This window comes from Tardiphaga sp. GW822-FHT04G09, from assembly GCF_058800725.1.
On sequence record NZ_JBXAMO010000026.1, the window covers coordinates 1 to 56555 of the forward strand.

Annotated in this window: 50 protein-coding genes and 9 pseudogenes (1 of these 59 running past the window's edge); 23 read left to right on the plus strand and 36 right to left on the minus strand. The window is 60.2% G+C overall.

The annotated features are described in order from the left end of the window. The first annotated feature begins 140 nt into the window (after positions 1–140). On the plus strand, positions 141–326 hold the full coding sequence (locus tag AC1RLZ_RS27805; RefSeq protein WP_493191274.1) for a hypothetical protein: 186 nt from the start codon (positions 141–143) through the stop codon (positions 324–326). A gap of 33 nt (positions 327–359) precedes the next feature. Then, positions 360–746 carry a hypothetical protein gene (locus AC1RLZ_RS27810; RefSeq protein WP_493191275.1) on the plus strand — a complete coding sequence of 129 codons (387 nt, stop codon included), beginning with the start codon at positions 360–362 and terminating at the stop codon, positions 744–746. Between the two features lie 46 nt (positions 747–792). Here AC1RLZ_RS27810 and AC1RLZ_RS27815 read toward each other — a convergent pair whose 3' ends face one another. From AC1RLZ_RS27815 to AC1RLZ_RS27860, 10 genes are read right to left on the minus strand one after another with little or no spacing between them, the layout of a single operon-like run. Continuing rightward, the gene (locus tag AC1RLZ_RS27815) at positions 793–1428 is read right to left on the minus strand and encodes a 3-hydroxyacyl-CoA dehydrogenase family protein (RefSeq protein WP_493191276.1); all 636 of its coding nucleotides are present in this window, start codon (positions 1426–1428) and stop codon (positions 793–795) included. Between the two features lie 4 nt (positions 1429–1432). Then, entirely contained in the window at positions 1433–2314 is an 882-nt protein-coding gene (locus AC1RLZ_RS27820; protein ID WP_493191277.1) for a 3-hydroxyacyl-CoA dehydrogenase family protein, read from the minus strand. After that, positions 2311–3477, minus strand: coding sequence for an acyl-CoA dehydrogenase family protein (locus tag AC1RLZ_RS27825; protein WP_493191278.1), 1167 nt, complete (start codon positions 3475–3477; stop codon positions 2311–2313). The genes AC1RLZ_RS27820 and AC1RLZ_RS27825 overlap by 4 nt, the downstream gene beginning before the upstream one ends. Beyond that, positions 3478–4185: an SDR family NAD(P)-dependent oxidoreductase gene (locus AC1RLZ_RS27830; RefSeq protein WP_493191279.1), complete on the minus strand. Its 708-nt coding sequence runs from the start codon at positions 4183–4185 to the stop codon at positions 3478–3480. Then, the gene (locus AC1RLZ_RS27835; protein ID WP_493191280.1) at positions 4178–4945 is read right to left on the minus strand and encodes an enoyl-CoA hydratase/isomerase family protein; all 768 of its coding nucleotides are present in this window, start codon (positions 4943–4945) and stop codon (positions 4178–4180) included. The genes AC1RLZ_RS27830 and AC1RLZ_RS27835 overlap by 8 nt, the downstream gene beginning before the upstream one ends. A 2-nt stretch (positions 4946–4947) precedes the next feature. Next, positions 4948–5727: an enoyl-CoA hydratase-related protein gene (locus tag AC1RLZ_RS27840; RefSeq protein WP_493191281.1), complete on the minus strand. Its 780-nt coding sequence runs from the start codon at positions 5725–5727 to the stop codon at positions 4948–4950. Between the two features lie 30 nt (positions 5728–5757). Continuing rightward, entirely contained in the window at positions 5758–6987 is a 1230-nt protein-coding gene (locus tag AC1RLZ_RS27845; protein WP_493191282.1) for a CaiB/BaiF CoA transferase family protein, read from the minus strand. 4 nt (positions 6988–6991) lie between these two features. Beyond that, positions 6992–7984, minus strand: a complete 993-nt coding sequence (locus AC1RLZ_RS27850; protein WP_493191283.1) for an NADPH:quinone oxidoreductase family protein — start codon at positions 7982–7984, stop codon at positions 6992–6994. Between the two features lie 10 nt (positions 7985–7994). Next, entirely contained in the window at positions 7995–9107 is a 1113-nt protein-coding gene (locus AC1RLZ_RS27855; RefSeq protein WP_493191284.1) for a CaiB/BaiF CoA transferase family protein, read from the minus strand. A 27-nt stretch (positions 9108–9134) separates the two neighbouring features. Continuing rightward, positions 9135–10808 (minus strand): class I adenylate-forming enzyme family protein, encoded by a 1674-nt coding sequence (locus AC1RLZ_RS27860; protein WP_493191285.1) that lies wholly within the window; start codon positions 10806–10808, stop codon positions 9135–9137. A 175-nt stretch (positions 10809–10983) separates the two neighbouring features. On the opposite strand from AC1RLZ_RS27860, the gene AC1RLZ_RS27865 reads away from it, so the two are divergent. Next, entirely contained in the window at positions 10984–12633 is a 1650-nt protein-coding gene (locus AC1RLZ_RS27865; protein WP_493191286.1) for a sigma-54 interaction domain-containing protein, read from the plus strand. 18 nt (positions 12634–12651) lie between these two features. On the opposite strand, the gene AC1RLZ_RS27870 is transcribed toward AC1RLZ_RS27865, so the two are convergent. Further along, entirely contained in the window at positions 12652–13863 is a 1212-nt protein-coding gene (locus AC1RLZ_RS27870; protein WP_493191332.1) for an ABC transporter substrate-binding protein, read from the minus strand. A 312-nt stretch (positions 13864–14175) separates the two neighbouring features. On the opposite strand from AC1RLZ_RS27870, the gene AC1RLZ_RS27875 reads away from it, so the two are divergent. Further along, complete coding sequence (locus AC1RLZ_RS27875) at positions 14176–14634, plus strand: MaoC/PaaZ C-terminal domain-containing protein (protein WP_493191287.1); 459 nt, start codon at positions 14176–14178, stop codon at positions 14632–14634. Positions 14635–14712: 78 nt separating this feature from the next. Here the strand turns inward: AC1RLZ_RS27875 and AC1RLZ_RS27880 are convergent, their stop codons facing one another. The 6 genes from AC1RLZ_RS27880 to AC1RLZ_RS27905 are packed head-to-tail and all read right to left on the minus strand — an operon-like array spanning position 14713 to position 20249. Next, complete coding sequence (locus AC1RLZ_RS27880; protein WP_493191288.1) at positions 14713–15798, minus strand: Bug family tripartite tricarboxylate transporter substrate binding protein; 1086 nt, start codon at positions 15796–15798, stop codon at positions 14713–14715. A gap of 24 nt (positions 15799–15822) precedes the next feature. Then, positions 15823–16968, minus strand: coding sequence for an acyl-CoA dehydrogenase family protein (locus AC1RLZ_RS27885; RefSeq protein WP_493191333.1), 1146 nt, complete (start codon positions 16966–16968; stop codon positions 15823–15825). Positions 16969–16997: 29 nt separating this feature from the next. Further along, a complete protein-coding gene (locus tag AC1RLZ_RS27890) occupies positions 16998–18167 on the minus strand; it encodes a thiolase C-terminal domain-containing protein (protein WP_493191289.1) in 1170 nt (389 codons plus the stop codon). Next, a complete protein-coding gene (locus AC1RLZ_RS27895) occupies positions 18164–18583 on the minus strand; it encodes a Zn-ribbon domain-containing OB-fold protein (protein ID WP_493191290.1) in 420 nt (139 codons plus the stop codon). The genes AC1RLZ_RS27890 and AC1RLZ_RS27895 overlap by 4 nt, the downstream gene beginning before the upstream one ends. Continuing rightward, a complete protein-coding gene (locus AC1RLZ_RS27900; protein ID WP_493191291.1) occupies positions 18580–19404 on the minus strand; it encodes an enoyl-CoA hydratase/isomerase family protein in 825 nt (274 codons plus the stop codon). The genes AC1RLZ_RS27895 and AC1RLZ_RS27900 overlap by 4 nt, the downstream gene beginning before the upstream one ends. A gap of 29 nt (positions 19405–19433) precedes the next feature. Beyond that, entirely contained in the window at positions 19434–20249 is an 816-nt protein-coding gene (locus AC1RLZ_RS27905) for an SDR family oxidoreductase (RefSeq protein ID WP_493191292.1), read from the minus strand. Between the two features lie 312 nt (positions 20250–20561). Here AC1RLZ_RS27905 and AC1RLZ_RS27910 point away from each other — a divergent pair, with 312 nt between their 5' ends. The 4 genes and pseudogenes from AC1RLZ_RS27910 to istB (AC1RLZ_RS27925) all read left to right on the plus strand — a co-directional run bounded on the left by AC1RLZ_RS27910 (position 20562) and on the right by istB (AC1RLZ_RS27925) (position 23783). Next, on the plus strand, positions 20562–21773 hold the full coding sequence (locus AC1RLZ_RS27910) for a CaiB/BaiF CoA transferase family protein (protein ID WP_493191293.1): 1212 nt from the start codon (positions 20562–20564) through the stop codon (positions 21771–21773). A 592-nt stretch (positions 21774–22365) separates the two neighbouring features. Continuing rightward, positions 22366–22485, plus strand: a pseudogene (locus AC1RLZ_RS27915) (hypothetical protein); the annotation flags it as partial. A gap of 160 nt (positions 22486–22645) precedes the next feature. After that, positions 22646–22963 (plus strand): hypothetical protein, encoded by a 318-nt coding sequence (locus AC1RLZ_RS27920; protein WP_493191335.1) that lies wholly within the window; start codon positions 22646–22648, stop codon positions 22961–22963. Beyond that, positions 22963–23783, plus strand: a pseudogene (gene istB, locus AC1RLZ_RS27925) (IS21-like element helper ATPase IstB). Before AC1RLZ_RS27920 ends, istB (AC1RLZ_RS27925) begins: the two are co-directional and overlap by 1 nt. Before the next feature lie 238 nt (positions 23784–24021). Here istB (AC1RLZ_RS27925) and AC1RLZ_RS27930 read toward each other — a convergent pair. Then, entirely contained in the window at positions 24022–24894 is an 873-nt protein-coding gene (locus AC1RLZ_RS27930) for a Bug family tripartite tricarboxylate transporter substrate binding protein (protein ID WP_493191294.1), read from the minus strand. Between the two features lie 494 nt (positions 24895–25388). On the opposite strand from AC1RLZ_RS27930, the gene AC1RLZ_RS27935 reads away from it, so the two are divergent. Together AC1RLZ_RS27935 and AC1RLZ_RS27940 are read left to right on the plus strand one after the other, a co-directional pair. Further along, on the plus strand, positions 25389–25838 hold the full coding sequence (locus tag AC1RLZ_RS27935) for a tripartite tricarboxylate transporter TctB family protein (protein ID WP_493191295.1): 450 nt from the start codon (positions 25389–25391) through the stop codon (positions 25836–25838). Positions 25839–25843: 5 nt separating this feature from the next. Then, the gene (locus tag AC1RLZ_RS27940) at positions 25844–27337 is read left to right on the plus strand and encodes a tripartite tricarboxylate transporter permease (RefSeq protein ID WP_493191296.1); all 1494 of its coding nucleotides are present in this window, start codon (positions 25844–25846) and stop codon (positions 27335–27337) included. Between the two features lie 791 nt (positions 27338–28128). Here the strand turns inward: AC1RLZ_RS27940 and AC1RLZ_RS27945 are convergent. From AC1RLZ_RS27945 to AC1RLZ_RS27970, 6 genes and pseudogenes are all read right to left on the minus strand, one after another. Next, a pseudogene (locus tag AC1RLZ_RS27945) lies at positions 28129–28347 on the minus strand (CopG family transcriptional regulator); the annotation flags it as partial. Positions 28348–28607: 260 nt separating this feature from the next. Further along, positions 28608–29597: a Bug family tripartite tricarboxylate transporter substrate binding protein gene (locus AC1RLZ_RS27950; RefSeq protein ID WP_493191297.1), complete on the minus strand. Its 990-nt coding sequence runs from the start codon at positions 29595–29597 to the stop codon at positions 28608–28610. Between the two features lie 31 nt (positions 29598–29628). After that, positions 29629–30639, minus strand: coding sequence for a PdxA family dehydrogenase (locus AC1RLZ_RS27955; protein WP_493191298.1), 1011 nt, complete (start codon positions 30637–30639; stop codon positions 29629–29631). A 50-nt stretch (positions 30640–30689) separates the two neighbouring features. Continuing rightward, positions 30690–31706, minus strand: a complete 1017-nt coding sequence (locus AC1RLZ_RS27960; RefSeq protein ID WP_493191299.1) for a 2Fe-2S iron-sulfur cluster-binding protein — start codon at positions 31704–31706, stop codon at positions 30690–30692. Between the two features lie 66 nt (positions 31707–31772). Then, positions 31773–32258, minus strand: coding sequence for an aromatic-ring-hydroxylating dioxygenase subunit beta (locus AC1RLZ_RS27965; RefSeq protein ID WP_493191300.1), 486 nt, complete (start codon positions 32256–32258; stop codon positions 31773–31775). Next, on the minus strand, positions 32255–33517 hold the full coding sequence (locus AC1RLZ_RS27970) for an aromatic ring-hydroxylating dioxygenase subunit alpha (RefSeq protein WP_493191301.1): 1263 nt from the start codon (positions 33515–33517) through the stop codon (positions 32255–32257). Before AC1RLZ_RS27970 ends, AC1RLZ_RS27965 begins: the two co-directional genes overlap by 4 nt. A 163-nt stretch (positions 33518–33680) precedes the next feature. Here AC1RLZ_RS27970 and AC1RLZ_RS27975 point away from each other — a divergent pair, with 163 nt between their 5' ends. From AC1RLZ_RS27975 to AC1RLZ_RS27990, 4 genes are all read left to right on the plus strand, one after another. Then, entirely contained in the window at positions 33681–34232 is a 552-nt protein-coding gene (locus AC1RLZ_RS27975) for an NADPH-dependent FMN reductase (protein ID WP_493191302.1), read from the plus strand. A 366-nt stretch (positions 34233–34598) separates the two neighbouring features. Next, entirely contained in the window at positions 34599–35852 is a 1254-nt protein-coding gene (locus AC1RLZ_RS27980) for a cytochrome P450 (RefSeq protein ID WP_493191303.1), read from the plus strand. Continuing rightward, entirely contained in the window at positions 35852–36175 is a 324-nt protein-coding gene (locus AC1RLZ_RS27985; protein ID WP_493191304.1) for a 2Fe-2S iron-sulfur cluster-binding protein, read from the plus strand. The genes AC1RLZ_RS27980 and AC1RLZ_RS27985 overlap by 1 nt, the downstream gene beginning before the upstream one ends. Before the next feature lie 79 nt (positions 36176–36254). Further along, positions 36255–37019, plus strand: coding sequence for an SDR family NAD(P)-dependent oxidoreductase (locus AC1RLZ_RS27990; RefSeq protein ID WP_493191305.1), 765 nt, complete (start codon positions 36255–36257; stop codon positions 37017–37019). An 88-nt stretch (positions 37020–37107) separates the two neighbouring features. Here the strand turns inward: AC1RLZ_RS27990 and AC1RLZ_RS27995 are convergent, their stop codons facing one another. Further along, positions 37108–37944 carry an IclR family transcriptional regulator domain-containing protein gene (locus AC1RLZ_RS27995; RefSeq protein WP_493191306.1) on the minus strand — a complete coding sequence of 279 codons (837 nt, stop codon included), beginning with the start codon at positions 37942–37944 and terminating at the stop codon, positions 37108–37110. Between the two features lie 227 nt (positions 37945–38171). Between AC1RLZ_RS27995 and AC1RLZ_RS28000 the strand changes: the two genes are divergently transcribed. The 5 genes from AC1RLZ_RS28000 to AC1RLZ_RS28020 all read left to right on the plus strand — a co-directional run bounded on the left by AC1RLZ_RS28000 (position 38172) and on the right by AC1RLZ_RS28020 (position 43125). Further along, positions 38172–39044, plus strand: a complete 873-nt coding sequence (locus tag AC1RLZ_RS28000; protein ID WP_493191307.1) for a branched-chain amino acid ABC transporter permease — start codon at positions 38172–38174, stop codon at positions 39042–39044. Beyond that, positions 39037–40074 carry a branched-chain amino acid ABC transporter permease gene (locus AC1RLZ_RS28005; RefSeq protein WP_493191308.1) on the plus strand — a complete coding sequence of 346 codons (1038 nt, stop codon included), beginning with the start codon at positions 39037–39039 and terminating at the stop codon, positions 40072–40074. Before AC1RLZ_RS28000 ends, AC1RLZ_RS28005 begins: the two co-directional genes overlap by 8 nt. Continuing rightward, a complete protein-coding gene (locus AC1RLZ_RS28010) occupies positions 40071–40898 on the plus strand; it encodes an ABC transporter ATP-binding protein (RefSeq protein ID WP_493191309.1) in 828 nt (275 codons plus the stop codon). The genes AC1RLZ_RS28005 and AC1RLZ_RS28010 overlap by 4 nt, the downstream gene beginning before the upstream one ends. Then, on the plus strand, positions 40895–41713 hold the full coding sequence (locus tag AC1RLZ_RS28015; RefSeq protein ID WP_493191310.1) for an ABC transporter ATP-binding protein: 819 nt from the start codon (positions 40895–40897) through the stop codon (positions 41711–41713). The genes AC1RLZ_RS28010 and AC1RLZ_RS28015 overlap by 4 nt, the downstream gene beginning before the upstream one ends. Positions 41714–41961: 248 nt before the next feature. After that, a complete protein-coding gene (locus AC1RLZ_RS28020) occupies positions 41962–43125 on the plus strand; it encodes an ABC transporter substrate-binding protein (protein ID WP_493191311.1) in 1164 nt (387 codons plus the stop codon). 709 nt (positions 43126–43834) lie between these two features. Here the strand turns inward: AC1RLZ_RS28020 and AC1RLZ_RS28025 are convergent. The 6 genes and pseudogenes from AC1RLZ_RS28025 to AC1RLZ_RS28050 form a co-directional block, all read right to left on the minus strand. After that, positions 43835–44997 (minus strand): annotated as a pseudogene (locus tag AC1RLZ_RS28025) (acyl-CoA dehydrogenase family protein). A 73-nt stretch (positions 44998–45070) separates the two neighbouring features. After that, positions 45071–45526: pseudogene (locus tag AC1RLZ_RS28030) on the minus strand (SDR family NAD(P)-dependent oxidoreductase); the annotation flags it as partial. Between the two features lie 82 nt (positions 45527–45608). Further along, positions 45609–46372: pseudogene (istB, locus tag AC1RLZ_RS28035) on the minus strand (IS21-like element helper ATPase IstB). A 2-nt stretch (positions 46373–46374) separates the two neighbouring features. Then, positions 46375–48018: pseudogene (gene istA / locus AC1RLZ_RS28040) on the minus strand (IS21 family transposase); the annotation flags it as partial. A 12-nt stretch (positions 48019–48030) separates the two neighbouring features. Then, positions 48031–49053 (minus strand): annotated as a pseudogene (locus AC1RLZ_RS28045) (efflux RND transporter periplasmic adaptor subunit); the annotation flags it as partial. A gap of 192 nt (positions 49054–49245) precedes the next feature. Continuing rightward, entirely contained in the window at positions 49246–50043 is a 798-nt protein-coding gene (locus AC1RLZ_RS28050; protein WP_493191312.1) for a DUF1269 domain-containing protein, read from the minus strand. 157 nt (positions 50044–50200) lie between these two features. Here AC1RLZ_RS28050 and AC1RLZ_RS28055 point away from each other — a divergent pair, with 157 nt between their 5' ends. The 3 genes from AC1RLZ_RS28055 to AC1RLZ_RS28065 all read left to right on the plus strand — a co-directional run bounded on the left by AC1RLZ_RS28055 (position 50201) and on the right by AC1RLZ_RS28065 (position 51980). Then, positions 50201–50839 carry a TetR/AcrR family transcriptional regulator gene (locus AC1RLZ_RS28055; protein ID WP_493191313.1) on the plus strand — a complete coding sequence of 213 codons (639 nt, stop codon included), beginning with the start codon at positions 50201–50203 and terminating at the stop codon, positions 50837–50839. A 216-nt stretch (positions 50840–51055) separates the two neighbouring features. Then, entirely contained in the window at positions 51056–51658 is a 603-nt protein-coding gene (locus AC1RLZ_RS28060) for a PepSY domain-containing protein (RefSeq protein WP_493191314.1), read from the plus strand. 85 nt (positions 51659–51743) lie between these two features. After that, the gene (locus tag AC1RLZ_RS28065) at positions 51744–51980 is read left to right on the plus strand and encodes a hypothetical protein (protein ID WP_493191315.1); all 237 of its coding nucleotides are present in this window, start codon (positions 51744–51746) and stop codon (positions 51978–51980) included. 39 nt (positions 51981–52019) lie between these two features. Here the strand turns inward: AC1RLZ_RS28065 and AC1RLZ_RS28070 are convergent, their stop codons facing one another. Beyond that, complete coding sequence (locus AC1RLZ_RS28070; protein ID WP_493191334.1) at positions 52020–52538, minus strand: IS630 family transposase; 519 nt, start codon at positions 52536–52538, stop codon at positions 52020–52022. 76 nt (positions 52539–52614) lie between these two features. Further along, positions 52615–53079, minus strand: a pseudogene (locus tag AC1RLZ_RS28075) (helix-turn-helix domain-containing protein); the annotation flags it as partial. A gap of 160 nt (positions 53080–53239) precedes the next feature. Here AC1RLZ_RS28075 and AC1RLZ_RS28080 point away from each other — a divergent pair. After that, positions 53240–53419, plus strand: coding sequence for a transposase (locus AC1RLZ_RS28080; protein WP_493191316.1), 180 nt, complete (start codon positions 53240–53242; stop codon positions 53417–53419). A 112-nt stretch (positions 53420–53531) separates the two neighbouring features. On the opposite strand, the gene AC1RLZ_RS28085 is transcribed toward AC1RLZ_RS28080, so the two are convergent. From AC1RLZ_RS28085 to AC1RLZ_RS28095, 3 genes are all read right to left on the minus strand, one after another. After that, complete coding sequence (locus tag AC1RLZ_RS28085; protein WP_493191317.1) at positions 53532–54779, minus strand: ABC transporter substrate-binding protein; 1248 nt, start codon at positions 54777–54779, stop codon at positions 53532–53534. A 94-nt stretch (positions 54780–54873) separates the two neighbouring features. Then, positions 54874–55680: an ABC transporter ATP-binding protein gene (locus AC1RLZ_RS28090; protein WP_493191318.1), complete on the minus strand. Its 807-nt coding sequence runs from the start codon at positions 55678–55680 to the stop codon at positions 54874–54876. Between the two features lie 13 nt (positions 55681–55693). Then, positions 55694–56555, minus strand: the 3' portion of a protein-coding gene (locus AC1RLZ_RS28095) for a branched-chain amino acid ABC transporter permease (RefSeq protein WP_493191319.1). The gene runs 212 nt beyond the window's last position; only the last 862 of its 1074 coding nucleotides appear in the window; its start codon lies beyond the right edge, outside the window; it ends in the stop codon at positions 55694–55696.

Genomic DNA, 56555 nt, shown 5'->3' on the forward strand with positions numbered 1-56555 from the left:
GGCGAGCGCTAAAGTTTTGCTGAGGGCGGGTTAAAGGGCGCTTGACAACAGATCGCAATTAAAGGGCCGATTGACACAGATGATAGTCCCGTAACGCTGATTGCGCCGCCACGCCCAGTCGTCGATGCCGATAACGTTCGGTGCGGCACGGCTTATGGCTCCACCTCATCGAGGGCTTCTTCTCCAAGTTCGCCCGCTCGGTCCTGCACCACATCCGCGTGACCTCAAAACAGGAACTCAAGGAACGCATCATGGCCGGTATCGAGGACGCCAATCGATATCCAGTCATCCACACTTGGTCCTACAAACTCGCCCAGGCCGCCTGATATGATTCGAACCACGAAAACGCTGACCTAGTAATGCGCTGGGGCAGTCACAGGCTGCTGAAGGCAGGCACCGCCATCGCTGCACTGGCGGGACTGTGGCTAGCCGCCGACGCATGGTCCGGCTGGGGCGGCCTTGCAGGACTGGCGGTGCCGCTGTTCGTCCTCAACAGCATGACTGCACTCATCGTGGCCAATGCCATCTCGGCCGCACTGTCCAACTTTCCCGAGCGCGCCGGCGCCGTTTCCGCGCTCGTCGGCGCTGCCCAGTACGGCATGGGCGTCCTGGGATCTGCGTTGGTCGGATGGTTCAGCGATGGCACACCGTGGCCGTTCGGTTGGGTGATTGCTCTGGGTGCCGTCGGTGCGATGGCATGCGGCTGGTTCGTCGTACCCGTCAATAGACCGACTATCGACACCTAATCACTCAGTGCCTCCTGCCCTCGTTCAGGATAGCAACAGCTCAGGCCTATGGCTTGCGCTGGCGTTCGCGTTGATAGCCGACGATGGCACGGCGGGGCGGTGCATAGGCTGGAGCGCCGTAGGTGTCGAACAAAGTATGGGTGATGTCGTAATGGCGTGCCATACCCCCTCGGATAATGCGTTCAAGTGGACCATCGGGGTAGCCGAGGCCGAGTTTGCATGTGAGGTCCATATCTACCTGGGTCGCCAGGCCCTCGTCGAGAAAACGTAGGGCGGCGTTGTATTTCGGGACGACGAGACGGTTGATGATGCGACCGATCTGATCAGCCGAAACAACGACCTCCAGACCCGCATTCGTCAACGTCTCGGTGGCCGCGGCGACCGCCACGTCGGAAGCCGATGCCGGACGGACGAGCTCGACGAGCTTGGACGGAGCATCGTCGCCGTTGCGATAGCGCGCCAAGCCAAGGACGTTGGTCTGGTCGCAGTCATCACCGATATGCTCGGCCAGACTTTCGTTTCCCAGTTCGATCAGGATAGCCGTCCTGTCGGCATCCGGCACGAATTTTACGCCGCATAGAATTATGATGTCGGCATTCTCCGGCGCGCCCGCTGCGGCGATAAATGCGTCGCCATCGGGGAAGGAACGGCTCGAGCCGTTCTGAATCACTGCATAGGTCATCGGATCAAGCTCCAAACATCGCGTTGCCTTCGTAGTCGAAAAAACCACGCCCCGACTTTCGTCCGAGCAGGCCCGCGGCCACCATGCGCTTCAGCAGCGGAGGCGTCGCCGCACGTGGATCAAGCGTGATGGGATAGAAGGCCTCGCAGAGACGAACCTGGGTATCGAGACCGATCAGATCGATCAGTTCGAGCGGCCCCATCTTGTAGCCGAGCCCCACCTTGATAGCCTTGTCGACATCGACGGCGCTGGCGACGCCAGCTTCCACGACGCGGATCGCATCATTATTGAACGGCACCAGAAGCGCGTTGAGGATGAAGCCCGGCTTGTCCTGCGTCTTCACGGGGATCTGCCCACAGGCCTTAGTCCAGTCCCAGACCATCTTGAACGTGTCATCCGAGGTGAGAATGCCGGGCGACATCTCGATCAACTTCATCAACTGCGCCGGCAAGCAGAAATGCATGCCTACTACGCGGCCAGGCAACTTCGATCCGGACGCGATCTCCGTGATCGAAAGCGTTGACGTGTTCGACGCAAATATCACGTCATCGGCGCACACCGCATCGAGTCGCTTCATCAGATCGCGCTTGGTGGTGAGATCCTCAAACACCGCCTCGATGACGAGATCGCAGCCGCCAAGTTCTGCGATATCCGTTGTGTGCGACATCGCGCCGACGATGGCGTCACGCTTGGCCGCATCCAACTTGCCGCGCGCTACCGATTTGTCGAGGAACGCGGCGGACTGCTTAGCGGCGCGTTCGAGGGCGTCGCTCTTCATGTCATAGGAGATAGTGCGGAAGCCGGCGCGCGCCGCGACCAGCGCGATACCCGCTCCCATTGTCCCTGCGGCGCCGCAGACGCCGACCGTCTTGATTGCTTTCGTCATTTCGCTGCGAAGCTCCTGCCAATGAGTTGGCGGTGCACCTGGTTGGTGCCCTCCCATATCTGCGTGATCTTAGCGTCGCGCATCAGGCGCTCGACGCGATAGTCGCGGCAGTATCCGTAGCCGCCGAACATCTGCACCGCTTCGGTGCTCGCGCGCATGGCGAGATCGGAAGCGCGCATCTTCGCCATAGATGCCTCGACGCCGAAGTCCTTCGCGCCGGCGTCGATCATCCCTGCAAGGTAGTCGATCCAGTTGCAAGTCATGGCGAGGTCGGTCGCCAGGTCCGCCAGCATGAACTGGTTGCCCTGGAACTCGACGATGCGGCGACCGGATTGGCGTCGCTCGTTCATGTACGCCGTCATGTCATTGAAGGCGGCCATGGCAATACCCATCGCATGTGCAGCCACGCTTGGCCGCGAGCGGTTCAGCGACGCCAGAAGGATGCGCAGGCCGTCGCCGGGGTCGCCGATCAGATTGGCTCGCGGTACCCGAACGCCGTCGAAACGGAGGGATGCTGTCGACGAACCGCGGTGACCCATCTTGTCTTCGAGCCGCACTACTTCAAATCCGGGAGCGCCCTTCTCCAGCACCAGCACGGAGATCGCCTTCTTCGCGTCCTCGATACCCGCAAACTTGCCAAACAGAAGGATCCGGTCAGCGACGTCGCCGTTGGTGATGAAGAGCTTGGAGCCGTCGATCACGATATCATCGCCGTCCGCTGTGAAGCGCGTCTTCATGCCCGTCGCATCGGACCCGGCGGATTCTTCGGTGATCGCCAGCGATGCCAGGCCTCCTTCCGCGATACACGGTAGCAGCCGCTGTTTCTGCTCGGGCGTGCCGAACTCGATCAGCGGCTTCATGGCATGGAAGTTCGTCGCGTAGATGATACCGGTCGACGCGCAAGCTTCTGAGATCCGCTGCACGATCTGCAGATAGAGACGAAACGACATCCGGGCGCCGCCGAACTCCTCGGGAATGAAGATGCCATTGAGGCCGAGCTCGTTTATCGCCTTCACGTTCTTCCACGGGAATTCGCCGGTCGCGTCAGTGTGTTCGGCGTTCGGACCGATCACCTCAGCGCAGAGCCGATCGACCTGCGACAGAATGAGCTTGTCGTCCTCGCCCCAAATCCGATCACGTTCGAGTTGTTCGAAGATGGACATTTAGTGGTTGGCTCCCTGGCCGCCGTCGATGTAAATGGTTTCGCCAGTCAGAAAGGCGATATTTTCGGCATAGAGCGCGCCGACGAGCTTCGCCACTTCCTCAGGTGAGCCAGCCCGACCGGCCGGCACACGCCGCTTCAGCCATGCCTGGATCTTCTCGCTGGCGAGAAAGTCGCGATTCAGATCGGTTTCGATATAACCAGGCGCTACGTCGAGGACGCGGATGTCATCCCTCGCCCACTCGGCGGCGAGGCAGCGCGTGATGGCGCCGACCGCAGCCTTCGATGCGCAGTAAGCGAGGTTTTCGACCACCGCCAGCTTGTCGAAGAACGATCCGATATTGACGATTAGCGCATCCCCCGCCGACTTCAGGTGAGGGTAGGTCTCGCGGCAAGCGACCATCACCGCGGATGCGTTCAAGCGCATCGTGGTCTCGAAGTCCAAGAGCGAGAGTTCAGCGCTGCGCCTTCCTTCGTGCGCTCCGGCGTTGTTGACGAGACCGATGATAGGTCCTTTCGTTGCCACCTTGGCGATCGCATCCGCGATGGCTTTTTCATCGGTCATGTCGCAGGCATAGCCGATGCCAGCGACGCACGTGCCACTACGTGACAGTCCGGCGACCGCGAACCCGCGGCAATCCAGCTCACGCACGATCGACTCTCCGATGCCCCGGCTAGCGCCGGTGACGATGATCTGTCCGTCACGCATCCTTGAACTCCGCCTTCCGCTTTTCGGTGAACGCCGCCATGCCCTCGACGGCGTCGGCAGTGCTATAGGCCAAGGTCGAGAGGTCGGCCTCGATTTTCAGCCCCTCGTGGATCGGTACGTCCAGAGCGCGCGACACGGCCTCGCGGGCGAATTGCTGCGCCAGCAGGCTGTAGGACGAGAACTCATGCGCGAACGCGAGCGCCGCATCGACGACGTTGCCATCGACGATCCGGTGCAACAGGCCGATGCGCACGGCCTCCTCGGCCGCGATGGTACGGCCAAGCATGATCATCTCCATCGCCCGCGCCTCTCCGATCAGGCGCGGCAGCCGCTGTGTCCCGCCGTAGCCCGGGATCAGGCCGAGCTTGATCTCTGGAAGACCGAGCTTCACGGTCGGCGTGCCGATGCGGAACGTGCAAGCAAGAGCCAGTTCCAGACCGCCGCCGAACGCGAAACCGTTGATGGCGGCGACGGATGCGAAGGGCAGCCGATCGAGCTTGGCAAACGCGGCCTGGCCGAGCTCGGCTCCGCGCTTACACTCGATCATGGATCGACCGCCAAGCTCCTTGATGTCCGCCCCGGCGCAGAACGCCTTCTCGCCGGCGCCGGTGACGATCAGCGCCCGCACCTTCCACGTCGCCACCTCTGTCACTGCGTCGGAGATCTCCTTGAGCACGCCGAAGGACAGCGCGTTCAGAGCTTCCGGACGGTTGAGCCGCAGCAGCGCGCAGTCCTCGAGGGTCGTGAGTTCGACCGGCATGGCTACTTCCCGAACTTGCTGCTGTCGGGTTTGCGTTTCTCGGCAAAGGACGCCGACATTTCGTGGCTCTCGTCGGTGTCGAGGTATGGCCGCAGCAGCAGGTCGTGCGAGACCCGCGCGAGACCCGAAACGCCGCCATGACGGGCGTTGAAGGCGCCCTTGATCGAGGCCAGTGCGAAGGGACCGCGATCTGCGACCTCGAGAGCGAACTTGCGGGTTTCTTCCTTCAGCTTGTCGTCCGGGACGACCTTGTTGATCAGGCCGATCTCCAGCGCCTCGGCAGCAGTGATCTTGGGATTGCGGAACCACATCTCCTTCGCCTTCTTCTTCCCGACGAGGTCTTCGAGGTACCAGGTCCCGTAGCCGGCATCGAACGAGCCCATCATCGGGCCGACCTGCCGGAACACAGCGCTTTCCTTGGCGATCGTGAGATCGCAGACCACCTGAAGCACGTTGCCGCCACCGACGGCGAAACCGTTGACGCTGGCGATCACTGGCTTCTGTAGCCGATCGATGGCTTCGTACATCTCGAGTGTAGGCAGCACACCTGCGTACAGGATGGTTTTCTCCATGCCTTCTTTGCGGCCGCCGATACAGAAAAACCGGTCACCGGCACCGGTGATGACGATCACGCGCGTGCGCGTCTCGCGACGGATGTCGTTGATGCAGTCGCGGATTTCGTGACACATGTCGACGGTGAACATGTTGCCGTCGTCCGGGCGGTTCAATGTGATGCTGCCGATCGGACCGTCTTCTTCGTACAGGATGGTGCTGAAGGCCATGGTTCGTTTCCTTTCCAGAGGTTCTTGATTTCACAGAGCGCTGGGCAGATCGCGCAGCACAACGTCGTTGTGTTTGCCGAGCCGCGGCGGCGCGCTGCGTGGAACGTTCGGAATGCCATCGACCACGATGCCCGTGCCGACCTGCGGCACCAGAAGTCCGTCATCGCCGGCGACACGGTAGAACATACCTCGCGAGAGCAAAGCCTCGTCGGCAATCACCTGATCCACGCTGTTGATGGGGCCGGATGGCACGCGTGCTGCACTGAAAAGAGCGAGCCAGTGTTCGCGCGGCTTTTTGCGGAGCATCGTTGCGATGCGCGCGACGATTTCGTCGCGTCGGGCACGGCAGTCGATGTTGCTCCGAAGCCCCTCTTCATGGGCGGCGCCCGGCTCTCCGACGGCTTCCCAGAAGCGCTGCCAGAGGTTGTCGTTGCCGAGCCCGAGCGTGATCGGATAGTCGGCGGTATCGAAGGCCTGATAGATCGCGATGACGCTGTCCCGTACGCCCGACCGCGTCGGCACCTCGCCGGATGCCAGATACGGCATGATCCGACATCCCAGGAACCGTGTCATCGACTCCACCAATGCGACATCGACGACGTGCCCCTTGCCGGTACGTTGCCGGTCGAACAGCGCCGAAACGGCGCCGAAGGCAGCGTCTTGCCCTGCCAGCATGTCGGCGGCCGGCGCGCCGATTTTCTGCGGCTCTCCGCCAGCCTCGCCGGTGATGTCCATGATGCCGGAATAGCCTTCAGCAATGAGGTCGTAGCAGGTCCAGTCGGCACGCTCTCCGGAGAGTCCGAAGCCTGTGATCGACACGTAGACGAGATCCGGACGCACGGCATGCAGCGTCACCGGATCGACCTTCAACTTCCGTGCGACCCGCGGCGGAAAATTGACGACGACCACGTCGGCTGTCCGCACCAGACGGTTCAGCACGTCGAGCCCTTCGGCATTAGAGAAGTCGAGCGCCACGCTCATCTTGTTCCGGTTGACGCTGGAGAACCAAAACGACTCGCCGTCGAGGAACGGAGGGCCCCAGGCACGCGCGTCGTCGCCGCCCTTCGGGCGCTCGACCTTTACGACCTCAGCGCCCATGTCGGCCAACAGCATCGTCGCCGAAGGGCCCGCTATCGACGTTGTGAGATCGACGACCCGCACGCCGTCAAGCAGCGCGTACCCGCGCCCCGTCGCTATCAGCGGTAAGGCATCCGCCGGAATCGCAGTCTTCCGGTCGGCCTTGGTCTCGATCACGCCCATGGTTCTATTTATCCATTACGATGACGGCTTTGCCGCGTATCCTGCCCTGCTCGATCATCTCGAGTGCGCCGGGCAATTCACGGAATGGGAACTCCTCCATGATGTGCGGCTTCACCGCACCGGCGCGCCACAGTTTGAAAATGTCGTTCTGCACCTCGTCGATGCGGGATGGCGCACGATCGCGGTAATCGCTCCACTGCAGACCGGTGATCGAAATGTTCTTCACCAGAAGATAGTTGACCTTGACGCTCGGAATGTCGCCAGCAGCGAAGCCGATCACGACGAGGCGCCCGCACCAAGCCATCGCCCGCAACGCCGCACCCAAAAAATCACCGCCGAGCGGATCAATCACGATATCGACGCCGGCGCCATCGGTTATCGCGTGGACTTGCGCACGCAGGCTCTCGCGGATGTCCGGAATTCGCAGATCGATGACATGGTCGGCGCCGTTCTGCCGCACCAGCGTCGCCTCTTCGTCGCTGCGCACGGCCGCCAGGACGGTAGCGCCGAGGCCTTTCGCGAGTTGGACAGTCGCCAACCCTATGCCGCCCGCAGCGCCACCCACCAGCACGCTCTGCCCCGCCTTCAACTGACCGCGGTCAATCAGCGCCAGATAGGCGGTCTGATAGACGAGCCCCATCGCCGCAGCATCTACGAACGAAAGCCCTTCCGGCATCTCGAACGCCTGATACTCGGTGACCAGCGCTTGCTCGGCGAACCCGCCATATTCGACGTGGCAGAGCACGCGATCGCCGGGCGCGAAACGTGTCACGTTCGCACCGACGTCCAGCACAACGCCGGCGAAGTCCTTGCCAGGCGAGAAGGGCCGTTCCGGCAGCACCTGATACTTGCCCGAAACCACCAGCACGTCGGGGAAGTTGATGCCGGCTGCCTTGATACCGACCCGGATCTGGCTGGCGCCCGGCGCAAGATCCGGGAGTTCGTTGAACTTCAGAATGGACGGTGCGCCGTGCTCGACGACCTGGAAAGCCTTCATCGGGATCGTCCTACTTCTTCAACATCTGGGCCGTGTCGGCACCGAGGTGCGGCGGCGAGGCCTCGTTCGAACCGCGGAACTGCGAGACAAGCGGCACAGGCAGTGCCGGGATCGAGCGGCCTTCGACGGTGATCTTGCGTGACAGTAGTCCGCGTGCGGCGATGTGCGGATCAGAGACCGCATCCTTCAGGGTCACTACGATCGAGCAGCAGACATCCTTGCCTGCAAATAGCGAGGTCCATTCGTAAGCGGTCTTGCTGGAGATGATCTCGCCGACCGCGTCTATGGCCGCGCCCTCGTCCGCCGTCGGCTCACGCATCGCGAGATCGAGCCCGATGATCGAACAGAAATTGTCCCAAAATTTGTCTTCGATCGGCGCCGCAGCGAGGAAGCGGTCATCCTTCGTGCGATATATCTGATAGCGGGGGCTGCCGCCGGTCACCAGCGCATCACTTCCGCCGGGCCAGTCGCCTGCAGCGAAGCCGCTGCCGAGCCCCCAATAGGCCAGCGCCAGCAGGTTCTCGCCCATGGCAATGTCCAGATAGGCGCCTTCGCCCGTCTGGTCCCGACGGCGCAGCGCTAGAAGAATGTTGGTCACCGCGGGGTACGCGCCACCGGCTAGATCTGCGATCAGGACCGGAGGGATCGCTGGCGCGCCGTCCGCGCCAGTGCTCAGCCCGAGGATACCGGACTCGGCGAGATAGTTCAGGTCGTGCGCGGCGATCATCGCCTTCGGACCGCTCTGCCCCCAGCCGCTGATCGCACAGTAAATCAGCCGCGGATTTATCGCTCTTAACGCTTCGTAGCCCAGACCGAGACGATCCATCACACCGGGGCGAAACTGCTCGATCACGATGTCCGCTTCTGCGATGAGTGGCCGCAATTGTGCGACGGCAGATTCCGACTTCAGATCGATCGCTACGCTCTGCTTGCCGGCATTCAGCAACGCAAAGTTCACGCTGTCCTCGCCGAACTTCGGGGTGTAGCTCCGCATCTCGTCGCCGCGGCCGGGGCGTTCGATCTTTACGACCTGAGCACCGGCCTCCGCCAGCATCAAGCTCGCAAAGGGCCCGGGCAGAAGTGTACTGAAATCAAGTACGCGAATATCCTCGAGAGGCCGCATTTCATTTTGTCTTTTTGTTGCTACTGATCACGCGCTACGTGCTGCAATCTTGGATTGGATCGGCTCCGGATGAAGTTGATTGCGTTGTACCTGTAATACGAGCTCGCGCTTGAGGATCTTCCCGCTCGCGGTCATCGGAAACTCATCCACGCGCAGGAAGTATTCTGGCATGTCGTATTTCGAGAGCCCGCCACGTCGCAGATGATCGAGCAATTCATCCGGTCTGACCGCTCCGGACACAGCGATACAAACGCGTTCGCCAAGGCGATCATCGGCCACCGGGAATGCTGCGACACGTCCCGCTTCCATATGGCGAACCGCGATCGCCTCGATGTGAGATGGATAGATGTTGTGGCCACCGCGAATAATGAGATCTTTCAGCCTTCCCTCAATACGAAGGTCGCCATTCGTATCCATGATTCCGAGATCACCAGACATGAACCATCCGGCACTATTGAAGCTGGTCTCAGTGGCCGTCTGATTATCGAGGTAGCCGAGCATCAATGCTGCGCCCCTTCCGCCGATATGACCGACCTCTCCGGGACCTACCTCCTTGTCAGCATCGGCTGGATCGAACAGTCGCACTTCATAGGCTCTCCCGCCCCTTCCGCAGGAGTTGACCACTGTAGTTACGTCGTCGTTGGGGTGCGTGTACTGGTGCGAGGAGTTCTCCGTCATGCCATAGACGTTCTGCGGTCGCACACCTTGGCTCAGGAACGCAGACGCGACGCTGGGTGGGATCGGTGCGCCCGCCATGTAAAATGTAGCGACGCGGCCGAACGTTTTCCGACCGGAGGCCTGCTGTTCCCCGAGGATATCCATCGCGTGAGTGGGCACACCAAGCACATAGTTGGCACCGGTAGCCTCGATCCAGTCGAGACGGCTCATTCCGGGCGGCGGATCAGCCGTGACGAAGCGCCCACCTGAGAGCAGCCACTGTGCAATCCCAACCCAAGCGATATGGTGCGACAACGGCGATAATGACAACAGCACCGTGTCCTGACCGTGATTCCAGTCGCGCACCAGATCACGCGCGTTGGCCAGCAACGTGTTGTCCGAATGCATCACGCATTTCGGCGATCCGGTCGTACCTGACGTGAATGCAAGGTAGACGACCTTGTCTGGATCAGTGCAGGGCTGTGTGTGATTGCTCGCAGGTTTCGGGAAGGTTTGCGGCGTATAGACCACACGTAGACTGGGAATTCTGACAAGAACCGAGTCGAAGTCTGCCGTCGCTCGATCGGCCCCCCAGCCCTCTTCCGTCAAAAGCGCACGAGCCGACAGCGTCGTCAGTAGACTTCCTACCTCGGCGCATGTGTGGGTTTTGTGAACCGACGGGTTGCAGGAAATGCCTTCGCGTGCACATGCGAGGAAGGTCACGACCGCCTCAACGCGATTGGACAGCCACATCATCACGCGATCGCCGCCGACAAGTCCGTATTCCCGTAAGTTTGCGGCAACGCCGTCCGACCAGCTCTTGAGTTCACTCCATGTCAGCGATCGGCCAGCATCCTGCAACGCAACGGCATCAGGTCGCTCTGCGGCATGTCGTGCGAGCAAACTGTAAAACGTGTCCTCACACCATAGCTGCTCGCTGTAGTAGCGCCTCGCCTGGTTCGGATGGTGGAGCGTTAGGTAAGGTTTCATCCCAATCTCGCAATGCAGCATTCTCACGAAGCCTCGATAGTCGAGCTGCTGCATTGGATTGAGCAACAGCCGTGCCAGATTCTTAGAGAATTCAAATAACCGCTGAAAACAGGCGATTGAGAACGGCGCCGAAGTTCGACCTTGTTCGAAGAGTCTTCGCCAAAAGCAAATTTCCTTGCCGAGCAGCCGTGGCTGTGCTCACGTTGTCCTCAAGAAGGACACAGAGGAAATGTCGAAGACAACTCCAGTAGCAATTGCCGGCGTGGCAATTTTTGATGCGACCAGCCGCCCCGTAGCGGCAGTCGGCGTCGCTTCGGATCCGCGCGTACGCTCTCTCGCCTCCGACCAGGCGTGGATGGAAGAAGCGCGTGACCGCCGAATCACCATTCTCAATCTCGAACGAAAGACTTTCGTCGTCCTGCTCATGCGTGCAGGTCAGGGCGAAATAATGCTCCTGAGCGAAGCTCCCGGCCACGCATTGCTCAACTTCATTGCGGGTGTCGAGTTTTCTTGGGAAGTCTTCGAACACTTGCTGACAGACCCGTTCGAAGCGATGACGGTCGTCGATGAAAAGGCCAACTTGGTCTATCTCTCACCGGTGCATGAGGCATTTTTCGGCCTGAAGCCCGGCGAAGGAAATGGACGTCCCGTCGAAAGTGTTATCGACAACACTCGGCTCCATGAAGTGGTCGCAACGGGCAAATCCGACATCGGTGCCATCCAGAAGATGCGAGGATCGGAACGTGTGGTGGCACGCGTTCCCCTGAAGCGAGACGGGAAGGTCATCGGCGCTATCGGCCGCGTGATGTTCAAAGGCCCGAAGCAAGTCGAGGCGTTGAGCCGCCGGATCAAGGCGCTTGAAGGCGAGATCGAGTTCTACAAGCGCGAGAGCGATTCGCTCAAATCGCGCGCCTGCGGCCTCGAAGCCATTATCGGTACCAGCGCTGCAGTCCAACGACTCCGATCGCAGATCGTCAAGATTGCTCCGCTGGAAATTTCAGTACTGATCCGCGGAGAGAGTGGCACGGGCAAAGAACTCGTCGCGCATGCGCTGCACCAACTCAGCCCGCGTCGCGACCAGACCATGGTCAACGTGAACGCCGCGGCTCTCCCGCCGAACCTCGTGGAATCGGAGCTTTTCGGCTACGAAGCCGGCGCCTTTACAGGTGCTGACAAGAAAGGCCGCAAGGGGAAGTTCGAGCAGGCCAACGGCGGCACCATCTTTCTCGATGAAATCGGCGACATGCCGCTGGACGTGCAGGCAAAGCTGTTGCGCGTGCTTCAGGACCGTATCGTCGAGCGTATAGGCGGCGACAAGCCTCAGGCAGTCGACTTCCGGCTCGTTTCAGCAACCAATAAGGATTTGGCCGTCTTGGTCGAGAACGGCGGTTTTCGTCTCGATCTATTCTATCGGATATCGCCTATCATCATCAAATTGCCCCCGTTGCGGGAACGGCTCGAAGACATCCCGGCGCTGGCGAACAAATTTCTGCGGGATATTGCCTACCGTCATGCGCGTCCGATGCCGACTTTCAGCGCGGATGCACTGGTGGAACTCGGTGAGCGCGCCTGGCCGGGCAACATTCGACAGCTCCAGCACGAGGTCGAGCGCGCCTTTGCGTTCTCTGACGGCAGCACGATCGACGTAGCCGATCTATCGGAAATGCCGCACAGGCCTGTCCGCCCATCAAAGCTGCCGGACCAAAGTGAAGCACAGGCTCCGCGCGAATTGAAAGATATCGTCGCCGATATCCAGAGCGAGGAGATCCGCGACGCTATCGCAGCCTGCAACGGTAACAAAAAGAAGGCCGCCGCCGCACTCGGGATTTCGCGGTCGTTCCTTTACAGGAAGCTGGCGGAAATGGATCGGACGAACTGATCGTCCGATCCGTCCCGGTTACTTCTTAATGAGTGGACAGTCGCTGTCGGCAAGAGAGCGAAACGCCTGCTCGGCAGGAATCGTAGCCGCCACAGTCATCAGATCCCACTCTCCCTTGGATTCGGCCGGCTTCTTTGCCTGAAGCAGATACATATCGCGCATCATGCGTCCGTCGTCGCGGATGCTGCCATTCTTGGTCATGAAGTCATTGACCGGAATCTTCTTCATCGATGCCACGACCGCTTTGGCTTCATCCGTACCGGCTTCCTTGACGCCCTTCAGGTAATGCATCGCTGCACTGTAAATACCTGCCTGGAAGGAGGTTGGTGGTTTGCCGTGACGCTCCGCGAAGCGCTTTGAGAATGCCCGCGTCTCATCGTTCTGATCCCAATAAAACGCTTCCGTGAACATGAGGCCTTGAGCTGCATTGAGGCCGAGCGAGCGAATGTCGGTCAATAGCACGAGCATGCCGGCCAGCTTCTGTCCGCCCGCAACGATTCCAAAATCTGAAGCATTCTTGATGGCATTGATGGTATCGGCTCCTGCATTGGCGAGCCCAATAACCTGCGCCTTCGAAGACTGCGCCTGCAAAAGGAATGACGAGAAGTCCGACGAATTCAATGGTGCGCGCACGGCCCCGAGGACCTTGCCACCCTTCCTTTTCACGACCGCAGACGTGTCCGCCTCGAGCGCATGCCCGAACGCGTAATCCGCGGTAATGAAGAACCAACTTTCACCGCCTCCCTTCGCCATGATTGCGCTCGCCGTGCCGTTGGCCAAAGCGTAGGTGTCGTAGACCCAATGCATTCCGAGCGGGGAGCAGTTCTTGCCTGTCAGCAGCGTCGAGCCTGCCGACGTTGTTATTGCGATACGGTTCTTTTCCGGGGTGATGCCCTGCACGGCCAGCGCGACCGCCGAATTTCCGAGCCCCATGATGACATCGACGCTCTCGACGTCATACCAACGCCTCGCGATCGACAGCCCGACATCCGCCTTGTTCTGCAAGTCTCCGGAAATCACTTCGATCGGCTTGCCGTTCACGTTGCCGCCGAAATCCTCGACCGCCAGCTTCACTGCGACGACATCGCCGGGCCCCTGAATATCAGCGTAGGGTCCAGACATATCGTCCATCACGCCAATCTTGACGACGTCATTGGAAATCTGCGCTTGTCCTGGAAGCGTCGATCCCACTAGCCAAAGCACGGTAGCCGCTGCGGCGCACAATTTCATTTCTATTCTCCCCTCGTGAAACGGTTCTTCGTTTATGCTTTTTGAGCAAGACCGGTGCCAACACCATTTCTGATTTGAATCTACGGGGTCGGCTCCTTGAGAAGCGACTATTTGTGTTTGTCGCGGACACATGTCTTCAACACCAACACCAACGACGATGGCTGCACGCTCGCCTTCGCAGGCGCAACAGTGGACATCCACCTACGCAAACGCGGGCCCCAAGAGTTTCCCGAGGTGACTATCGACGGCGCTACAAAAAACTCCGATGGCATAGCGCTTGCTGGTCGGTCGGATCAGAAAGGGAGTGCCTGAATGGATAAGCCGCGCGGAATGTATTACGAGGACTTCGAAGTGGGGAAAACGCTCGTGACCCCTGCCAGAACCGTCACCTCGACGGACATAGTCAATTTCGCCTGCCTGTCCGGCGACTTCAACGAGGTCCATACCAATTTTGAGTATTGCCGCTCGACGTCGTTCGGCGAGCCAATCGCCCATGGCCCCCTGATTTACGCGATCGCAGGCGGCCTCACCTATGCGAGCGGCATCAATGACGGCACGCTTCTCGCTCTGCTAGAGATCACCAATTGGCGCATGCTCGCACCGGTCAAACACGGCGACACCATTCGCGTTCACGCGACTGTCAGCGCGGTGAAGGCCTCCAGTAAACCCGACCGTGGTGCAGTCACGCTCCAACGCAGCATTCAGAACCAGGAAGGGACTGACGTTCAGACCATGACGGCTACACTGCTATATCGCAGACGTCCGGCTTGATATCTTCGTCATCCGGGGGGGGGGCGGACCGCAATCGAATGAAACGGTCCGCCGCCATTTGCGGTTTCCTATTTGGACTTAGTCCGCCTTCAGGCCCGTCGCACGGATTAGTTCGCTCCATTGTTCGATCTCGGTCTTTAGCATGGACTGCAGCTCGGCTGGCCCGCCGGTGAGCATCGTCACGCCGCGTTCGGCCACCTTTGCCCGCAATGCCTCTTCGCTCGTTGCCGCATTCAATGCGCTCGCCAGTTTCGCAATTATCGGCTGCGGTGTCCCTGCAGGCACGAACAATGCTTGCCAGAATACGCCGCGGAAGCCCGGCAAAGTCTGCGCTACCGGGGGCGCGTTCGGAAGCAACGCGACGGGTTCTGTCGATGTCACGGCAAGAATGCTTGCGGCTCCCTGCTCCGTGGCCGGCACGGCGTCGAGTGGTGTTGCGAAGGTTGCATCGAGACGGCCGCCATGAATATCGACGATAGCAGGCGCCGCTCCTTTGTAGGGAATATGCATCAAATCGACCTTTGCCTGGCGTTTGAACATCTCAAGAATGAGATGATTGACGGCACCATTCCCAGAACTTGCAACATTGAGTTTTCCGGGGTTTGCCTTTGCGTATGCGATGAATTCCGCGAGAGACTTCACAGGGACATTCTTGCTGACCAGAAGGACAAACGGCGACTCATAAGCAATGCCGACAGGCGCCAACTCTGTCATTGGATTTCGCGGTGTCAGCATCGGCTGCAGGGTCGGATTAATGGCAAGGCTGGTGGTCCCCATCAGAACCGTATAGCCATCGGCAGGAGACTGCGCGACGGTTGTGGAAGCGATGCCTGTTGCCGCACCGGGCTTGTTCTCGACAACGATCGGTTGTCCCAACTCCCTGCTCATGCGATCGCCGAGTAGACGCGTCATGACATCGGTCAGGCCGCCGGCGGCGTATCCGACAACCAGATGGATCGGGCGGTTTGGGTATTCGGATTGCGCAAGTGCGGGACCGCTGAATGCAGCGAATGCTGCCAGTGCAACTGTGGCACAAGCGGATCTTACGGAATTGTTCGTTCGTCTCATGAGCTGTTTCCTATTTTCGATGTGTGTCGAGCCCGTTCGCTCGTTCGCTTCCGCGTTGGCCGTCGGCAGCGCTTTCCTTGACTGGATTTTTCGCACGCAAGATCAAAATATTGCATGCGACTACACTCCCATTTCCCTGGCGATAACATTGCGAAGTATGTCGCTGGTGCCGCCGCCAATGGGGCCAAGCCGGGCGTCGCGGAAGATTCTCTGCATATCCCCGCCGACATAACCATTGCCAGCGAGGATCGACATGCCGTGGTCAGCTACCTTCCACGCATTCTCCGCGGCGACCGTCTTGGCGATGGCCGTCTCCATCACAGCATCGACGCCGGCGTCCAACATACGCGCAGTATGAAACGTCATTGCGCGGGCGGACTCGGTCAGCATCTGCATCTCAGCCAACCGGTGGGCGATCACCTGGTACTCGGTCAACGTTTTGCCGAAGGCCTTACGATCCTTTGCAAACTGCTTCGCGATATCGATGACCTTCAGAGCCTGCCCGCCGCTCGCCGCTGCCAGCACGATCCGTTCAAGGTTCAGTCCCCGCATCAGCAGTTTCCAGCCACCATTCTTCTCGCCCAGAAGATTGCGCGCCGGCACCCGGACATTGTCGAAGAACACTTCGTTGATCAGCGTCGTCCGGCTCCCCAGCGGGTCCAGCGTTCTCACGTCGATCCCCGCGGATTTTGCATCCACCAGAAACATGCTGAGGCCGCGCCGTCCGGCGTCAGGGTCGGTCTTCGCGCTGACGATCATGAGATCCGCGACATGCGCGTTCGTGATGAAGACTTTCTGACCCGAGATAAGGTAGTCGTTGCCATCGGCCACGGCGCGCGTGCGTATGCCGGCGGCATCGGAACCGCTGGATGGCTCCGTGTAGCAGATCGCCATCTTGATGTTTCCGGCGATAATCTCGGGAATATACGCCCGCTTGTGCTCGTCGCTGCCGGCATGGCGCAAGGTGGCGCCTCCGTAGATCGTCGGACCCAGATAGGCAGTCGACAGGCCCTTGTGATGATAGGCAAGCGCTTCCAGCAGGACGGCAAGATCCGTGTAGGACCCGTTCATACCGCCATGTTCTTCATCGAACGGAAGCGCGAACCAGCCGGCTCGCGCGAGTTCCATGTGAGCGTCTTGCGGATACGCCGAGCGCTCCTCATGATCGCGGATTGCGTCGGCTGGAAAGACCCGTTCCAGCAGACCGAGCACGCTATCGCGCATGAGGACCTGATCGTTGGAAAAACCAAACGTATTGTAATACATAGATCTCCACCTTGGCTGTTCGGCGACTTCTAGTGACGTTCGCGACCAAAAATCAGGGTGCAGTGCGACGACATGATGCCGCCCTCGCTGTGAACGAGAGCGATGTCGCGCTTCGGCACCTGCCTTGCACCGCATTCGCCTCGCAGTTGACGCACCGCCTCGATGACGCCGAACAATCCGCCCGCTGCGCCAGCATGGGCATGCGACAGCATTCCGCCATGGGTATTGATCGGAAGACGTCCGTCGAAAGCGGCCTGACCTTCGGTAAAGAGCACTCCGGCCTCCCCCCGCTCGCAAAGTCCGAGTTCTTCCGCTTCGATGATTGGGACGATGCTGAAGCAGTCGTAAAGTTCGGCGAAGTCGACATCCTTCGGGCCGACGCCCGCCATTTCATAGGCGATGCGACCGGACTTGATCGCACCGAATTCGGTGAGGCTCGGCGCTGCGATCAGGTGCTCATGCGTATGGTGCTCGCCGATGCCAAGCAGCCAAGCCGGTGACTTCGGCCGGTCCCTGACCAGATCCGGATGCGCGATGACGATGGCCCCTCCAGCATCAGAGATCAGGCAACAGTCGAGGACACCGAGCGGATCCGCAATCCGCTTGGCGTTAAGCACATCATCGATCACGATCGGCGTGCGCATATGGGCATTGGGATGCATCACCGCATGCTTGCGCGATTGAACGGCAACCGCCGCCATCTGCTCGGAGGTCATGCCATATTCGTGCATGTAGCGATTGGCGACCATCCCGTAGAGCGCTGGAATGAATGCGCCATAAGGGGCCTCGAAATAGGGATGCCCGACTGCCGCGAGCGCCGTGACGGCCTCGTCCCGCGACAGGCCGGTGGCACGGTTCTCGCCGGCGCAAATCAATACGGCCCGACACCGGCCGGCAGCAATGGCCGCCGCCGCGTGCCCGATCATCGCCGCGGGAGAGGCACCGCCAACGATCACCGATGCGCAGTAGGTCGGCATCAGCCCCAGATACTCGGCTAGAACCGAGCCGAGCATGAAATAGGGCTCGGTGAATGAGTAGGCAGTCAACAGGCCATCGATATCCGACGGCTTGAGGCCCGCATCCACTATGGCACGTTTCGCCGCCTGGGCGTTCAGGCCTAACCCCGTCATGCCCGGCACTTTGCCGATGTCAGACTCGCCCACCCCGACGACGACAGCGCTATTGCGAAGCCCGGTCATGTTGCGTCTCCGTCTGCGATCCGGAATTGCGGTACCGCCCCTTCTCCCCGCGTTTCGAAGGTCACTTCCACGGCCTGCCCGATCTGCGCCCGCAGGGCGTTCGGACCGACGATGTTCGTGAGCAATCGAGGCCCCTCCTGCAATTCGATCAGCGCGACGACATATGGCACTTGCGACTGGAATGCCGGCGACGGTGCGCGGCGAACCACGGTCATCGCGTGGACCGTTCCGCGTCCGCATGCATCGACCCATTCGGTTTGATCGGACCAACATGTCGGACACAGATGACGCGGCGGAAACCGCTTCGTCCCGCACTCCGGACATCGCTGGAATATGAGCTTGCCTTTTGCGGCGGCTTGCCAGTACGGAGCCGAATCCGCATTGGAGACCGGCATTGCCGCTTCGGAACCGCTCATTTCGCCTTCCTCTGGCTTCGGCTGGCTTTGACGAAGATCTCCCGCTCGGAGGCCGCAGCGAAATCAGGCCTCCGCTTGTTGCTCAGAGCATCCAGCCCTTCATGGAACGCCTGGCTTGTGAAGGCGAGAGATTGAGCCAGGTTCTCGAACGCCATCATGTCATCGATGGACGTCTCGAACGTTCTACCCATCAGCCATTTTGCCAGCCCCATCGCTTCGATCGGACCATTCGCCAACGCGTGAGCTCGCTTCAGGCATTCTTCATCGAGCCGATCGTCCGGCACGACGGCGGCAGCGACGCCGTTATCGACGGCCTCCTGGCCGGTCCAGGTGCGGTTCTCGAAAATGAACGTACGGGCGCGAGCGAGACCGATGAGCCGCGGCAAGCTATACATCACGCCAATATCCGGAATGACGCCGAGCCTGAAGAATCCTGCCATGAACTTCGCGCTCTCGGCGGCAATGATCGTATCGCCGACCAGTGACAACCCGAACCCGCCGCCGACGGCAAAGCCGTTCACCCCGACCACGATCGGCTTCCGGAACCGTATCAAGGCCGTGAGCCACTGTGCCGTCCTGTTGAAGCGAGCATGCGTGGACCATGGGTCCATTTCGTTCTTCAGCATCGGGAGGTCGCCCCCCGCGCAGAACGACTGCCCGCTTCCCGTCAGATAGACTGCCCGACAGTCCACATCGGTCTCAAGGGACGCGAAGGTTGATGCGACCGCATCCCGCATGGCCTGCGTCATCGAGTTTCGATTCTCGTCGTTCGAGAGTCGAACGATTGCGACAGATCCGTCGTGCGTAACTTTTACTGGCACCGCTTCCTCAACCAAGACGCTCTCCGTTCTTATGATTTTTGCTTCCGGGATTCTGTCGCTTTGAATTGCCGTCCGCCGTCCACGACCAGATCCGTACCGTTCACATAGGCGGCGGCTGGGGACACGAGATAGGTGACCGCGGCCGCGATCTCATCGACACGGCCGAACCGCGCGACCGGAACGCGCGCGAGCTCCGCATCGGCGCGATCGGTCTCTTCATGGATTCGACGCGTCCCCTCCGTGTCGGCAATAGGGCCCGGCGCGACGGTGTTCGTCAGGATGTTCTTCGGACCCCACTCCAACGCGAGTGTGCGGCTCAATGACTGGATACCGGCCTTCGCCGCAGCGGCAGGTGCGCAGCCGGGCCATCCGCCCCACGCATATGCCGTGATGATGCTGACGATCCGTCCCACATGAGGCGATGCGGAAAGGTAAGGAAACGCTGCTTTGCAACAATGAAACGTGCCATTCAGATCGATATCGATGACAGTACGCCAGCCGTTCGGTGACAGATCTTCCGTCGGGCAGGCAAAATTCCCGGCCGCATTGTTGATCAGGATGTCGATCCCGCCCCAGCGCTCGACGGTCCGCGTCATCGCCGAGACAACCGAATCGTAGTCACGCACGTCGGTGACGATGCCGAGTGCTTCACCGCCGGCGCGCCATAACTCTTCCGACGCTGCAGCGACGACCTCACTCTTTCGGCTTGCGATCACCACTTTGGCGCCCAGCCTGCTGAACATCTGAGCGATACCCAGGCCAATGCCCGTCCCGCCTCCGGTGATGAAAGCTGTCCGCCCTGCAAGTAGCTGAGGGCCGAATACGGATTTTGAATTCTCGCTCATCATTGTCTCGCGGTTGAATGCACGAAACACCTGATTGCAAAGCGCGTACCAGACCTCGTCCCCGCAACAAGTTGACCAAAGACGCCGCCGAGAGATCTTCAGATGTCTTATTCGCGGACAACGGAGTGCTCCGAATGTACGCGGCATACACAATGACGCAGCGCAATATGACTGCCGACCTTCCTCGCTGTTCGGTGTTGTGTCTGGCACGCAACTTGCGAAAGCCGCGACGTAGGACGCCACGAAGCCCGGCTATCGAAAGCCGGGAGCGTTTTGAAACGCATCATTTCTGTACATCTGAGAACGGGCACAATGACAAACGCATCAACGACCCGGCACGGCCCTCTCAAAGGCATCAAGATCGTCGATCTCACCGCAGTTATCATGGGACCCTACGCGATGCAGGTGATGGCTGATTTCGGCGCGGAGGTCATCAAAGTCGAAGCTCCTGAAGGCGACATCATGCGACATGTGGGCAAGAACGGAGATCATGGGATGGGACCCATCCACATCGCGTTGAATCGCGGCAAGCGTCTCATCACGCTGGACTTGAAGAAGCCGGAAGCCCGCGAGGTCTTGCTCAAGATCATCAGCGAGGCCGACGCTTTCGTTCATGCGATGCGTCCTAAAGCCATCGAGCGACTGGGGCTGGACTACGCAAGCCTGAAGGCAATCAAACCGGACCTCGTGTACTGCGGAGCGTATGGATACTCCGCCGACGGCCCATATTGTGACGAGCCCGCCTATGACGATCTCATTCAGGGATTATCCGGGATAGCAGATCTCGGCTCCCGGCTGGCTGGCGAGCCCCGCTTCTTTCCAACGGTGATCGCAGACAAGGTCTGCGGGCTGACGCTGGCATACGCACTACTCGCCGCATTGCTCCATCAGCACCGCACCGGAGAAGGACAGCAGATTGAGGTCCCCATGTTCGAGACCATGGTCCAGTTTCTCATGGTCGAGCACCTTGGCGACCGGACATTCGGCCCCGACGAGGAGACCGGATATGCGCGCGTGATGTCGCAATTGAGAAAGCCGCACCGGACTACGGACGGCTACGTCTGCGCACTTCCCTATAACGATAAGAACTGGCGCGACTTCTTCAAAATCGTCGAACGCCCAGACCTCGCCGGTGATCCACGCTTCTCGAACCAGAATGCGCGAAGCCAGAACTACGAAGTCCTCTATACTCTGCTCGGCTCACTGCTCGGCGAACGACCAACAGCGTACTGGCTGGAGAAGCTGAGCGCTGCGAGTATTCCTGTCGCCCCGGTACTCGGGCTCAAAGATCTGCTCGATGATCGCCATCTTTCGGCGGTTGGCCTCTTTCAGGCGGTCGAACATCCAACCGAGGGATCGATCACCGCCGTGCGTTCTCCCGTGGGTTTTTCGGGCAGCCCAGCTGCAATGGGCACACCCGCCGGTGTGATCGGCGCTCACACGACTGACGTACTTGAAGAGTATGGCTACACGAAAGCTCAGATCGATCGACTGATTTCCGAAGGGGCGATCCTTCAAGGATAGACCGCCCCGTCGCGATAGAAAGTAGCTGCGCGGCGACAACTACGGTGGCCGGTTCAGCGACAACTATGATGGCCGGTATGCTCGCCCGTCAGGCCTGTCGCAGGGAGGGGCGAAGCCCCGACCGAAGAGCGGGCCTGACGGGCGAAGGCGATCTTCAAAGCCCTCTTATCGGGGACCCTGATCGGGCGACGCCGGGTGGTGGTATTGGAACGCTTATCGAACACAGCAGCGATAGGTTCCGATGCCTGGCCACCACATTCCCGATCAGCAGGCACATCTTTATATGGTTCAGCGTCGTCATCACACCCAGGCCGTCGCGGCCGCCAAGGCCGGTATCAGCGAACGCAGCGCGCGTCGGATCGAGAAGGATCCCCGCCTCGGCATGTGCGCCACCCGCAACAACCGCGGCGAAGCCCATGAGAACGGCTCGATCGAAAGCCCCAATGGTCACCTCAAGCGGCGGCTCGACCAAGCTCTGCGCCGCCGAGGCAGCCGCGATTTCGCCAGCATCGAAGACTATCGCCGTTTCGTCGAGGAGGAAGTAGCCAAGCAGAACCGGCGCCGGAACGCGCTCGTGGACGAGGAACGGCGTATGCTCAAGCCGTTGCCGCCGCGGCGAACAACCGATTTCACCCTGATCAGTGCCGACGTCACCCGCAATGGCACTGTCAGCCTCGATCGGGTCACCTATTCGGTGCCCTCGCGCCTCGTTGGGCGCCGCCTCCACGCCAACCTCTACGACGACCGTATCGAGCTCTTCCTCGGGCCCGACAAGGTGATGACCACCACCCGTCCGCGTCAAACACCCCGATCGGGGGCACAGCTTCGATTTCCGGCACGTCATTGGGAACCTGCGGCGCAAGCCCCAAGCCTTGCGCTATCTGGTCTACCGAGACGCCCTGTTTCCCACCCATGCCTATCTGCGGGCATGGCAGGCGCTCGATGCCGCACTCGATGCCCGCCAAGCCTGCCGCGACATGGTCGCGCTGCTCGATATCGCCGCCAACGGCAATTGCATCGATGCGCTGGGCCAGCGGATCGAGGCTGCGCTCGACGCGAGCAAACTCCCCGATATAGCCAAACTGAAGGGTGAGTTCCTGCCCACGGCCAGAACACGTGCCGATGTCACGATCCCGCCACCCGATACCAAGGGCTATAACTGCCTGCTCGCCAGCACTCAGGTGCAGTGATGACCAGAACCAAAGATCAAGCCGCCGCCGTGCTGCCCACTCTGCTGACGGCGCTGCGCCTGCCCAGCATCAACCGCAACTGGAAGCGTCTCACCGACACCGCCGATCGCGATGGCTGGCCCGCGGCCCATCTGCTCGCCTCGCTGCTCGAGATCGAGATGGCCGAGCGCACATCGCGGCGTATCCAGCGCCATCGCGACCAGTCAGGCTTGCCCGCCGGCAAGACCTTCGCCACTTTCGACTTCGACGCCGCTCCCGGCATCCGCAAACCACACCTGCTTTCCCTTACGACAGGCGAGGGCTGGATCGACAGCGGCGACAATCTCCTCATCTTCGGCCAATCCGGCACCGGCAAGACCCACGCCATCGCCGCCATCAGCCACGCTCTCATCGACACCGGGCGCCGCGTCCTGTTCTGCACCACCACCGACATGGTCCAGAAGCTTCAGGCCGCCCGTCGCGAGCTCAGCCTGTCTTCGATGCTCGACAAGCTAGACAAGTACGATCTCATCGTCCTCGACGAGCTCTCCTACGTCCGCAAGGATCAGATCGAGACCAGCGCCCTGTTCGAACTCATCGCCCATCGCTATGAGCGCCACTCCATCGCCATCACCGCCAACCAGCCATTTCGGCTTGGTCTGACGTTTTTCCGGATCCCACGATGACTGTCGCGGCCATAGACCGCCTCGTTCACCACTCCACCATCCTCGAGATGAACGGCGAGAGCTACCGCAAGCGCTCCGCCGTCGCCCGCATCTCCGCCATGGAAAGCTCCAGCGACGATTCCCCGCCCGAGGCATCCCACGACCGGCCATCATAATTGTCGCTGACTAATTGTCGCTGGCGCCAACTATCCAAGCAACCTTCGTGGCCAGATCGAACCGGCTCACCGCGCCGCTCAGCGACAATTACAACTCAGCGCAATTGTCGCTGGGTCGTTGCCAAAACTGCGGCCCAGTGATAGACAAAATCCACCATTCGGCGCCGCCGCATACCGGCCATCATAATCGCCGCCGGCCTCCCTAATCGTCGCGCTACAAAGTAGCGGCAGAATGGGACTAGTCGAGCTTCGCACCCGATTGCTCGACGATCTCCTTCCAGCGGGCTGATTCCTCCTGTGCCACCTTAGCCATTTGCGTCCCGTCCCACGTTTGCGGTTCGATGCCGAGGCTTGCAAACCGCTCGAGAAGTTTCGGGTCGGCCATTGCCTTTTTTGTTGCGGCGTAGATCTTCTGAACAATCGCGTCCGGTGTCGAGGACGGAACGACGATGCCATACCAGGCTTCGTTGGTGATCTTTGGAAATCCCTGCTCCGCTGCAGTCGGGACGTCGGAAAGTTGCTTCATCCGGTTAGGCGATGTGACCGCTAGAAGCCTGATCGCCCCCTTCTGGTGCTGATTAATCATGGCCGGTATGCCGTCGATCAGCACGTCCACTTCACCGGCGATCAGCGCCTGGAGCGCTGGAGCGTTGCCACGATACGGCACGTGGATCGACTTTACTCCCTCCGTACTCTTCAGGAGTTCGGACATCAAATGCCCGGTGGTGCCGACGCCCGGAGACGCCGTACGCACGTCAGACCGCTTTTTCATCATGGCAATCAATCCGGCGAGGTCTTTGACTTCTAACTTCGGATTCACGGCAACGCCGCTGGGCATCAGCCCGACGATCGAGACCATCTTGAAATCCTTGTCGGGGTCGAAGCCCAGGGACTTGTAGAGCCAACGGTTGATCGACAGCATTCCGGGTGTGACCACCAGAATTGTTTGCCCGTCGCCAGCCGCCTGTGCCGCAACAGCCGCGCCGACATTACCGCCTGCGCCATTTTTATTTTCGACGACCACCGCTTCGCCGACAGCAGTGCGAAGCGCTTCGGCAAATGCACGTCCCAGCAAGTCGGTCTGTCCCGCTGCCGGGAATGGGATAATCATTCGCACTGCACCATTCGGCCAGTTCTGTGCGCAAGCCGTCCCGACGGACAGCATAAGCACAACGCAAGCGGTGAGCGCTTGCTTGATCCTACGAGTCATAATTCCCTCCTGCTTTCCTCTGAAATCTGCCGCTCCTGTTCATTTGCAGCGAGTCTGGCCTCCGCAAGTTCAGCAATTGCCATGCCATGCACTTCCATATGCCGACTGGTATCTCGGACGAGGACGGTGAGGCGGCTTACTCTTCCATGTGTTCGCGGCGAAAACACAACTGTCCTCACGAACGTCAGGCTTGCGGCGGCGAGCACCGTTAACGGCACCGGGCTAAGTCTCTGCGTCGTGCCTTGATGCGGTGCGTATTAAGTCGAGCGAGGTTTTCCGTGGTGGTCATTGCACGGCATGGGAATTGCTGAAGATGAATTCGACGCGGCTGGAAAGGACACCTGAGATGTCCATGACCCCGTCGCCTTAATCAGCCGAGAAGGGAGTTACGCCACATGAATGTCTCATCCTTTCGAGATACGGATGTTTTGAGCGGCGTCCTGTTTACCGGTCTCGGCCTTGCCGTGGCCTATGCGTCTAGTAAATACGATGTAGGCTCCGTGGCCCGGATGGGACCGGGCTTCTTTCCGCTTCTTCTGGGAATCATCCTCGCAGCAATCGGCGTAACGATTGCGATCCGCGGAGTGGCGTCGCCTAGCACCGCATTCCATGTCGAGCGCATTCGCCCCATCGTCGCGATCGGACTTTCACTCGTTGCCTTCGGATGGGTGATCACACGCTTCGGCTTCGCGCCAGCGCTGTTGTCGGGATGTCTGCTCGCCATGGCCGCAATTCCACGGACGTCCCGCATAGAATTCGTGCTCGTCCCTCTCCTGCTATGCGCGTTCTGCTCATTCGTATTCATCTATGGGCTGGGGCTTCCGATCCCGCTCGCGAAGTGGTGACCGTTATGTTCGACAACCTCCTTCTCGGCTTCTCCGTTGCAACGACCCCGTCCAATCTGAGCTTCGCGTTCATCGGCTGCCTGCTCGGGACCTTGATCGGCGTCCTGCCCGGTATCGGGCCGGTTGCAACAATGGCCATGTTACTGCCGATCACGTACAGCCTCTCCCCAGTCGCAGCGCTCATCATGCTCGCGGGAATCTACTATGGTTCGCAATACGGCGGATCGACCACTGCGATCCTCCTGAACTTGCCCGGCGAGTCGAGCTCTGTCGTGACCGCATTGGATGGACACGCGATGGCGCGCGATGGACGTGCCGGCATCGCGCTGGCGATCGCAGCGATCGGCTCGTTCGTCGCAGGCTGTGTGGGGACGCTTGCGCTTGCCGCGTTCGGACCTGTCCTTGCGAGCGTCGCGCAGAAATTCGGAGCTCCGGAGTATTTCTCGCTCATGCTCTTTGGCCTCGTCTGCGCGACCCTTCTGGCGGCGGGTGACTTCCTCAAGGCTGTCGCCATGGTGATCGTCGGCCTGCTGATGGGCATTGTCGGCACCGACGTCAATTCCGGTGCCTCCCGTTTCACCTTCGGGGCAGCGAACCTGTCCGAAGGAATCGACTTCGTGATCGTCGCCCTCAGCTTCTTCGGTCTGGCCGAGGTGATCGGCAATCTTGTGCAGCAGAACGGTCGTCAGGGCACCGTCAGCAAGGTCGGGCGGCTGATGCCCAGCCTGTCAGACTTGCGCGAGGCGGCTCCAGCGATGGGACGCGGGACTTTGGTCGGCAGCCTTTTGGGACTCCTTCCGGGAGGCGGCGCGGTGTTGAGCTCGTTCGCATCCTACATGCTCGAAAAGCGCATTTCGTCCACGCCAGAGCGTTTCGGACGCGGAGCGATCGAAGGCGTCGCCGGGCCGGAAGCGGCCAATAACGCCGGTGCCCAGACCTCTTTCATTCCCCTGCTCACGCTCGGAATTCCTTCAAATGCCGTCATGGCCCTAATGATGGGAGCGATGATGATCCAGGGCATCGCGCCAGGTTCGGCCGTCATGACGACAAACCCTTCCTTGTTTTGGGGAATGGTCGCGAGCATGTGGATCGGAAATCTCATGCTGCTGGTAATCAATTTGCCGCTGGTTGGCATTTGGGTGAAGCTCTTGAGCGTGCCATACAGCATCCTTTATCCATGCATCGTGATCTTCTGCTGCATCGGCCTCTTCAGCTTGAATTCGAGCTCGTTCGACCTCTATCTAGCCAGCGCCCTCTCGGTCACCGGCTACCTGATGATCAAACTGGGCTGCGAAGGCGCGCCACTTATCCTGGGCTTCATTCTCGGCCCGCTGCTCGAAGAGAATATGCGCCGGTCGCTACTGCTTTCGCAGGGAAGTCCGCGCATCTTCGTCGATCGACCGATTAGTGCAGCCTTCTTGATCCTGATCGTCCTGTTACTGGCGATGTTGATGATACCTTCAGCACGGAAACAACGCGAGGAGGCGTTTCAAGAATAGTCGCGCCAATCACCATCGTAAAAGTGGCCGACGATAACAACGAAATCGATATTGTCCGCAATTGCTGATCGCGAACGCGACTGCTCCCGATCTCATAGGGCTAACTTCCCTGTATCGACGGAATTACGGCTGGAACGTCCCCGGTTTCATAGCGTACAACTAGTAGGCGGGCACTTGAGCGCTGTAGTTCTCTCCACTACGCTCGGTAGCGACCGCTCGCCGATACATCCCGACTCTTGCGGCCTGCGGGTCGCGACATGAGCACGAGCACCTGACCCTGTATCGTCACCTTGATTTTCACATGCCGCTCGTTGCCGGGATTTGCAATACGGGGGAACAGTGGACGGGGTTGGTGAAGCGGCTGAAAGGTGCTGCGACCGCGTTCGCGTAGGAACGGATCTATATAACCTCGACCTGGGCTTGGCGCGTTTCGGGCAGCAGATCCAATTGGGCGTCCGCTCGCTTTTACTTAGGCTCGCCAGCGTTCTGTATGATTGCATCAGTAACATTGCGAAACTTGCGCCGCTGACCCGCCCTGCCTTCCCTCAGTTAAGGTTAGAGCCCGGCCCCCGCAGTGCTGTGAAGTGTAAAAAGCTAAATGCGGTTTCAGCATGCGGGTGTTCAGCGGCATTTGCTGCTTTCGCGAGCCGACCGCGAGCGCCGCCGGCTAAAGGCCGCTAGGCCCATCGTCTTAGCGACAAAGATTCCGACTTCCGAGATGTCCATCAACTCCCGTCCAGCCTGTCATTGACAATGTCGTCCGGGATCACGCGCAAGAAATTCTGGCCCTTCTATAAGCGGCGGCCAAGGGTCTCGATAAAACCTTCATACCGCTCGCGGCCCTTGATCTGGGCGGCCGCCCGCGCATCGTTCGGCAGCGGCGGCGTAATCGTCAGCCAGAAGCGGACGAACAAGGCCAGTGTTTCGGCGGTAAGGCTAACGTCCCGCTCCAGCTTCTGCACCTTTCGCGACAGCCGATCGAGACGGCGCGCAAACGCGGCCTCTTTCCGCCCGCTCGATTCTGAGCAAAGCCTGCGGCTTCAGCACCGACCATCCGCCCGTCCGTGACAACCGGCCGGACTTGTCTACGGAAACAGCGGCGGGTGCTGACGGGGAACAGACGACTGCATATTGTGTCCATCCCCCGCGGCGATTGTCGATGAACGATGCCACGTCGAAAGAAGTTTCGCTGAGCATTTTGCTTCTGCTTTTCAACGACCAACCTGATCTGACACCGCAAACGGCCGCCTTGACCGTTTCGGCGCCAGGTTCAGTCCATGGAGGTTTGCGTGGACCGGATGATGTCGCTCCACCTTATGCGTTCGGTATCGATGAACTGTGCAGTTGATTGCACGGTCATCGGGCTCGCCTGCACGCCCAACGCGGTAAACATCGACTGCACGTCGGTCTCGCGCAGGATTTCCGTGACGGCCCGATTCAGCTTCTCGATGATTGCGCCAGGTGTCCCTTTCGGTGCCATCAGTGCAAACCACGTCACTGACGTGAAGCCTGCAACGCCGGCTTCCTGCGCGGTCGGCACGTCCGCGAGCTGCGGCGTACGCTCCGGGCCGCATACGGCGAGGATCCGCAGTCTGCCGCTTTCATGAAGACTCAGCGAGGAGCCAAGATTGTCGAAAAACACGTCGACGGTGTTCCCAACAACGTCCTGCAGCGCGGGCGCCGTGCCCTTGTAGGGGACATGCGTCATGCGCGTTTGCGTCAAGTTCTGAAACAGCATCGCCGTCAGGTGCGATGTCGATCCATTGCCCTGGGAGGCAAATGTCACCTTCTCGGGATTGGCCTTCGCAAAGGCGATCAATTCGCCAATCGACTTCGCCGGAAAGTCGGGTCTGACGTCTACGACGTTCGGCGAGGTTGCCAACAACGTGACCGGAACAAGTTCGGAAGGTTTGAAATTCAGCTTCTTGTAAAGTGTCTCGTTGATCGCAATCGGTCCCGGCGGACTCGCCAGTAACGTGTAGCCGTCAGGCGGGCTGTTCGCGACGAACTCGGCGCCTATATTACCGCCGGCACCGGCGCGGTTCTCGATGATGATGGCCCTGCCCCACTTCTGGCGCAACTTCTCGGCCACGATCCGCGGCAGAGCATCTGCTGTGCCACCGGCCGAAAACGGGACGACGATCTTGATCATCTTCGATGGATAGTCTGTTTCGATGTCGGCCCGCGATCCGCTCGCGAACAACAGAGTGCCGACTGCCGCAATCGATAATGTCCTTTGAAGCGAAGCCCACGTCGTCATCTGCATTCCTCCCACCGTGTTGGTTTTCTGATCAGCCCGGATGAACGCCGCTGCCCGGCACCGAGGTCGTATTGCTGATGAGGCGCACGGTGCGAAGCACCGCCGTTGCATCCGCCACCCCTTTTCCCGCTATATCGAAGGCACTTCCGTGACCAACGCTGGAGAACAGGATGTCTGAACCCACCGAGAATGCCGACGCGTTCCGCCCGGCGAGAAGCTTGATCGGGATATGTCCCTGATCGTGATACATCGCGACGAAGCCGTCGAGATCCTTGCGCGTCACGAGCAGGTCGGCGCCGACGGGCCCCTCGACCAGATGTCCTGCAGCGCGCAGGCGCGCCACCGCCGGCGCTGTGATGAGATCATCATCGTTGCCGAACAATCCACCCTCGCCGGCATGCGGATTGATACCGAAGATGCCGATCCGGGGCGTGCTGATGCCCAGACGCTTCAGCGTGCCGAGGCAGACCAGAGCGGCTTTCTCGACCAACTCCGGCGTGAGGCGCGCCAGCGCGTCGTGTAGACGTTCGTGCAGCGTTGTATGCAGAATGCGCGCCCCGCCGCCGATGAACATCATGAAGACGTCGTCGTCCGCTGCATTCGTCAGCCTCGCAATGAGCCCGGGGTAGCCTGAGAACGGAATTCCGGCGGCATTCACCGCGGTCTCGTTATGCGGACATCCGACAATGGCGTCGACCGCGCCGGAGCGCACCAGAGCAATGGCTTCCGCGACATAGTCCACCGTGGCCTTTCCGGCGGCGGCGTCCACCACTCCCGGCTTGAAGTCGGTTTCAGCCAACACCTGCATCGGATGCCAGTACATCGCTCCACGGGACGGCGAGCCGGTCGCGTCATGGCGCACAAGGGACATCTCAGGTGCATGCCGCCGCACGTAGTGACGGATGACGTGGTCATCGCCGACCAGCACCACTTTGAGGCCTGCACCGCCGGCCAGTTCGGCGGCAGCCTTCACGGCGATCTCCGGACCTATTCCGTTGGGATCGCCGATCGTCAAGGCGATCGTATCGATGGTCCGGCTCATCGTGTGGCCTCCTCGTTGCAGCATTCGGCGCGCCTCGTGTCAATGATCCGTCATGCCGCGGATGCCGACCCATCGTCCCCACTAGGCACGAAGGCGTCGCTGAAGAACGCATTCTGTGCGAGGCCGCCATCGCGGAGAAAATCGCGCCGTGCAGCATCGATCATTGCCGGCGCACCGCACGCATAGACTTCAAGCGCCGACATGTTGGAATAATCGGACTTGACCGCCTCATGCACGAATCCAATGCGGCCTGCCCACGAGGGGGCCGGGCTCGACACGACGGGCGTGTACCGGAACCAGGGATGCGCATCGACCCATGCCGCCAGCAGTGCAGGCATGTAGAGATCCGCCGGCCGATTGGCGCCCCAGTAAAGATGGATCGGCCTGGCCTGGCCAAGTCTGATGGCGTTCTCGATGATCGACTTGATGGGGGCGAAGCCGGTGCCGGTGGCGATCATGATCGCCTGACGATCGGCTTTGTCGCTGAGCGAGAATTCGCCATACGGTAGTTCGATCTCCAGCGTGCTCGCCTTTTCCAGCGGTCGGAGCAGGCCTTCGGAAAACTTACCGCCCGGCACATGCCTAATATGCAGTTCGAGCTCATCGCTCTTCTGCGGCGGGTTGGCCAGCGAATAGTTCCGGCTGTCGCCGTCGGCCATCAACACACGGAGATATTGGCCGGCCTGAAAGATCGCACGCCGGCCCATCGGCAGACGCAAATGCAGGACCGCCACGTCGGGCGCGGGGCGTTCGATCTTGCGGACCTTCGCCGTGAAGCGCTTGCGTTCGATGATGTCGGCCGGACGAATCCGCGTCGGCGCGACAGCCAGATCGCTTTGCGGGCGAGCCTGGCACAGCAAAACGTCGTTCGCAGGCCCGACGCATGCTCCGCGTCCGCGCACCATCGCCTGGCCGGAGACAAGGCCGCCCGCACAAGACGAGCAAACACCCTTTCGGCACGAATATGGCATCGAATAGCCGGCACGCTCGGCTGCGTCGAGAACGGTTTCGTCCTCTGCACACTCGAAGGCGATGTCGCTATCCACGATGGAAATCAGGAAACTCACGACGTTCCTCCCGAAATGTTGAGTTTTCAGCCGGCGGTCGGCTCGTGACGGCGATCCGGCGGTGTTTCAGAGCGGAAAACCGAGCAGCGTATCGACATAGCCGCTGTCGAGAACGACGATCCGCTTCACCAGCTTGGCGTCGTCCTCCGTCACGCGGTAGCGGTCGATGTACCGGCCCGTTGCGAACAGATCCGTCGGACCTTCACGCGTAATACGTGCAACCATGAACGGCGTCTCCGAATCCAATTCGTCACCCTCGACGTCGCCGATATAGGGCTGGCCGAGGAGATGCCGATACGAGTGGCGCTCGTAAACATTCGCCTCCAGCAGCGAGAGAATGCGGTCGTGCAGCATCCCCTTGCTGTCCATCCACATCAATCCCGCTTCCAAACTCTGGCTGTGATTGTCCGCTGTCGTGATCTTGTAGAAACAGTCATCGGTGAAATAGTCGGGCCACGTGGTGCAGTCGCCATCGTCGATCGCGCGCACATAACTGGCCTGGACCATCGAGATTAGCGCCACCAGCCGGTGACGCTCGTGAAGATCAATCATATGCCCATCCTCGCCCGGTACTCCTGCCAGAAGCCGCGAATCGCAGCCTCGGTGATGCGGTCGTCGCTGCTTTCGGTCGAATAGCCGCCCATTGCGAGAACCGCCTGTTCGTCTTGCGATCCTGCCGTGCCACGCTGCACGAATCCGCCGATGCATCCGTCCTCCATCGAGACGTATCCACCGGGGCCGACGAGATTGGACTGCTTCATCCGGATCTTGCGCTGCTCCGGCGTGTCTTCCGCGAAGCCGAAATAGGTCCACTTCAGATGCATCTGATCGGTGCCACGCGGCAGAACGGTCCTCACAGCCAACGCGTTCTGAATCTGCTGCAGGACGAAGTTGGGAAACACAGATAGAATCTGCAGCGTCGTGTCGTCGTTGAACTCCTTGAAATTCTGCAGCAGCGACATGTCAGAAAGCTTCAGTTCCGACTGCGACCGGATGTTTTGCTGGGAATAGACGTCTTTAGTCTTGCCAACTTCCGCCTCCCGATCGACCTCAGAATAACTGGCGTGCGATCCGCCGCTCTTGTTGACGACGATTCCGCCTCGCTGCGAAAGCCTGTTGAGCTCGAACGTGGTAAAGAACGTGTGCAGGATGCTGGCGTGATAGCTGTCCTTAGTATTCTCGACGTAGAGCTTCCAGTTGTTCGGAAGTATCTGCGTAAAGCGACCGAGCACGACCGGCTTGCGGCCGTCCATCACCCGAGCAATCCGCGCCACGAGTTCCGGACCGACATAATCCTCGATCTCCTCGGCATCTTCGTCGAAACTGCCGAATAGCAGACCGTGCAGGACCACGACCCGCAACTTACGTGGCCCCCGGTCGGCCATGCAAAAATTCTTTGCGATGCCGCCCTTTCCGCCGATCCCGTCCTTGAACGCGATCCCGACGAGGTCACCCTGAAGATTGTGGCTCCACGCGTGATAGACGCAGGTGAAGTCCTTTACATTGCCGCGATCTTCCAGCGCCAAAAGCGCGCCGCGATGCGAACATCGATTCTCAAACGCGTACAGCTCTCCGTCCCGGTCACGCGTCACGATCACTGGCGTTTCACCAACGTGCACAGCGACGAAATCGCCCGCTGCCTGCAGCTCGACCTCCAGGCAGAGGAAATTCCAGGTCGGGCCATGGAACAGAGCCCGCTTCTCTAGTTCGAATAGATCCTTGTCCTTGAAGGCCCAATACGGCACTCGCCGGATTTCTCCGTCGTCGGGCCAGTTGGCTAGGCTTCCGTCGCGGCGAGCATACTCGTTCATCTCGCATTTCCTTTTGTTCGCTATTCGAACTACGGTCGTTATGCGAATTTCGTTTACAAGCCTGATGGATATGTGTCAAGTTTTAGAAGATTCCAAAACAGGGTGATCGCTGCTGAACTCGACTGCATGCGAGCCCGATGTCTCCCGTGCGGAAGGTCGCAGAATGAAGTTGGTTTTTATTTCTGGATGCAGTCACATCGGATCGACGAACTGGAAACTCGCACCGGCGGCGGCAGACCTCGCAAGTCGCTCTTTCAACGATATCGAACCGATCGAGTTCGACCCGACGCAGTTCGATCTGCCAAGCATCGAACAGCACAGCCCCCACGACGTCCCAGCGGACCTTGCCAAGTTGAAATCTTTGCTGGAGTCGGCCAACGGCTTCTTTATCAGTTCGGACGAATACACGGGCGCTTACTCGGCGGTGCTCAGGAACGCGGTGGGTTGGTTGCGGCTGGCGGATGCGGACCGGGAGACGCCGTTTCGGGGCGCGCAAGTGGCTCTGTGCGGCATGGCAAGTCGCGGTGCCGGTGGCCTCCGAGGCCAACCGGCGCTTCAACAATTTTTTCGCGAACTCGGCGCGACGGTCGTCTCGCAGCAACTCGAACTGGGCTCTCTCGACGGCCCGTTCGATCAAGCGGGTGAACTGTCGTCGAAGATCAAAAAGCAATTGCTTGACGGGTGCTTACGCCAGTTGTGTTCGTCGCAATCCTAGCTCGCCGACACAAGAACGTGTGCGGAATGCGACGGCAGCCCAGCACCACGGGGCACACCTTGTCTTCGGCGCTGTCGCGATGGGCTGGCGCGAAGACGCCTGCCCGCTGCGGCTCACGGACTATTCCCCGAAAGTACCATCCACCGCATGTGACGTGCGCTGACAAACCGTTGACTCAAAAATCAGAGGTTTGTAAACCGACAACGTATATCGCTCAATGTTCGCATAACGAACAAACAAAGGGCCGGGCAGATTAAATGCCCGCAGACCGGTGTGACCGGAGTTGATTAGCTGCAAGCGATCAAGCGGGTTGCGGAAGCTTTCCCCTCGATGCCGGCGGGTCAGACAGATGGGATGGAGGAAGCGATGTCGCAGGTAAGTTATGAGCGGATCGACATGTCCAGGCCGGGCAATGTGCCGCCTCACGTTCCGGTCATGACATTCGATCCCTATTCGGACGAGGTGATGTCCAATCCCTATCCATACTATCAGGAACTGCGTGCGGCTGGTCCGCTCGTCTGGGTGCAGAAGTATGGCACCTATGCGGTCGGCACCTATGACAGCGTCGTTCGCGTGCTGACCGACCACGATTCTTTCTGTTCAAGCGCCGGCGTTGGTCTTACCAACTTCCATACCGAGACGCCGTGGCGCAAGCCGAGCATTATTCTTGAAGTCGATCCGCCGGATCATTCGCGCACCCGCAAGGTCTTCTCGCGCATCCTGTCGCCGCGGTCGCTGAATAGGCTTCGCGAGCGCTTCGAGCAGGAGGCGCAGGCCATGGTGTCGCGCCTGATCGCAAAAGGGGATTGCGACGGCGTCAAGGATCTCGCCGAAGCGTATCCGCTGAAGGTATTTGCCGACGCCGTCGGGCTGCCGCCCGACGGCCGCGAGCACCTGCTGCCCTATGGTGACATGGTCTTTAATGCGTTTGGCCCGCAGAACGACCGATTCAAGGAGTGTCTCGCAAGGCTTGGACCGTCGATCGACTGGATCAACGAGGTCTGCCAGCGCCAAAATCTCTGTACGGATAGTTTTGGCGCCGAGCTTTATGCCGCGGCTGATGCCGGCGAGATCACCGCTGAAGAAGCCGGGATGCTGGTGCGCACCATGCTGTCGGCAGGTCTTGACACAACGATCTTCACGATCGGCAACGCACTTGCCTGCTTTACCCGCAATCCCGAACAATGGGCTATCGTGCGCGACAATCCAGGGATCGCGCGACAGGCGATCGAAGAGGTGCTGCGTTATGACAGTACCTTTCATTCCTTCTATCGCACGACGACCCGGACGGTGACGCTGGAAGGCGTGCAGCTCGACAAGAATCAAAAGATCCTCGTCTTTGTCGCTTCCGCCAATCGCGACGCGCGCCACTGGATCGGCGCCGACACGTTCGACGTGCATCGCAAGCCGGCGGCGAACGTTGCGTTCGGCACCGGCATCCACGGATGCGCAGGACAGATGATCGCCCGGCTTGAGGCGGAGATCGTGCTCAAGGCGCTGGCGGCACAGGTCGAGCGGATCGAGGCCCTCGGCGAACCGGAATTGCACTACAACAACACCGTTCGCGGGTATTCCGCGCTGCCACTTCGTTTCCTCGCCAAACACAACAAGGATCATTGATGCCGACGATAGTCTATGTCGAGCCGGGCGGTCGGCAGACATCCATTCAGGTTGAGCCAGGCGCCAATGTCATGCGCACTGCTGTCGGTCACGGGATCGCCGGCATCGTTGCGGAATGCGGCGGCGCGGCGATGTGTGCGACGTGCCACGTCTATATCGAAGGTGACGGCGCAGATCTCATTCCCCCAGTGGGCGAGATCGAAGACGAGATGCTGGAGAGCGCCTTGGCGGAGCGGCTCGCAAGCAGCCGCCTGAGCTGTCAGCTCAGCGTCACGGCAGATATCGACACCCTTGTGGTTCGAATCCCCGATCGGCAGTCCTGATCGCACTCATCGACGACCGGATTTTCCCGGCGTTACGCCGCGGCTCGCGCCGCGTGCAAACACATCTGAGGAGATGTCCATGTCTGAGAACAAGAAAAATGCCCGCGTTGCCATTGTGACGGGCGGGGCCAGCGGAATCGGGCTCGTGCTCACTCGCGCAATGGCCGAAAACGGTTACTCGGTCGTGATCGCCGATATGCACAATTCAGATCAGGCCGCGGAAACACTGCGAGCCGAAGGACTGAACGTCGTCGGCGTCAAGTCCGACGTCACCAGCGTCGAAGACACGACGAACATGGTTGCGGTCGCCACCAGGACGTATGGCGGCCTGGATGTCCTGGTGAACAATGCGGGCATCTTCACATCATTGACGCTGAAGCCGTTCGACCAGATCTCTCCGGAGGAATGGATGAAGGTGATGGAGGTCAACACGCTGGGCCCTTTCCTGTGTGCGAAGGCGGCATTGCCGGCGCTGCGCGCGCGAGGCGCGGCGCGCATCGTCAATATTGCCTCGACCTCGCAGCTCAGGGGCGCGCCGTTCATGCTCCATTACACCTCAAGCAAGGGGGCCGTGGTTTCATTTACCCGTTCGCTGGCACGTGAACTGGGCAGCGACGGCATTACCGTCAACGCCATCGCGCCTGGCTTTACGCTGAGTGACGGGGTGCTTGCATCCGGCATGGAAGAGAAGATGGGCGAGGTGGTCAGGCGCTCGAGCCGCTCGATACAGCGCGATCAGGTGCCCGCCGATCTCGTCGGTGCGTTGCTGTTTCTCGCAGGAGATGGCTCGGCCTTTATCACCGGACAGACCCTGGCCGTCGATGGCGGCAGCGTTTTCCTGTAGGCGTTTCGCGATTGCGCTCGGTGATGCGCCAGACTCTTGCCGTGCGCGTGGAGGATCCCTGGGCGTCGCGGCTGCGCGGTCTCGCGAACTAGCCGACATCGAGCTGCTTGGGTAGGCGAACCCGAGCTGGCGCCTTGACGCCCGCCGCTTGATAGCGCTTGCCGAAGCATTGCTCTTCAAGCTGCGCGGCGCAGTCGCGGATGACGGCGAGGAACTGGGTCAGGAATAGCTTGCGATTGACCCGCGCCGAATAGGCGCTGACGCTTAGCGCGGCGACGACCTTGCCGTCGATGTCGCGCACCGGTACGGCAAGGGCGCGCATTCCAAGCTCAAGTTCTTCGTCGCTCATCGCGCAGCCCGATGTCCGGCTTGCCTTGATCTCCTGCATGATCAAGGCGGGCTTGACGATTGTCTTAGGCGTGCGCTGGGTCAGCGTCTTGCCGCAGATGATCGCGCGAATGGCGTCGTCGTCGAGCGAGCCGAGAAGGATGCGGCCGGTTGCGGAGCAATAGGCCGGAAGCCGCGCGCCGATGCGTACACCGGTCGAAATGATGTGCTCCGCTTCCGCGCGGGCCACGAACACAGCACTGTCACCGTTGAGGACAGCCAGCGAGAGTGACTCGTTCAACTTGTCCCTGCCGCGAGTGAGGACATCGGCGCTTGCCTCGACAAGTCTGTCGCGCACGCTCCCGGGCTGGCCGAGGTTACGCAATCTTGGCAGGGGTCGAAACTCACGTCCGACGCGTTCGACGTAACCAAGCTCGACCAATGTTAATAGGCATCGGCGCGCTGCGGCGCGCGTCGACTGAGCGGCGCGCGCCGCATCGGCCGCGCTCTGTACGCCGCGAGACGACAGCGCTTCGATGATCGCCAAACCCTTCGCCAGACCACCCATACCTTCAGTCGGGCGTTTCGATGCCGGCATTGCTCGTTGAACAGGGCGCTTGACAGGCATATTGAATACGGCTTTATTTTTAAAAAAAAGATCACATGTTCGATATACGAACAGTAGGTTATTTGTCAACCGGGGGAACGCAATTGAAGCTTAAAATTATTGTTGTCACGCGTCGGCACGCTCGGTCGACCGCGCGCCCGCGTTCTCTCCAAAATCGATCGTCGAATCCAGCGATTGTCCAGGGCGGCGCCAAATAGATGCAGCTAGCAGTCAACATTGTGGTGCTTGCGGCGATCTATGCGCTGATTGCGAGCGGCTATGTCCTGGTCTATCGGGCCAGTCGCGTTCTCAACCTTGCGCATGGCGAACTGATGATGCTCGGTAGCTATCTGCTGATTGCCGTCGCATCCGGCGTCTCCCCGTCGCCGTTCGTGGCGCTGCCCGCCGCTGCATTGCTTAGCGCGCTCGTTGGTTTTCTCGTCTACATCATGTTGATCCGGCGCATGACGGGGCAGGCTGTTCTGGCGGCGGTGCTGGCCACGATCGCGCTCGGCGTCATGGTGCGTGGTCTTGTGGTCCTGATCTGGTCGACGCAGCAGCAGTATCCGGCGAGGATGATCGGGCTGCCGAATCATTCGATCGAGCTTTTTGCAAGCGCTCGCATCTCGACGTTCTCCCTGGTGCTGGTCGTTGTCACCGCGCTAATCTACCTGGCGCTGTTTGCGGGGCTTTATCTCACGCAGTGGGGCATAAGGACGCGTGCGGTCGGCCAGAACCCGTTGCTTGCTGCGCAACGCGGAATAAATCTCAACGTCATCTACGCGTTGACATGGGGGGTCTCGACCTTCACGGGTGCGACGGCGGGTATTCTGATTTCATTGGACTCCGGTCTCGATGGCACGATGACCATGATCGGGCTGAAAGCGTTTCCGGCGGCACTGGTGGGTGGGCTCGACAGTCTGGTTGGCGCGTTGATCGGATCGCTTCTGATCGCGGCCATCGAGGTAGTGCTGATCCAGACTGCAGATCCCTTGCTGTCGGACGTGGTGCCGTTTCTCGTCCTGATCGCGGCTCTGGCGATCAGACCGTGGGGACTGCTGGGAACGCGGGAGGCGCTGGATCGTGTTTAATCCCTTCACGGCCGCAAAGCCGGAAGCCTTACGGCGAGTCCGCGGCGGCGTCGGCCTGGCGATCGCCATCGCCTTTCCCCTCTTTGCCACGCCATTTCAGATCGATCTTGCATGTCAGGTGTTTCTGGCCTGCATCGGCGCGCTGTCCTTGATGGTCCTGACGGGATTTGCCGGGCAGGTTTCGCTAGGCCATGCCGGACTGATCGCCGCCGGCGCGTTCACGACGGGAATCCTCACGAAAGAATTCAATGTCCCGGTTATCTTCACGATCCCGGCAGCGGCATTGATGGGCATGCTGCTCGGACTGGTGTTCGGCCTGCCAAGTCTTCGCCTGCGCGGTCTCTATCTCGCGGTGAGCACACTCGCGCTCTACTTCGTGGTGATATACCTCGGCGGCGAATACGAAACCACGCGTGGGTTTTCCACCGGCATCCTGATCGAGCCGCCATCGATGTTCGGCTATCGCCTCACCGATGCCCGGGGCTGGTATGTCGTGCTTCTGGTTGCGCTCGCTTTGGTGTTCTGGCTGGTCTTCAATCTTCTGCGTGGCCGCACCGGGCGAGCCTGGGGCGCGATGCACGTCAACGGTACGGTTGCCGCCGCGCTCGGTATCAACGTTCCGCGTGCCAAGTTGATGGCGTTCGTGATCTCATCGGCCGTCACTGCGGTCGGTGGCGCGCTGTTTGCCTCCTATCACGGCTTCGTGTCGGTGGATGCCTTTCCATTGATGCTCTCGGTGCAGTACGTCGCGATGATCATTGTCGGCGGAATGGGATCGGTGGCCGGGGCAATCCTCGGCGCGGTGTTCCTCACCGTGCTGCCTTACGCCATCGAGGCGATGGTGATGCTGCTTCCAGGAGCCAGCAATCATGCCAATCAGGTGTTCGCGCTGAACTACACGGCGTTCGGTGTTGTCATGATCATCTTTCTTGTCCTGGAGCCCGGAGGTCTCGTCGCAATCTGGCGGCGCGTCCGACGTCGCTTGCTGAATATCCGTGTCCGCCCGCGTCCTGTGGAGACAACGCCATGACCGCCGACGGCACGATCATTCTGTCGCTCGAGAATGTCGAGGTGATCTATCAGCGCGCGATCACCGCGCTTCCTGGCCTTTCGATTGATGTCAGGCAAGGCCGGATCACGGCGTTGCTCGGCGCCAATGGCGCTGGGAAAACCACGACGCTGCGCGCCGTCTCCGGCTTCATAGGGCTGGATCATGCGCGCGTGTCACGCGGCAAGATCCGCTACCGCGGGCAATCCATCGAGAACGCGAGTCCGGACCGGCTCGCCTGCCTCGGGATGCGACTTGTTCCCGAACGTGACAAGGTGTTTCCCAATCTCACGGTGCTGGAGAATCTGCAGGCGGTTGCGTCCCCGGACATTTCAAAGGCGGAGCGATCCGCGCTGGTCGAACTTGTGTTCGAGACCTTCCCGCGGTTGGTGACCCACACCGGAAAATCGGCCGGCCTGTTGTCAGGTGGTGAGCGGCAGATGCTGGCGATCGGCGCTGCGATCGTCTGCAGGCCGGACCTTCTGCTGATCGACGAGCTCTCGCTCGGGCTCGCACCGATCATCGTCGAAGAAATCGTCGCGCGACTGGTGGCCCTGCGTCGCGACATGAACTTGACGATCCTGCTGGTCGAGCAGAGTGCGAACGTTGCCCTCAAGATTGCGGACTATGCCTATGTTCTGGAAAACGGCCGCGTGACGATTTCCGGCGCTGCGGTCGACCTTCGCCAGGATCCGGCGGTGCAAAACGCGTATCTCGGTCATGGTGCATCCGGAGCCGAGCGCCGTAACTACCGGGATATTGCGATCGCTCGCGGCGCAACGAACGGCGGGAGCCTGTTCGGATGACGCCAGCCAGCACCGACATTCACCCCTCGCATGCCAACGGCGTCGGACCCGCTGCGATTGCGCTCGTCGTCGAGAACGTCATTCTCTCGTTCGGCGGCTTGACGGTTCTCAACGGAATATCCCTGAACGTTCGCATGGGAGAACTCCTCGCATTGATTGGGCCGAATGGCGCGGGCAAGACCAGCGTTCTGAATTGCATCAGCGGTCTTTACCGACCTTCCTCGGGACGGATACGTGTCGGCGACACCGATATCACCGGGTTCAAGCCGGATCACGTTGCGCGGCTCGGCGTTGCCCGGACCTTCCAGCACGGCGAACTATTCCCGCAAATGAGTGTCATCGACAACCTGCTCGCCGCACGGCACGCGCGTATTCGCACCGGCACCTTCTCGGAAGTGTTCCGTACGCAGGCCGCGCGACGCGAGGAGGAGCGTCATCGCGCTTGCGTCGATGGGGTCCTCAAGTTTGTTGAAATGGAGCGTTATCGCGATGCCCCCGCCGGGGACCTTTCGTTCGGCCAACAGAAGATAGTCGGCTTTGCACGAGCGCTGGCCGCCGAACCATCCGTGCTTCTCCTCGATGAGCCGTCAGCAGGCTTGTCGCGCGACGACCGTGAGGGCCTGGCCTATCTGATCCTCAAAAGCAAGTCGTCGCTGGGACTGCCGGTGATCTGGATCGAGCACGACATGGAGATGGTGTCCGATCTCGCGGATCGGATCCATGTGCTCGACTACGGCCGCTCGCTCGCCGACGGCGCGCCGCGTGACGTGCTCGAGAATCGGGAGGTCATCAAGGCTTATCTTGGCGAGGCATGAGAACCCGAGGCTCCGAAGATCACGCGCGCAGGCAGCACCCTGGCGGTGGCCGCTGTAGACCACGCCATATCGCCACCAAGCTGTGCCCGATCGGTGCAGTAACGATGGGATCGAGACTGATTCTTTTCGCCCCGGCAGTGCCGTCGACGATGGCGAACCGGCAAGGCACGCGCCTGACGATGAGCAGACGGCGAGACGGAACGCGACGAATTTAACACGCAAAACGACGATATTGTCGGGAGGACTACATGCGATTGTTTCAGGTTGGGATCATGTCGGCCGGGCTTGCTCTGATGAGCGTTGGCGCGCATGCGCAGGAAACCTACATGGTTGGAATGAGTGCGGCGCTCACCGGTCCCGGCGCGAGCACGGTGGCGGGCGCTGCGGAAGGGCTCAGACTGTATATCGACCGCGTCAACAAGTCCGGCGGTGTCAACGGCCGGCAGATCACGCTGGTGGTGCAGGATGACCAGGGCGAGCCATCGAAGGCGGCAGCCAATGCGAAGAAGCTGCTCACTCAGGACAAGGTTTCGCTGCTCATCAACACCAGCCTTTCGTCGACATTCGCGCCGATGATTGCTGAAGCGCAACGCGCTGGCATTCCGCTTTTGTTTGCGGGCTCCGTCTGTCCGTCGGAAGTGTATCCGCCGGCCAACGAATTCCTGTTCTGCACGACGTCGTTTTCGGCGGCGCACGACGCGCGCGCAACCATCGATTTCATCAAGGAGAAATCGGGCAGCAGCATCAATATCGGACTGGTGGCGATGGCCATTCCGGTGTCCCGGCTTGGCATCGACGCTGCCGAAAAATTCTCAGGTGAAGCTGATATGAAGGTGATCGGCAAGGAAAACATCCCGCCCGCTACCGCCGACTACACGCCGTTCGCCACCAAGATCATGCAGGGCGGTCCCGACTGGGTCTATTGCTGGGCGCCCTGGATCACGGAGATCAAGACATTTGGCGCCCTACGCAAGCTCGGCTGGAAGGGCGGATATGCTCTGAACGTGCTGCCGGAGACCGAAGCCGAGCTTGCCCAAATCAAGGACGGCGAACTGTACGCGATGGGCGCCAATGCGATGTTTTTCGAGGACCTCGCCGTTCAAAAGGAGATGTCCAAGGCGGCAAAGGATGCCAATTCGACGTACAAGCCGGAGCAGATGTCCGACGGCTGGATCGGAGGCATGACGATCGAGACCACGTTGGCGGCTGCGGGATGGCCGGCGACTTCCGCAAAACTGAAGGACGTCATGTCCACCTTGAAGGTTGACACGAAGGGTCTACGCGGCGGGCCGATCGCGTGGACCAAGGATAACCATTTCCGCACCACGCAGTACTACAGGGTTTATCGATGGGATCCCGCCAAGAACGCGATCCAGATTGCGTCCGATTGGAAAGCATACGATATCAAGTAGCCGACGAGATCGCAGGCCGAGGCTTGTCCTCGGCCTCCCCCTCAGTTCTTGGCCGTCGTTGATCCCAGACTCCGCAAGGTGAGGCTGATCCCGCCGGCCCCGACTACCGTCGGCAGGCGAGCCCCGAACGATCAAGCCAGGCGTGAAAAAGCCCGCTTCGCGGCCGCGCCTCCGGTCCGTTCATGGGACGATGAGCGGTGCCACAACCAGCGCCGGCGACGTTGCCGCGCGGCGACGACATCGACCGGCCGGCCAACCTCTTCGACCCGCTTCGCAGATTCTTGGCAGCGCGATGTCGGTGACAAGGCGGTCTATGCGACCGGGCTGGATGAGAATTCCAAGTCGATCGGGCGCCCCGCGTGAGCAGAGACAATTGATGTCACCGGACCAAACGTCAAGGCGCGACGAGCCTTCCGAAAGGCTTCCCGCGACGGCGGTCGAAACGCGAGATGGTGGGCTGTATGACAATCTCCGACAGCGTTCGGCGCAAAGGCCCAGCGCAAGCCTAGGTTAGGCTCGTCAATCTGTTGAGGAATGGCGCACTTTTCGAACGAAACTGCGAACTTCTTAGCATTGAAATTGCCATTCAAATCGGGGCAGTCGTGGATCGCGACGCCCAACGGCCGGCGCTCTAGGAGAGAGGCAGCCGCCGGCTAACAGATTTTAGTCTTACCTTTGAAACAGCGGGCGGCTCTTTTTGATGATCATCTCAATCGAACGGCCGATACAGGGAGCGCGCGATCAGCAGCTTCATGATTTCGTTGGTGCCGCCGTAGATCTTCTGAATGCGCGCGTCGACGAACATCCGCGATATCGGATATTCCTGCATGTAGCCGTAGCCGCCGTGAAGTTGCAGGCATTCGTCGGTGGTCTCCACCTGCTTTTGCGTGCACCACCACTTCGCCATCGACGCGGTCACGGCATCGAGATCACCGGCGATGAGCCGCTCGATGCACCAGTCGAGAAAAACCCGCGCTATCGTCGCTTCGGTCCTGCGCTCGGCAAGCTTGAACGCCGTGTTCTGAAAGTCGATGATCGGTTGGCCGAATGCCTTGCGCTCTTTGGTATATTCGGCGGTCAGCGGACTGCCCGCTCCATCGACGCGACGGCGCCGACGGCGATGATGATGAGCCGCTCCTGCGGCAATTGCTGCATCAGCTGCTTGAAGCCCTGACCCTCCTCCTCGCCGAGCAGGTTCTCGGGCGGCGCGACCGCATCCTCGAAGAACAATTCGGATGTGTCAGATGCGTGCACTCCGATCTTGTCGAGGTTGCGCCCGCGCTTGAAGCCGTCATTGCCGGCGGTTTCGAGCACGATCAACGAGATGCCCTTGGCGCACGACCCGCCCGTGCGTGCGCCCACAATGATCAGGTCGGCGGTCTGGCCGTTGGTGATGAAGGTCTTCTGACCGTTGATGACGTAGCTGTTGCCCTGACGTCGCGCGTTCGTCCGCACGCTTTGCAGATCGGAGCCGGTTCCGGGCTCGGTCATCGCGATGGCGCCGATCAGTTCGCCGCGCGCCATGCCGGGCAACCAGCGACGTTTTTGTTCCTCCGAACCATAGTTCAGGATGTAGTGCGCGACGATGCCGCTGCTGACCGTAACGCCGCTCAGCACTTCCGGGACAATGCTCTCGATGTCCTCAAACACCGCCGCGTCATAGGCGAATGTCGCACCGAGCCCGCCATAGGCTTCCGGGACGCTTGGCAGCAACGCGCCCATATCGCCGAGCGCTTTCCAGGCGGAGCGATCCACCATCTTTTGCTGCCGCCATTTTTCGGCGTGCGGGTCCAGATCCTTGGTGAGGAACTTGCGGAACTGGTCGCGAAAAACATCCAGCTCCTCGGTCATCCAGGAAGAACGGTAGGCCATCACGATATCACCTCAAGAGAGATGGAATGATTTCACGGTTGCGTCGGCTCCTGGTCAAGCCCGCCTGCGCGCCTCAAATCAGAATGCCGCCGCCGCAGACCACCACCTGGCCGCTGATGTAGTTCGATTCCGGACTGCAGAACAGGTAAACCGCGTCCGCAGCCTCTTCCGGCGTGCCGCCGCGCCCGAGCGGAATCATTCTGGCCATGGCGTCGAGCATTTGCGGCTGGACGCCGACCTTGATGTCGCGCCCGGCGACATCGATGGTTTTCTGCTGGGCCTCGATCGGCTGGGTCAGGCGGGTATTGATCAGGCCGAAGGCGACGCAATTGACGTTGACCTTGTAGCGTCCCCACTCCTTGCACATCGTACGCGTCAATCCGACCAGCGACGCCTTGGCCGAGGAGTAACTCGCCTGCCCCGCATTGCCGTAGAGTCCCGCGATCGACGAGATGTTGACGACCTTGCGAAACACTTCGCAGCCGGCCTCGGCTTCCTTTTTCGCCATGATCCGGATCGGCTCGGCCGCGCCATTCCCCGGACGGTCAGTTCAAACTCCCCCGGGTGTGGTCGGTCAAACTCCTCCACCCGTGAAGCAGGACAGGGATGGTTTAATCTGGCTTTGTTTCCCTGGCAAGAGTTTCGGCGGCCTGCTTGAGACGATAGCTGCGACCGTCGAACTCGAGCAGATGACAATGGTGCATCAGGCGATCGAGTATGGTCGTGCTCATGGTGTTGTCATTCAAGTAGGCCCCCAATCCTGCACGACACGATTAGAGGTGACGATGACGCTGCGGTGCAATTTGTAGCGCTGATGGATCAGGGTCTGCAGCAAGGCGGCGGCGTCGTCGGGGATGGTGCGGGAGAGGAATAGATCGTCCAATACGAGCAGATCGCAGTCGATGATGTTTCGCAGCCGGACCTCGCGCTGCGTGACGGGGCTCAGGGCGTAGCGGTGGAAGAAGTCGTCGGTCTCGAGATACTGGACCTTGTGGCTCTGCAGGATCGCCTGATAGGCAATCGCCTTGGCGATGTGCGATTTCCCGGTGCCAGGTTTGCCGATGAGCAATGCGTTCTCGCCGGCGGCGATGAACGCCAAGGTGTGGAGCTGGAAGCTGGCCTGGCGCGGCAGTTTGGGATTGAACGACCAGTCGAACTCGGCAAGCGCCAGCTTTTCTTCGAGCCCGGATTGCTGGTAGCGGCGCTCGATGAGGCGGGACTGACGACGATCCATTTCGTCCTGCAGGATCAGGGAGAAGGTCTCGAGAAAGGGCTGATTGGCGCCCTGCGCCTGCAGCACGCGGGTCTGCAGCGTGTCGCGGACGCCCGACAGGCGCAGTTGTCGCAAGCAGCGTTCGATTTCCGGCATGGTCATCGTCATGTGGTCGGGTCTCCAGTTGGGGGGTGGGAAGCGGTGGGAGCGCTCGTGGCGCCGGAGCTGGCCGGGGTTGCGCAGGCGCCACGAGCGCGGATTGCAGTGACGACGTCGTCGCTGGTCTCGATAGGCAGGCCATTGCCGGCGGCATGCCGCACAGCGCGGCTGAAGAGATCACCGTATTCCGCGGCGACGCGGATCAGCGGATGATCCTGCGTGAGCAGCAATGGCGGCTGCGGCGCCGCTTTAACCTGCTCGAGCGCCTGTTCGAACAGCTGCTCGACGGTCGCACGCACGTGCTTGTAACGGTAGATGCGGTTGCTGATGGCGTGCGCGCAGGCCTGTTCGACCAGCCGGGCCGGATACTTCCGGCTCAGCCCGACAATGCCCCACATCGCGCGTTGTCCGAGCCGCCCTTCGGTGTCGAACATCTGCTGGCACAGCGCCTTGGTCTGCGGGCCGATGCGGCCGGCGTTCGACAGCAGGAAGGCGGTTTGCCGCGACGGATTGAACGGCCGTTCGCTGGTCGGCAGGACGACAGAACCGGGGTACGCCATGCGGGAATGAACGCGCAGCAGCGCCTGGGTGCGACGGTCACGGATCTCGATCGTGGAGGTGTAGATCCGCACCACGACCTGGCTGCAAATGGGCGCGGGCCGCGCGGCGTAATAGCTACTATCGACGCGCACGGTGGTATCGTCGCAGACGGTCCGGACAACCTCGGTGAAGCTGCGGAAGGCAGAGACAGGCAACGGCCGCAGGTGCGGCTTCTCCTCCTGGAACATGGCCTCGACCTGCCGGCGCGTGCGGCCGTGGATGCGCTTGGAAGCCCAGTTCTCCTCCCAGTGCCGCAAAAACTCGTTCTGGGCCTCCAGCGTCTCGAAGCGCCGTCCGGCCAGCGCGGTGCCCTGGGTATGTTGAATCGCATTCTCGACGCATCCTTTCCGGTTGGGGTCAGCCACGCGGGCGGGATCGGCGACAACGGCGTAATGAGCGAGCATCGCGCCGTAAATCGGATTGAGTTCCGGCTCGTACAGGTCGGGCTTGAGGACCCCTTCCTTCAAATTGTCCAGCACGATGTAACTGGGGACCCCACCAAAATACCGGAACGCCTCTTCATGAAGCTGCGCCCAGACCTGCTGGCTGGATTTCCAGACCACCCGCCGAAAGCTGCGCCGCGAGTAACGCAGGGTCATCACAAACAGGCGTGGACGGCGGTACCGGCCGCTGTTCGGATCAACCGTCAGCGCGCCCTCGCCATAGTCGACCTGGGCCTCCTCGCCGGGGAGAAACTCAAGACGATCAAACTGATGGGGATCGGTGTGCCGCAACGTGCGGACAAACCGCTTGACGCTCTCGTAACTGGCCGCAAAGCCATACTGATCAACCAGGTCCTGATAAATCGCTTGCGCGTTCCGCTTCAGGCGAACCTGCTGTTCGATCCACGTCCGATGCGGTTCGCAGGCCGAGCGGACCACGCCGCTGGTGAGCGACGTCACCGGCGCCTCAAGGGCCGGTGGTCGGGGTGGGGGAATTTGGCTTTCCCTGCTCTGCGAGCCGGCGGTCACTTCCCCGGGGGACTTTGCCTCCGCGGCAGCCAGCAGCGCCCGATACCGGCGGATCGTTTTGCGGTCGACCCCCGTCAGCAACAGCTTGCCCCCGTCGGTGACGATTCGCTCGCCGAGCTGCAGTCCGCTGCTGACCACGAAAGAGTGACTCTCATAGGTCTCGATGGCGATGCTCTTCAGCGATACGACGCTGGTCTTTGCGTCGATGGTCCATACCGCCGGCCCATTCTGGTCCGCGGTGAGCGCATTCCATGGCAGGACGATTTTGCCGACCGGCTTCTCGCGACCTTCGATGGCGATAGGGCTGCCCAGCGTCATCGCGGCCGGCGCGTCCTGGATGGCCACCTTGACCCGGACGGTGGCGTTTTTCGAATCTACCGTGGGCGATATCTCGCGGACCCTCCCGAGTGCGGCGACACCCGGATCCGACAACAGCGTGAGCTGGAAAATCTCGCTGTCCGCCTGCCGCAGGAAGAACGATTCATGCACGTCGAAAACGCCGTCCCTGGTGCCGTCCTGGGCCAGCGTGTAGGCCGATTGAGCAGACTGGGCGACCTGGCCGACCTCGACATTTCGTGCCGTGATGATCCCGGCGGCGCTTGCGCGAAGGTCCGTGTAGCTCAGGAGGTCCGTCGATCTGCCGAGCTGGGCCTCGGCGGCCTCCAGCATTCCTTCCGCGGTCTTCAATGCTTCCTGGGCCTGATCGTAGGCGACCTTCGTCGTGAATCCGCTCACCATCAAGGCCTTCTGCCGTTCGAAGGTCGCGGTGGCGACGCGGAGCTGGGCCTGGGCGGCCGATAGTGCGGCCTTCGACCCCTCGACGTCGGCGCGCTGTTCGGTCGGATCAATCCTGGCCAACACGTCCCCGGCGTTTACATGCGCGCCGACGTCGACCAGACGTTCGGTGACGCGTCCGCTTACCCGGAAGGAAAGCTCGGTCCGCACGCGTGCCTGCACATCCCCCGTCAGGCGAATCACGGCCTGCCGCGGCTGCAGACGGACAATTTCTGTTCTCACGACGGTCGCCTGCCGGGTCACGACCGCGTTTTCACCGCAGCCGCTGAGAAGCAGCACCATCGGCAGCAGGATCGAGAATGGACGTAATTGTTGCATGTGGGCCGACGTTGCTGACCTTGCGGTGCGAGCGCAGGCTTTCGCTGCGGAAGGGAAATGAGGTGCGGGTGGTTTGGGGCGGGCTAACTGCACTGCCGTCCCTTCAGGATCGGACAAAATTCCGATCCGACTTCGTCTTTTTCGGTCATTGACAATTGCCAGCAATACACGGCCGTCCGACGACCTCGCGGCTCAGCTCAGGGCGTCTTTCGTCAGACCCCAGGCCTGATTGAGCTTGGCAGAGCGCGCCTCGTATTCGGCATTCGCCTTGACGATCCGCTGGTCTATCCTTGCTTTGATATCCGAGGCAGCGGCGGCGGCCTGCTCGCTCAACGCGTGGATCAAGGCGTGCGCTTCGGCCTTCAAAACTTCTGACTTGGTCTTTGCGCGCGCGACCGTTTCCTCGAGCGCAAGCGTCGCTGCGGCAAGATGCTGTTCAAGCTGCTTCTTGGCATCTCCCGTCGCCTCGGCGAATTCCGCCTTGAGCCGCTGGATATCATCGGCCTGCCCCGCGATCTCCTTCACAATACGATCATCATCGGAATCGCTGCGGTAGGTCCGCAGCACGCGACCGCCGAGCGCCAGCATCCGGGTATCGAGAGGGATCGCCCAATCTTCGGAAATCTCGGCCACGATAGCCGTCGTTCCGGGCTTGAGCGCGTCAGCGACCTTGCGAACGAAGTCCGCCGAAACGCCGGCATTCAAAAGGTCGCCGTAGCTACCAATCAGGGCGCCGCCTGCGAGGCCAAGCATCGCGCCGACAGGCCCACCGAGCAGGCCGATCAGCCCGCCCGTCAAAGCCCCGACCGCCGCTCCTCGTGGACCGCCCGTCGCCGCGTCTTTCAGCGAGACGGCGCCACCAGGATCCTTGGCGATCACGGCTTCGCTGAACAGGACGATACTGCCGTCACCGTGCAACTCGGCAAGGACACGGGTTCCTTCGTAGGCCTTGGCTTCGTTTTCGAAAACGATGACCGCGACCTTGTTCATCGGGGCGCCTTCTCTGAAGTTCAATGCGAGTTGCAGAATGTCGATCAAGGCGCGAAAAGGTCTTAAGCAATCCCATTTATTCAACATGTGTTGATTAAAACGATGGCAACATTATGTCAAGGCTGCGGCTCCGCCGCATGACTGAAGAGATTTGACGATGGCTGTAAAGGAAGCTCCAAAGCGTCGAGGGCGCCCACCAAAAGCGGAGCAGCCCAAATCTGTTGCGATCCTGCAAGCCGCCCTTGCCGCGTTCGCCAAACATGGCTTTGAAAGCACCAACCTTCGTCAGATCGCGACCGAGGCTGGAATTGACGTGGCGCTGATCTCCCATCAGTTCGGGTCGAAGTACGGCCTTTGGACGGCGGTGGTGGACGACATTGCGGAACGCACCCTCCCCGAATTTCGCTCGATTGCCAAAGGCGAAGCCGCCGCATCATCCTCCGGCGAAATCCTTCGCCTGGCCATGGCCCGGATGATCGACCATGTCTGCGATACGCCGCAGCTTGCGATGTTTTTTGTGAACGAAGTTGGCGAGCAGAATGAACGGTTCGATTATGTCTACGACCGGATAGTACGCCCCATTCATGAGATTCTTTTGCCGCCGATCCGCGCGGCGCGCGAGTCCGGCGACATCAAGGATATCGACCCGGACTTTTTCTTTGCGGCGTTCACGGGCGCCATTTCGATGACGGTTGTCATGCGCCCCTTCATCGCCCGGTTCTCCAGCAGCGCGAAGAAGGACGAGGCGTTTCGCCACGAATTGAAACGCGCATTGCTGGCGGTGGGGTTCGCCTAAACCGTGCCCGGCGCATGTCCGCGTCATTGGCATTTTGTCGATCGCACGCGTTCCTTGGTCGGACGGGTGGGTTGGCGATCACTGTTCAGATTGGGGTGTAAAAATTCTGCGCCTTGACTATCGCGCCGACGGAACCATGTTAATCAACACCTGCTGACTAGTATGGGCGAGCGGCGTCGCTCTGCCTCACGCCGGGCTGCCAACCGCGGAGGTTCCATGACCAAAAGAATCGCGCAATTTTCCTTATTGCTCTTGCTCGCAACGGTTCCTTTGCCAGCAATGGCCAACGCCATCAGCGACATCTCGGCGGCATCTGCTGCGAAGGAAGAAGAGCAATCTTTTTCGGCGCATCGCGCCGAACTCGCGGCATTCGATCGGGTAACCGTTTCGGCACAGGACGGCGTCTCCGCCGTTGAGCAGCATCTGGGCGGTGCAACGGTGGTGGATATTAGCTTTGACGGCAGCCGCGACGCGCCAGTCTATCATGTGAAAGCCTACCAGAGCGACAAACTATGGAGCGGCTCGGTCGATGCCGCGACACGGAACGTGGTGCTCGATGATTCAATGCCGATCGCCAAAATGGATCGCGATGACCGCAGGAACGTCGCCGATGTCGCGCGCGCCGGCTTCAATCTGTCCGAGGTAATAACGATTGCGGAGAAACACGGCGCCGGCAAAGCCGTCAGTGCCGGCCTGAGCCGCACCGATGGAAAGCTCGTCTTCGTTGTGGTTGTCGTCTCCGACGGCGCCTTGAAAGAGGTGTCGGTCAGCCCTGCAAGAGAGAACCGCAGTCGGCATTTCCCCGCCAGCAATCCGTAATAGCCAAGGCTTGCATCATCGCAAGATGCTGGACTTTCTGGCGCCCGCTTTACCAACCCAAGTTCAACAACCTGAAGGATATTCAATGAAAAATGCTCTGTTCATCGCGCTCGTTCTGATGACGCCGTCGCTCGCTATGGCCGCAGCCACCGAAGTAGACAAACAGTTTGCCTGCCAGGGAGACGCGACTCGTCTCTGTGCGGAGTTCATCCCGGATCGCGATAAAATTGCGGTCTGCATGGAGAAGAAAATGCCGCAGCTCAGTCCGGCGTGCCGTGCGATCTTCGATGCTGAAGCGGGCAACAAGAAAAAACCTGAGTAGGCCTTCGCCTTCGAACGCCTAATTAGCTGTATACTTGGTTCACGTCATAACCCGAAAAGTCGCGGGCGATATGACGCGAAAGTTGTCGGTGACCGAATCGCGGAATCGAGGCCAATTTCGCGGGACTTTCGCACGCAGGAACTCAAGCGTCACATCGGCGAATTGGGCGCAAGTCGCGTATGACTTATTGTGCGTGACGTGCTTGTGCATCACGCCCCATAGCCGCTCGATCGGGTTCAGATGCGGGCAATAGGGCGGGATAAAGTGCAACTTTATTCTCCGCCCCGGCTGAGCGAGCCACTCCTGCACGATCCTGGCATGATGATAGCGCGCGTTGTCCAGAAAGACGTGGATGAGGACCAGCATCGGATAGAACGCCTCGATTGATTCCAGAAGCCTGATCGTCGAGGCGGCATCGACGGTTTCGACCTCGATCATGCGAGTCTGGCCGGTCTCGAGATCCACCGCGCCATGGATGTTGATGCCCTGACGACCGCTGGTCTGCTCGATCGAGAGTCTCCTGGCTCGGCGCCCAGCAACCGGCGGGCCGCGCCGCATGGGTCGGATGAACCGCGTCGGCGAACAGCACGGCCTCGTCGGGCAGCGAATTCAGCAGCTTTTCATAGGTCGCGATGAAAGCGTTCTGCTTGTCCTCGTCGAGCTTGCGCGGAATGACCTTCGGCTTGTGATAGGCAAGCCCCAGACGGTGCAACCACGCGATCAGTCCCGAACGGCCCGCGTAGACGTGTCCGAATTCCTTCTCGATCCAGCCACCGATCTGGCGCGTCGAGCGTGGTAGCGCCGCTGCCACCCAGGCCTTCAGTTTTTCCTGTTGCTCGTTGTTCATCAGGCAGGCGCTGCCACCGGCCTCGAAGCGCGTCAGCCCTTCGAGGCCATCTTCGATGAACAAGCCATGCCACCGGCGGATCGTGTCGTCGTCCAGCAGCAACGCTCCGGCGACCTTTTCGCAACTCCAGCCGGAATCCAGAAGCACCAATGCGTTGGCGCGCCGCGCCAATCGATGCGCCGCAGATCCATCCCGCGCCAGCTCGATCAGGTCGGCACGGTCGACTTCAGACAAAAAGCCGGTGCAAATCATGCCCTAACTCGAATCCCAATATCGTCTCTTGGCAAGCGGTTTTTCGGATTATCGATGAATCCGAGTATAAAAGCCGGAGGTATGGGCACGTCGCTTTTTCGACAACTGGAAAGCTCAACTACGCTGGCAACGCCTCAAGCCATAGGAAAAATTCGCCGCAATGATCAAGCGTGACTGGCACGGCATCGCCGCCTACTGCAAACCGGAAAACAAAATCGCCCTCGGCTTCGTCGAAGGCTTCGACAACAAGATCCGCGTCCTTCAGCGCCGCGCCTACGGCCTGCGCGACGAAGAAAATCTCAAACTGAAAATCCTGACCGCGAGCTTGCCACAACTGTAAAAAAGTGCCCAAATCTACCAACTAAAATGCACGAAGAGCCACAATAGAAAACAACCAGCACCAACCTGGCCGGCAACGGTCGGTAAATCGACTTTGCCGGCCAGAGGCAATTTCATTTTTGTGTTTCAGACTTGGCGTAATCCGCTGATTGCTCTTTTACGACACTCCAGACGTCGTCCTGAAAGCCGGCAATCCAATCGGTTTGCGGGACCCATTTACTTCCGTCCCACATTTCGATGCGTGTCTTACCGCCTCCGCCGTGGTCTTGCGTCGTGACTGTAATGGGTGCGATCATGCCATTCGCATCGTAATTCTTCAGACTCTCAAGGCCACTCTTGATCTTCCCCGGCGTCAACGGCCAGCCGCCCTCTTTGATCGCAAGGCGGACGCCCTCGAATGCGATGGAGTAGATCGCCAAACCGGTATTGTAGTAAACGTCCTCGGTAAATTTGCGGTCGCCATTTCCTTTGTTTTTGTCGTAAAGTTCTTTGAGTATTTCCTGGACCAGAGGTTGGTTTGACCCGCCGGCGACGTTGGTGCCGCGTTTTAATCCCTTGGCGGCATCGGGCCCGATATTTTTGATATCGACTTCGTTGAGCCAATTAACGGCGATGTATTTTTCGATCGGGATACCATTGCGCTTCATTTCGCGCGACGCGATCACATGCATATTGGACAGGCTCCAGCTCACAATCCAATCCGGGTTTAGACGACGGATCTGCGTCCAAGCTGACGCCTGATCGTTACCCGGCAGGGGATACGGCACGAGCTGCAACTCGAAACCCTCCTTCTGCGCCAGTGTCTTCAGAATACCAATCGGCTCTTGCCCGAAAGGATAATCAACATAAACGAACGCGACCTTTACGCCCTTGAGATTTCCGCCGGACTTCTGTTTGATATATTCGATATCATTGGCGGCCTGGCCCCAATAGGTCGGTCCGATCGGGAACACCCATTTGAAAACGTTGCCATCGACCGCATCGCCACGACCGACCAGCGACTGGATCAGGATGTTGCCATCCTTCATGATGCGCGGAAGGACAGCGCGCGATACCGGCGTCGACAACGTGTCGAACACCATCACGCCTTCGCGCTTCAGGCGTTCATAGCATTCGATGCCGCGCTGCGGCTCGTTGCCGTGGTCCTGCACGACTATTTCGATTGGATGGCCTTCAAGGCCGCCTTTTGAGTTGAGAAGATCGGCATAGTCGCGCGCAGCTTGGGCGATCTGCGGTGTGACGAACGTGTAGGCCTTGCTGAGGTCATAGCATAACGCGAAGCGCACCGGATCGGCCGCGGCTGCCGGCATGGCGTTGAACAGCGTGAACGCCAGTCCGGCCAGTATGGATAGTAACTTCATTTTTGTATCCTCCCTTGTTGGACTGAGTGAATTGCAAAACATTTATTAAAATCAGCAAATCAGCTTTTATTGAATGACAGGTGCTTGGCGACCGTCAGGTCAGCCATCGTTTTCGTCGTCGGTAATGCTTGATGTCGCGAAAATTCTTGTTTTCCGCGCCTCCTAGGTAGAATTCCTGAATGTCGGGATTCTTCTTCAACGCTGCTGCGCTGTCGTGCATCACGATGCGGCCGCTTTCGATCAGATAGCCGTGGGAGACGATTTCGAGCGCGGCAATCGCATTCTGCTCGACCAGCAATATCGAGAGTCCTTCATCGCGGTTGATACGGCCGAGAATCTGAAAGATTTCAGCGACGAGAAAAGGAGCCAGTCCCAGGCTGGGTTCATCGAGCATCAGTAGTTTTGGCTGGGTCATTAAAGCACGGCCGATTGCGAGCATTTGCTGTTCTCCCCCGGAGAGATAACCCGAGGCGACGGTCCGGCGCTCGTGCAGACGTGGGAAATAACTGTAAACCCGTTCCTTGTTGCGGTTCATGTCCTGGCGGCTATGCAACGCCGAAGCCGCGATCAGGTTTTCGTCGGGCGTGAGATGTTCGAACACCCGGCGTCCTTCGAGCACGTGGGCGATTCCCAGCTTGACGCGGTCCTGCGGCATCAGGCCGCCAATGCTTTGGCCACGGAACTGCAGTTCGCCCCGCCGCACCTCGCCCCGCTCGGCCATGAGCAAGCCGCTGATGGATTTCAGCGTCGTACTCTTTCCTGCGCCATTGGCGCCGAGCAGGGCCACCATTCCGCCCTCGGGCACATCGATCGAGACACCCTTGATCGCAAGTGAGACGTAGTCGTAGACGACCTCAATATTGTTGAGGGACAGTATCTTAGCGGCAATCGGTGCGTTCATGTCGAGCTTCCCGCTATTTCTTCGTGTAGCCGAAAGGCCATACCAGGAGATATTCCCGAATGTTGTTGTACATCTTCCCAAGCCCCAGCGGTTCGATCAGGAGAAACCCGATAATGAGCGCGCCATAGAGAGCTTGGGGCAGATGAGCCAGAGTTTCGATACCTAACGAGACCCCGAACTTGGTCGCCGCCCAGGAGATGAAACTGTTCATCACGCTCGGCATCAGCAGAATGAACGCAGCGCCAAAATAGCTGCCGATGATGCTGCCAAGCCCGCCCACTATGACCATCGCCAACGCCTGAATTGAGACGTCGACGGAAAACTGCTCGGGAGTTACGGCATGGTAAAATGTACCGATCAGAATGGCGCCGGTGACACCCCCGATGAACGAGGATGTCGCGAAGGCCACTAATTTAAAGTAGAAGCTGTTCACTCCGATGACCGCGGCTGCGTAATCTTTCTCCCGAACAGCGACCAGAGCACGGCCGAGCGCGGTGCGCCGCAGGTTGAGCATGAATGACGTGACAAGAACACACCAGACCAAAGCGACGTAATACAGTCCCGCGTCCGAGGTAACAGGCCAGCCCAGCAGCCGAATGTCGGGGGCTTGCAAGGTCGCTTGCGTACCACCGCTGATCGCGGGCACGTGCGAAATCGTCCAGTCCATCACGAACTGCAGGGCGAGTGTGCTGAGCGCCAGATATAGGCCCTTCACGCGCAAAGCAGCGAAAGCGAAAACACTTCCGATAACCGCAGCCGTTACTCCCGCGAGGATGATGGCAATCTCCCACGGTATGCCTGCTTTGGTGGCATGAACCGCGGCGTAGGCACCGATTCCCATCACCGCTGCGTAGCCGAGATGAAATTGTCCCGCC

Excerpts from the sequence above, each read along its gene's own strand:
- AC1RLZ_RS28055 (WP_493191313.1), top strand. The coding sequence starts at position 50,201 with ATGGCTGTAAAGGAAGCTCCAAAGCGTCGAGGGCGCCCACCAAAAGCG.
- AC1RLZ_RS27905 (WP_493191292.1), bottom strand. The coding sequence starts at position 20,249 with ATGAGCGAGAATTCAAAATCCGTATTCGGCCCTCAGCTACTTGCAGGG.
- AC1RLZ_RS27830 (WP_493191279.1), bottom strand. The coding sequence starts at position 4,185 with ATGCGTGACGGACAGATCATCGTCACCGGCGCTAGCCGGGGCATCGGA.
- AC1RLZ_RS28010 (WP_493191309.1), top strand. The coding sequence starts at position 40,071 with ATGACCGCCGACGGCACGATCATTCTGTCGCTCGAGAATGTCGAGGTG.
- AC1RLZ_RS27865 (WP_493191286.1), top strand. The coding sequence starts at position 10,984 with ATGTCGAAGACAACTCCAGTAGCAATTGCCGGCGTGGCAATTTTTGAT.
- AC1RLZ_RS27875 (WP_493191287.1), top strand. The coding sequence starts at position 14,176 with ATGGATAAGCCGCGCGGAATGTATTACGAGGACTTCGAAGTGGGGAAA.
- AC1RLZ_RS28050 (WP_493191312.1), bottom strand. The coding sequence starts at position 50,043 with ATGAACAAGGTCGCGGTCATCGTTTTCGAAAACGAAGCCAAGGCCTAC.
- AC1RLZ_RS28000 (WP_493191307.1), top strand. The coding sequence starts at position 38,172 with ATGCAGCTAGCAGTCAACATTGTGGTGCTTGCGGCGATCTATGCGCTG.
- AC1RLZ_RS28015 (WP_493191310.1), top strand. The coding sequence starts at position 40,895 with ATGACGCCAGCCAGCACCGACATTCACCCCTCGCATGCCAACGGCGTC.
- AC1RLZ_RS27970 (WP_493191301.1), bottom strand. The coding sequence starts at position 33,517 with ATGAACGAGTATGCTCGCCGCGACGGAAGCCTAGCCAACTGGCCCGAC.
- AC1RLZ_RS27815 (WP_493191276.1), bottom strand. The coding sequence starts at position 1,428 with ATGACCTATGCAGTGATTCAGAACGGCTCGAGCCGTTCCTTCCCCGAT.
- AC1RLZ_RS28080 (WP_493191316.1), top strand. The coding sequence starts at position 53,240 with ATGATCAAGCGTGACTGGCACGGCATCGCCGCCTACTGCAAACCGGAA.
- AC1RLZ_RS27810 (WP_493191275.1), top strand. The coding sequence starts at position 360 with ATGCGCTGGGGCAGTCACAGGCTGCTGAAGGCAGGCACCGCCATCGCT.
- AC1RLZ_RS27995 (WP_493191306.1), bottom strand. The coding sequence starts at position 37,944 with ATGCCGGCATCGAAACGCCCGACTGAAGGTATGGGTGGTCTGGCGAAG.
- AC1RLZ_RS27860 (WP_493191285.1), bottom strand. The coding sequence starts at position 10,808 with ATGCAGCAGCTCGACTATCGAGGCTTCGTGAGAATGCTGCATTGCGAG.
- AC1RLZ_RS27990 (WP_493191305.1), top strand. The coding sequence starts at position 36,255 with ATGTCTGAGAACAAGAAAAATGCCCGCGTTGCCATTGTGACGGGCGGG.
- AC1RLZ_RS28020 (WP_493191311.1), top strand. The coding sequence starts at position 41,962 with ATGCGATTGTTTCAGGTTGGGATCATGTCGGCCGGGCTTGCTCTGATG.
- AC1RLZ_RS27985 (WP_493191304.1), top strand. The coding sequence starts at position 35,852 with ATGCCGACGATAGTCTATGTCGAGCCGGGCGGTCGGCAGACATCCATT.
- AC1RLZ_RS28070 (WP_493191334.1), bottom strand. The coding sequence starts at position 52,538 with ATGCGGCGCGGCCCGCCGGTTGCTGGGCGCCGAGCCAGGAGACTCTCG.
- AC1RLZ_RS27850 (WP_493191283.1), bottom strand. The coding sequence starts at position 7,984 with ATGAAGGCTTTCCAGGTCGTCGAGCACGGCGCACCGTCCATTCTGAAG.
- AC1RLZ_RS27965 (WP_493191300.1), bottom strand. The coding sequence starts at position 32,258 with ATGATTGATCTTCACGAGCGTCACCGGCTGGTGGCGCTAATCTCGATG.
- AC1RLZ_RS27855 (WP_493191284.1), bottom strand. The coding sequence starts at position 9,107 with ATGCGGCCTCTCGAGGATATTCGCGTACTTGATTTCAGTACACTTCTG.
- AC1RLZ_RS27840 (WP_493191281.1), bottom strand. The coding sequence starts at position 5,727 with ATGGCCTTCAGCACCATCCTGTACGAAGAAGACGGTCCGATCGGCAGC.
- AC1RLZ_RS27885 (WP_493191333.1), bottom strand. The coding sequence starts at position 16,968 with ATGTATTACAATACGTTTGGTTTTTCCAACGATCAGGTCCTCATGCGC.
- AC1RLZ_RS28065 (WP_493191315.1), top strand. The coding sequence starts at position 51,744 with ATGAAAAATGCTCTGTTCATCGCGCTCGTTCTGATGACGCCGTCGCTC.
- AC1RLZ_RS27980 (WP_493191303.1), top strand. The coding sequence starts at position 34,599 with ATGTCGCAGGTAAGTTATGAGCGGATCGACATGTCCAGGCCGGGCAAT.
- AC1RLZ_RS28060 (WP_493191314.1), top strand. The coding sequence starts at position 51,056 with ATGACCAAAAGAATCGCGCAATTTTCCTTATTGCTCTTGCTCGCAACG.
- AC1RLZ_RS27895 (WP_493191290.1), bottom strand. The coding sequence starts at position 18,583 with ATGAGCGGTTCCGAAGCGGCAATGCCGGTCTCCAATGCGGATTCGGCT.
- AC1RLZ_RS27870 (WP_493191332.1), bottom strand. The coding sequence starts at position 13,863 with ATGAAATTGTGCGCCGCAGCGGCTACCGTGCTTTGGCTAGTGGGATCG.
- AC1RLZ_RS27930 (WP_493191294.1), bottom strand. The coding sequence starts at position 24,894 with ATGATTATCCCATTCCCGGCAGCGGGACAGACCGACTTGCTGGGACGT.
- AC1RLZ_RS27825 (WP_493191278.1), bottom strand. The coding sequence starts at position 3,477 with ATGTCCATCTTCGAACAACTCGAACGTGATCGGATTTGGGGCGAGGAC.
- AC1RLZ_RS27835 (WP_493191280.1), bottom strand. The coding sequence starts at position 4,945 with ATGCCGGTCGAACTCACGACCCTCGAGGACTGCGCGCTGCTGCGGCTC.
- AC1RLZ_RS27950 (WP_493191297.1), bottom strand. The coding sequence starts at position 29,597 with ATGACGACGTGGGCTTCGCTTCAAAGGACATTATCGATTGCGGCAGTC.
- AC1RLZ_RS28085 (WP_493191317.1), bottom strand. The coding sequence starts at position 54,779 with ATGAAGTTACTATCCATACTGGCCGGACTGGCGTTCACGCTGTTCAAC.
- AC1RLZ_RS27820 (WP_493191277.1), bottom strand. The coding sequence starts at position 2,314 with ATGACGAAAGCAATCAAGACGGTCGGCGTCTGCGGCGCCGCAGGGACA.
- AC1RLZ_RS27940 (WP_493191296.1), top strand. The coding sequence starts at position 25,844 with ATGTTCGACAACCTCCTTCTCGGCTTCTCCGTTGCAACGACCCCGTCC.
- AC1RLZ_RS27890 (WP_493191289.1), bottom strand. The coding sequence starts at position 18,167 with ATGACCGGGCTTCGCAATAGCGCTGTCGTCGTCGGGGTGGGCGAGTCT.
- AC1RLZ_RS27955 (WP_493191298.1), bottom strand. The coding sequence starts at position 30,639 with ATGAGCCGGACCATCGATACGATCGCCTTGACGATCGGCGATCCCAAC.
- AC1RLZ_RS28090 (WP_493191318.1), bottom strand. The coding sequence starts at position 55,680 with ATGAACGCACCGATTGCCGCTAAGATACTGTCCCTCAACAATATTGAG.
- AC1RLZ_RS27935 (WP_493191295.1), top strand. The coding sequence starts at position 25,389 with ATGAATGTCTCATCCTTTCGAGATACGGATGTTTTGAGCGGCGTCCTG.
- AC1RLZ_RS27975 (WP_493191302.1), top strand. The coding sequence starts at position 33,681 with ATGAAGTTGGTTTTTATTTCTGGATGCAGTCACATCGGATCGACGAAC.
- AC1RLZ_RS27910 (WP_493191293.1), top strand. The coding sequence starts at position 20,562 with ATGACAAACGCATCAACGACCCGGCACGGCCCTCTCAAAGGCATCAAG.
- AC1RLZ_RS27845 (WP_493191282.1), bottom strand. The coding sequence starts at position 6,987 with ATGGGCGTGATCGAGACCAAGGCCGACCGGAAGACTGCGATTCCGGCG.